Source organism: Arthrobacter sp. ISL-65 (genome assembly GCF_018613795.1).
Classification (GTDB): domain Bacteria; phylum Actinomycetota; class Actinomycetes; order Actinomycetales; family Micrococcaceae; genus Arthrobacter.
In genome coordinates, this window is record NZ_JAGGPN010000014.1 from 1 (window position 1) to 45,834 (window position 45,834).

Sequence of the window (45,834 nt, forward strand, 5' to 3'; positions counted from 1 at the left end):
TCCAAGGCAAGACCCTCGGCGGCATCGGCCAGGCGACGGCACGCCGGGCCAAGGCCTTCGGCATGGACATCGTCTACCAGTCGCGCAGCGAGATCGACCCCGCAATTGCCGCGGAACTGGGCGCCCGGCGGGTCGATCTCGACGAGTTGCTGACTGTTTCCGATGTCGTATCCTTGCACTGCCCTTACGGAGCCGCCACGCACCATCTGATCGGCGCCGAGCAGCTCGCAGCGATGAAGAGCTCGACGTACCTCGTCAATACCGCGCGCGGGCCGATCGTTGACGAAGCAGCGCTCGCTTCTGCGCTTCGCGAGGGACAGATCGCGGGCGCCGGGCTCGACGTTTTTGAGAAGGAGCCCAGCGTGCACCCTGGATTGCTCGAGCTCGAGAACGTGGTGCTCGTGCCGCACCTCGGCTCCGCCACCGTCGAAACGCGCACCGCGATGGCGATGCTCGCTGCAGACAACGCCCTGGCAGTGCTCAGCGACGAACGACCGCCCGCCCCGATCAATTAGAGGCGACCGGCGCCACGAACGAGACGACAACCGGCCGAGTACGAGCCCCGCCCCAAAGGGATGGAACCCCGGACTACTCAGCCTCCGACGTCGTCCGTCTCCGCGGCCGTGTCTCCGAGGAACATGCCTCCGCAACAGGCACTGTGAAATACGGGGGCCAGCCCGGCGACGGAACCACCGTGGCCGCTGCTCTTCGTAGGCCGGACAGATTCCTACTGCCTCCCGGTAACAGCATTTACCGGGCATCACATCGCAAAGAGAGAACATATGACACATATTGGCATCGTGGCCGAGCTAGGTAATGAGTCCCGGGTGGCAGCGACGCCTGTCACCGTGAAGCAGTTGTTGGAGTTAGGCTACGACGTTGTGGTCGAGAAGGGTGCGGGGGAGTCCTCGTCCTTCAGAGACGACATGTACGCCGAAGCCGGTGCACTGATCGTTGGCGCCGACGAGGCGTGGGGCAGTGAGGTGGTACTTCGGATCAACCCGCCCACCGAGGATGAGATCGGCCGTCTGGCCGACGGTGCGACGCTGATCGGGATGTTGAGCCCCGGATTGCGGCCGGAACTGGTGGAAGCGTTGGCGGCCCGTCCAATCACAGCGCTGGCGTTGGACGCGGTGCCGCGGATCTCGCGCGCTCAGTCCATGGATGTGCTTAGTTCGATGGCGAACATTGCCGGGTACCGGGCCGTGATCGAGGCGGCCCACGAGTTCGGCCGGTTTTTCACGGGTCAGGTCACCGCGGCGGGCAAGGTCCCGCCGGCGAAGGTCCTGGTGGCCGGCGCCGGTGTGGCTGGTTTAGCCGCGATCGGTGCCGCCAGCAGCCTCGGGGCCGTCGTGCGGGCAACGGATCCGCGGCCCGAGGTCGCCGACCAGGTGAAGTCGATCGGCGGGACCTACCTCAAGGTGGAGGTCGCGGAGGAGATGCAGTCCTCGGACGGGTATGCGAAGGCCACCTCTGAGGCGTATAACGCCCGCGCTGCGGAGATTTACTCGGAGCAGGCAGCTGATGTGGACATCATCATCACCACGGCCCTGATCCCAGGGCGTCCGGCGCCGAAGCTGCTCACGGCCGAGGACGTGGCCGGGATGAAGGCTGGCAGCGTGATCGTGGACATGGCTGCCGGGCAGGGCGGGAACGTCGAAGGCTCGGTCGCCGGAGAACGGATAGTTACGGATAACGGTGTGGTGATACTGGGTTACACAGATCTTCCGGCCCGTTTGCCGGCCCAGGCGTCCCAGCTGTACGGGACGAACATGGTGAACCTGCTCAAGCTCCTGACCAAGGACAAAGACGGCCAGCTGAAGATCGACTTTGATGACGTGGTCCAGCGCTCTGTGACGGTGGTCCGGGACGGTGAGAAGACCTGGCCCCCGCCCCCGGTCCAGGTCTCCGCAGTACCCGCAGCCACGACCCAGGTCCCGGCCGCCGAAAGCACTGCGCCGAAGAAGAAGGAAGGCCTCAGCCCGGCCGGTAAGGCCGGTCTCTTCGCCGCGGGCATCGCGGTGCTGTTCGGGATCAACGCGGTCGCCCCGGCGCCGCTGCCGCAGCACTTCACGGTGCTGATGCTCTCCATCGTGGTCGGCTTCTACGTCATCGGGAAGGTCCATCACGCCCTGCACACCCCGCTGATGTCCGTCACGAACGCGATCTCCGGGATCATCGTCGTCGGGGCGCTGCTGCAGGTCACCTCCGACAACGTCGTGATGCAGGTGCTCGCCGCTGTCGCGGTCCTGCTGGCCAGCATTAACATTTTCGGCGGCTTCGCCGTCACCCGGCGCATGCTCGCCATGTTCTCGGCCGGCAAGGCACGTTCATGAGCGTCGCCACCGAAGCAGCAGGAATTCTATCGAGGAGCCTTACCGTGTCTGACACCGTCTCCGGTCCGTTGACCGCCGACTCCATCGCGGGGGCGGCCTACGTCGTCGCGGCCCTGCTGTTCATCCTCAGCCTCGCCGGGCTGAGCAAGCATGAAAAAGCCCGTGCAGGGGTGATCTATGGCATCACCGGGATGGTCATCGCCCTGGCCGCGACGATCTGGCTGACCCTCCAGGACGCCTGGGGCACCGGCGCCGGCCTCACTGGCTTGGTCCTGCTCGTGGCTGCGGTGCTGGTGGGCGGCGCCATCGGGCTTTGGCGCGCCCGCGTGGTCGAAATGACCGGCATGCCCGAGCTGATCGCGCTGCTGCACAGCTTCGTGGGCCTCGCCGCGGTCCTTGTCGGCTGGAACGGGCACCTCGAAGCCCCGGACCTGTCCCCGGACCTGACAGCGATCCACCACGCTGAGGTGTTCATCGGCGTGTTCATCGGCGCAGTGACCTTCACCGGCTCGATCGTGGCGTTCCTGAAACTCTCCGCCCGGATGAAGTCCTCGCCGCTGATGCTGCCGGGCAAGAACGCGATCAACCTCGGCGCCCTCGCCGCCTTCATCGGCCTCACCGTCTGGTACGTCAACGACTCCCAGCTCTGGCTCCTCATCGTCGTCACTCTCCTTGCCCTCGGGCTGGGTTGGCACCTGGTGGCCTCCATCGGCGGCGGCGACATGCCCGTGGTTGTGTCCATGCTCAACAGCTACTCGGGCTGGGCCGCCGCTGCGGCGGGTTTCCTGCTGAACAATGACCTGCTGATCATCACCGGCGCCCTGGTCGGATCCTCGGGCGCCTACCTGTCCTACATCATGTGCAGGGCCATGAACCGGTCCTTCATCTCCGTGATCGCCGGCGGGTTCGGCATCGCCGCACCGGCCGCCGCGGACGCAGAGTACGGCGAGCACCGCGAAATCACGGCCCAGGCCACCGCGGAGATGCTGACCAACGCCTCGTCCGTGGTCATCACCCCCGGTTACGGCATGGCCGTCGCCCAGGCCCAATACCCCGTCGCCGAACTCGCCCACCAGCTCCGCGAGAAGGGTGTGAATGTCAGGTTCGGCATCCACCCCGTCGCAGGGCGCCTGCCCGGGCACATGAACGTCCTCCTCGCCGAAGCCAAAGTCCCCTACGACATCGTCCTGGAAATGGACGAAATCAACGACGACCTCGGCGACACCTCCGTCGTCCTCGTCATCGGCGCCAACGACACCGTCAACCCCTCAGCCGCCGAAGACCCCGGCAGCCCCATCGCCGGCATGCCAGTACTCCGCGTCTGGGAAGCAGAGAACGTCGTCGTGTTTAAACGATCCATGGCAGCCGGCTACGCCGGCGTCCAAAACCCCCTGTTCTTCCGCGACAACTCCCAAATGCTCTTCGGCGACGCCAAAGCCCGCGTCGAAGACATCCTCAAAGCGTTCTGACAGAAAGCACGTCTTGGGCTTCCTGCAGTTCATCCCCCCGCACTGGCGGCGTACGTACAATCACCCAACCCCCAACGGAGATAAGGACAAAACCATGCCCCAAGACCGAGCTCCGGACAACCGCATTCGCCAAGATGCGGTCCGATCCTTTCCGTCCGCCCCGCCGCAGACACGTGAGGATTCTGCGGCGCGGGAAATTCCTAGTATTGACGCCTTCGGCGCCTCACCCTGGGTCGGCCTTCACTACCGGCACGAGTTCCTGCTCCACCACCGGCACGAACTGCTGGCGCACCAGGGGGATGCATAGCACGGCAAGCTACTTGGCGAACACCCCGTGTTGCCGGAGGGTGTTAGCGTGGTCGATCGCTGATCACTGCGAGATTCTGGATGGTTGCAGGCGAGCCCAGTGGAAGCACCGCCCGGGCGTGCCTATGCAACCGGGAGTGACCTCACCGGCCCTCGAGAACGAATAGCTTTCATGGACGAATGCAAAACTTCTTCTGACCTAGAACGCCTAAGTTTCAGCAAGCGGGAGGTTTCGCAGCTACTTCAACTCCCGCGGGTTTAACGCCTGTGAGGATTGGGGTGGCTGGTCTGGGATTGGCTGGCAGAGTAGGTGCAGGCCGTTCCACCCGGCGGTCGTGACTCATTAAACGCTTGGCCCCGTCCAAGGGTGTCCTGTTATCGACTTGTCCGTCTGTTGGGTGGGCGGCCGGCACCTGCCCGGCCCACCTCGGTGACTTGATCAGAAGATTGTCCGCCTCCGCGCGGGGCGTGGCCCGTCACAGTGCTGTTCCGAAGTGACCTCTACCCGGACTGGTACCGGCCCGTAACGGCCTGACCATGTCCGCGAAATGAGGAAGGTGCCAGAACCGCTATGACTATCGTTGCGCATTCCCACCCGTTTGTCGTAGGTGTCGACACCCACGCCCGGAAGCACGTCTTCGCCATCATCGCCGCGGCAAGCGGCGAACGGATCGAAAACCGGGATTTCCCAGCGACGGGGGCCGGTATCAGTCGCGCCATTGCTTGGGTTGCCCGTCGCACCGGGGCCGATCTGGCCACTCTGTGGGTGATTGAGGGCGCGGCTTCTTATGGTGCCGTGTTGGCTGTGCAGTCGCAGCTGCCGGCTACCAGGTCGCAAAAGCCACGCGCATGGACGCCCTGCCGCGTCGTGGGGTTGGTAAGTCGGATCCGTTGCCAGGACGATGCCTTCCCTTTGGCGTTCCCTAATGAGGGAACGTTCGAATTAAGCGAAGGCGCCCATGACGGAGAGCATGACGTTGGCTATGGGGGAGTCCTCGCCGGTGAAGACCAGGCTCTCTTTGACGCACTCCGCCCGCACGCCTTTGCGTGTGAGGCCTTGGACGAGGGCACGCAGGTCATCGAGGTTGCGGGCGAGCCGGTCCATGCTGTGCACCACAACGGTGTCGCCGTCGCGGGCGAACCGCAGCAGTTCGGTAAGTTGTGGCCTGTCGGTGTCCCTGCCCGAGGCCTTGTCCGTGAAGACCCGGTCCAGAACCTGACCTTCGAGCTGGCGTTTCTCGTTCTGGTCCAGCGTGCTCACGCGCACGTACCCGATCCTCTGTCCATTCAACGGGCTTCCCAACCCTCATCGTGTCAGGTTGAGTTCTAGGCTCGTCGCAGAAAAAGGTCAAGCAGTCTTCCCAGACCTATTGACGTGAGGCAACAGGGGGTCCTTCTACAACTGCGACAAACCCCTCATGCTCGCAGCGTACGTTCTTTTTCTCTGTCATTCAGAGCACCGCTGTCTTGCTGTGATGGCCGCATTGCAGCGACGGCTCCGCCCGCAATGAGGACCACGACGCCTACGCCAATGTAGAGCATGGATGCCGTCCAATGTGCGTCCAGGAGGGCTCCGGTGATGAGTGGGGCGACGATGGCGCCAATGCGGCCGATCCCGATCGCCCAGCCGACGCCGGTGCTCCGGACGGATGCGCCGTATAGTGCGGGGGTGATGGTGTACATGCCGGCGATGCAACCGTTGATCAGCATGCCCACGACGCCGCCTGCGATGAAGGCCAGGGCCAGGATGCCGGCGGTGGAAATGAACATCACCATGGTGGCTGCGGAGAGTACGGCGAACGCGATCATCACCTTGCGGCTGTTCCAGCGGATAGTCAGCAGGCCGTAGAGCAGTGATCCGAAGGTGCCGCCGAGGGTTAACATGAGCCCGCCGATGACACCCTGGCTTTCTGTCATGCCGGCCGTGACGAGGAGCCGCGGCGTCCAGCTGTTCACAAAGTAGAACCCGAACATGGTGGCAAAAAAGGCCAACCACACGAGCGACGTGGAGCGGCGGTTGCCTGCAGTGAATAGTTCGGAGAGCTTGTTCTTGCGGTCCGCCTTGACGGCGGGGATCGGGAGTTCCGTCACTTCTGGCTGCCCGATCTTGCGGGCAATTTTGTTGAGGCGCTCGAGGACGTTGCGCGGACGGCGGTTGGCCAGGAAGTCCACGGACTCCGGCAGCAGGATGGCCAGAAGGATCAGGACGGCGGCGGTGCAGATCCCGCCAAACAGGAAAACCGAGCGCCAGCCGAAGCTTGCCTGGAGAGTTACGGCGGCGGCGCCGCCCAGGGTCGCCCCGATGCCGTAGCCGGCTGTGTAGATGCTGATGGCCAGACCGCGCCACCGGTTGGAAGAGTATTCGCTGGCGATCACATTGGTGCAGGCGAGGATGCCGCCAATGCCCAGGCCCGTTACGACACGCCATATCCCCAGCTCCACCGCCGAATGTGCAATTGAGGCGAGCAACATCCCGGCGGTGGCCAGGCCAACGGAGATCAGGACCATGGGCCGGCGTCCGATGATGTCGGCGAAAGGGGCCAGGCCCAAGGATCCGACGGCCATGCCAACCAGTCCGGAGCTCAGCAGGATGCCCAGTTCCGCTCCACTGAGGCCGAAGTCACGCGTGACGCTGTTGGCCGTGAAAGCCATAGCCAGAACGTCGAAGCCATCGAGGGCGTTCAGGACGATGCATAGTCCGACGATCAACCACTGGTACAGGGACATCCGGGACGCGTCGATGCGTTCTTGGAGTTGCATGGGGCTACTTTCTCGAGGCCGGGGACAGGCCGGGCGGGAATTAGGTTAGGTTGCACGCGGAAGGGCCGGTGTGCACGAGTCGGGGCCGTAGCCTGCGCGGACCTCGTCGTCGAGGACCAGCAGCCTGCCAACTATCTATACTGATAGTTAGATGTGGCGTGAGAGACACAGCATAACTATGAACATAGTTAGTTGACAAGAGGTTCAATTGAGCCGGCGCCCGGCTGCCGTGATGAGTTGAACGGTGGCGCCCCGACGGAGAGGATTGGTGGCCGAATGAGTCTGCGCTATGCCCTGCTTGCCTTGCTGACATCTCAGCCCCTTACGGGCTATGACGTTTTGAAGCACTTCGAACAATCTGTCGGGTACGTCTGGCACGCACCTGACTCGCAGATCTATCCCGAGCTCCGCCGGATGGAAAAGGACGGTCTCCTTAATGGCGTCGAGGAGCCTTGGGGCACAAAAGGGAAGAAGAAGCGGTACCACATCACGCCGGAGGGGGTTGAGGCTTTCCGGTCCTGGATGAATACCACCCTCGACTACGCCCGCGAGCGAGATCCGATCCACCTCAAGGCGGCATATCTGGAGTGGGCCGACCCGGATCAAGCGCGGAACCAGATGCATGCCCACATTGCGTATCACTCCTCCCGTGCCCAGCAATGGCGGGAGATGATCGCCGCCCTTGAGGACCGGAGCAATCCCATCTTGGCTACTCGCCTCGCGGCGGCGCCTAAGGAAGATTGGACCAAAATCGCGGGATACAAGATTTTCACTTATGAAGGCATGATCGACCGCGCCAAGGCCGAGATCGAATGGGCGCGGCGCGGCCTTGATCTGATAGACAAGCTCGAGTCCTGAGCAAGGAAGGACCGGTGCCTCCGCAGGCCTCCCGGGCCTTCAATCGCTTTCCGCGCCGCCCTGGCGCTTGCCTTGCCTGAAGAACGCCTTGCCACTATCTATCAACATAGTTATGCTGTGGTGCAGACCACTACCTATGTAGATAGATATAGCGAAGGAATGATCATGACCGCGCTGATGCAGTCCGTGAGTTCGACAACCAACAAAGTTCTCGGCTATCCGCTCAATGCCTGGTACGTGGCCGCGTGGGACCATGAGGTGACCCGGCAGCCGATGTCGCGGCGCATCGCTGACCGCCCGCTCGCCCTGTACCGCACGGAGGACGGCAGGGCCGTGGCGCTGGCGGACGCCTGCTGGCACCGCCTGGCACCCCTGTCCATGGGCAAGACGCTCGGCAAGGATCAAATCCAATGTCCCTATCACGGCATTGTCTACAACTCCGCAGGCCGCTGCGTGTCCATGCCCGCGCAGGAGACCATCAACCCCAGCGCCACCGTGCCTTCCTTCCCCGTGATCGAGCGGTACCGGTATGTGTGGGTCTGGCTGGGCGACCCCACATTGGCAGACCCAGACCTAATCCCGGACATGCACCAGATGAATTCGGACGACTGGGCCGGTGACGGGGAGACCATTTTTGCCCCGTGCAATTACCAGCTGGTGCTGGACAACCTGATGGACCTCACCCACGAGGAGTTCGTCCACTCCTCCTCGATCGGGCAGGACGAACTGAGCGAGTCTGATTTCGTCGTGACCCAGGACGGCAACACCGTCACCGTGTCCCGCTGGATGCTCGACATCGACGCACCGCCGTTCTGGCTCAAGAACATGCGCGACAAGTTCCCCGGTTTCGAGGGCAAAGTCGACCGCTGGCAAATCATTACCTTCCAGTCGCCGTCGACCATCAACATCGACGTCGGCGTCGCCAAGGCTGGTACGGGGGCGCCGGAAGGGGACCGCAGCCAGGGCGTGAACGGCTTCGTTATGAACACCATTTCACCGGAGACTGCCAAAACCTGCCACTACTTCTGGGCTTTCATGCGCAACTACCGCTTGGAAAGCCAACTGATCACCACCCAGCTGCGTGACGGCGTGCACGGTGTGTTTGGCGAGGACGAGGCCATGCTCAAAGCCCAGCAGGAGGCCATCGACGCCAACCCGGACTACGAGTTCTACAACCTCAACATTGACGCCGGCGGCATGTGGGTCCGGCGGCTGATCGAGCGCCAGCTCGCCGCCGAGGGCCGACTCATCCCAACCGTCTGACCGCACCACTCCACCGAGAAGTTAGAGGACAGTCATGGCAGCAACGAACATAGAGGTCTGGCAGACCGGAACCGTTGTCGAAGCGGAATTCGTCACCGCAGAGACCCGGCGCCTGGTCCTGTCCCAGTCGCTACCGAAGAAAGCAGAGCCCGGTTCGCACATCGACGTAATGGTCACGATCAACGGAGAACGACACAAACGCTCCTACTCCGTTGTGGATTCCAGTGAGGGTGGTCTGCGAGTGGCCATAAGTGTCTTCCGGGCCCCGCAATCCCGCGGCGGCTCGGTGTTCATGCAGGGACTGGAGGTAGGGGACCAGTTGGAGATCACCCAGCCCCTGCAGAACTTCCCGCTCCGAGTGGGCGCCCCGCGCTACGTGCTGCTGGCCGGCGGTATCGGTATCACCGCGATGGTCAACATGGCCCGCGTCCTCCACAACATCAAGGCGGACTACACCCTCGTCTACGCAGGCCGCAGCCGCGCCGCCATGGCCTACCTGCCCCAGCTGGAAGAGCTCCACGGCGACGCGCTCCGAGTCCACGTGGACGACGAAGGTACGGCGCTGAAAGTCGACGAGTTGCTGGCCGGGGTGGACCAGGATGCAGAGCTCTACATGTGCGGACCAATCCGGCTGATGGATGCGGTGAAACGGGGCTGGGCCGCACGCGGGCTAAGCGTGCCCAATCTCCGCTACGAGACCTTCGGCAACAGCGGCTGGTTCGATCCCGAGGAATTCGTCGTCCGCGTGCCGCGCCTGGGCGTAGAGACGACCGTTCCAGCCGGAAAGTCGATGCTGGAAGCCCTCGAAGACGCCGGCGTCGACATGATGTTCGACTGCCGAAAGGGCGAATGCGGTCTCTGTGAAGTGCGGCTGCTGAGCCTGCAGGGCGCCGTCGACCACCGCGACGTCTTCTACAGCGAACGCCAGCAAAACGCCGCAGCCAAGATGTGCTGCTGCGTCTCCCGCGTCGTCAGCTCCGGAACCGGCGCCCGCGCGGACTCAGCTGCGCCATGTGCCGTCATCACCATCGACGTTTAAGTGCCAGCCGCATACAAGAGGGGAGCGAAGGCCCGCCACTCCATTTCCTGCCAGTCCTTGAGATCGGATTTCACCTTGCGCAACATCATCTTTGGCGCTCTTGAGCACGTGCCCCTTGCTTCGCGCCGACGACTGCTTCAAGGCGCGGGACTTGCGATGCTCGGCACCGCCCTGACTGCCGTCCCGTCCCCGGCCCAAGCCGCGGCGACTGGAAAGAAGGCACGTACACGGCTCGTTCTGCTCGGCACGGCAGGCGGGCCAAATATAGTCACCGGCGCAGCAAGACGGGGAGTTGTACGCCTCGGTGCCCATCGCTCCCACATGGATTTGAATCCCTAGTTATCGGCCCCTCGTGTCCCAGAGCCAGGTTTCAGGGATTGAGAGCACGACCTTTCCAGTAACGGCCAGTTCTAGGCCTGCAGACCTAACTCACAATTGGACATCGGAGACCAAACCATGTCGACAGCAACTCCAACAATCACCATCGAAGCTGAAGGCGTTACTTCAAGAGATCGACAGCTTGAGCAGGCAATCGACCTGCTTCGAGACAAAACAACTCATTGCGGCATCCTTGTAACAAGACTCAACTTCACTACCTATACCGCCGCACTGAGCTTCGACGTCGAATATGGATTAATTCAAGAACTGGATCTGCTCTGAACCAATTGCGGCTGCGCCAGCTTTTGGCCCAAATTGGCCCCGGAACCGGAGTTCTCGCAGCTACTTCTACTCCGGTGGTTTGAGCGCCGATAATCGACCTTTCGTCATCTCAGCACGCAGCCGTTGAACCTTAGCCTCCCGCTATACGCGCGTCACTGGCAAACCTTCAGGGGTCAGAAGCTGTAGCCCGATGTTGGAGGCGTGGATGCCTGCCCGGTCCGTGGCTGCTGCTGACGAACGGGAAGAGCATCAATTTTGACCAGGGCGCGGTGTACCGCAACGAGAATCATGATGTAGCCGGCCACCGCGAGGAGCACACCAACGCCCGCGAGGATCGCACCGATCATTAGTCCGCCTCGATTTGAGTTTCCGGTATACAGCGCAGCGATGTTTGGGGCGGCGATAGCTGCACCAAGTGCACCAAAGATTGGGCCGCCAATGGCCATCAGGATTCCGGCTTTGAAGATCCCTGCTGAACGTTGGAATCGCATATTTCCCCCATCTGATCGTCGTGGCTAGGGGACAGACTACAGCTGGACAGGGACAGGGAACCGTATCCGGGACCGTGAGGCAGTGCCGCCCAAGACAGGGCAGCGCCGATGGAACCTCTGCGTCGTATCGGAAGCAGGACACCGCGCCGGCCGCCCATTGGTCATCCGGCCAGGTTCAAGCCCCGCATCGGATCATGACTCGCCGAATAGTTTCGAATCGAATGATGCGTGTCAGCGGCCAGCATGGCGTCGATCTGGGCCGTCTGGTGCGCCCGAAAGGCCTTGTCGGCGTTGGCGTTCGTGCTGGCGAGGGACGGTATATCGAGGCCGGCATTGCATCCTCTGCAGCGAATCTCATCAGTGCCCACCCAGCTGTATGCCGGGTGCAGTTTCCGTACTTGTTGCATTGCTGCGGTGACAGCTTCGGTGTGGGCTGCAAAGTGCGCTTCATCCTCTTGACTGAGGATGAGCCCTATGTCGATGGTCATGGTGCCTCTACGTCGTTCCCGATGGTGCCATTGACAGTAATGGGTGCTGCTTCACCGAGGAACGCCCCGAGGGTCACGGTTGCCTAACCCTTTCTGGGCTACTCGTGGGCGCGACGCAAACAGGAACGGATTGACGGCCTTTGACTGGCAGCGTTTCGGGCCGCCGATACCCCAACACGCGGTTCCCATTGAGAGATGGGCCAACAAAACTGGAACCAGACAAATGAGGGCTTGCAGGTCCTTCCCCCAACCAACTTGATCGCCGATAACGGATATTTCGTCAACTAGGCGGGCGGACAGCCGTGGCGGGGGAGCGTCTTATTCCCCTTCCAGGTCAGCCCTAGTATCTGGAAGGCGTCCCTGATCGCGGTGCTGTCGTGATGGAGTTCTTCGGGCGTGATGTGTCGAAGCCTTGGGCTCACTTGCTCGTCTCCTGGCCGTGCGCAGGACCGCACGTCAGGCGCCGCCGGGCTGGGCTGTGTCGACGCCCCCAAACATGCACGTCGACACAGCCTCGTCTTTCCTGGCGGACCTTTCAACGGATCCGAGACAACAGTAAATGACCAGCGCCCATGAAACAAGACGGTCGTCCGGTTTTGTGAAGCGGGGCTGTGATGACGGGGCATTGCGCTTCCAGGAGAATATTTCCGGGCCAAGGAACGCGTCAGGCTATCGCGGCTGTCCGCACCTGTCCCTAGGCCGAGGACGAAGCCTAACCCTGCCGTGGACCAGGACCTCCAGCGGACACCAGTCCGGACAGGGTCTGAGGGTCCTCGTTGAAGTCTTCATGCATGAGTCCGGGAAGCAGGATGGCCCACATCTCTTCAATCCGCTGCATGACGTCAGCGCGCCCGGTCAGTACACCGGAGACCATCTGAACGCCGGTGAAGGACGCAACAAGGTATCTGGCAAGGGCCGCGGAGTCGACGGAGGATCGCACCTGCTTTTCTCTTTTGGCCCGTTCAGTCAGCTGCTCCATGACTGCGATCCAGTCCTCGTACGGTCCCTGCACCGGCTCGCCAAATGCGGTCGCCTCCAGCGTGAGACGGATGCCGGCCCTGACAACCGGCTCGTGCACCAGCTTGAGCCCGAACACGCGGCACAGGAGGATCATGGTCGGCAGGGCCGGTCGGTCCGGGATGACGAGAGTCTCGCTCTCCGCCACGACGATCCGGTGCTGCTCCTCAATGACGGCCCTGGCCAGATCTTCCTTGGACTGGAAGTGGAAGTAGAGTGCCCCTTTGGTCACCTTGGCCGCATCGGATACCTGGGTCAGACTTGCGCTGCCGTAGCCGTGCTCCTCGAAGACCGCTGCCGCTCCGACGATTATCGCCTCACGGGTGGCCTTGGCACGATCCTGAAGGACCATCAATGAACCTCAACTGAACTATTCGGCATGGTTCCCGGACTCACTCAATCGGTCGGAGTAAGCCAGCGTCCTTGTTCGATCGTAGCAAGACGGTCAACCGGTCCGGTTCCCGGGCTTACTCCGGGCTTCTTAGGTTCATGAGTAGACGGCGATGGCGGTCACCATAGGCATGTTCTGGACCGCTGTACCGGCCGGCCTGCTGCCGGTGCCCGAGTTGTTGTGGCTGTGGTCCTGCGTGGAGGCATCGCACAGGACGGTGGCTTCACCGCCTAGATTATGTCAACCTAAACCGGCTGATATTGCATCTGATGCATACCCGAGGCCGACGTGCCGGTCAGCCGGGAACGTTCCTCGGGTCGTTGCCGTGACTGTTCTTCTCGGCAATCTTGCCGTCCTGATTCTTGATGACGTGCTCCGCCTTGTCGGCTTTCGCGGCGTCCCGGCCGGCAGCTTCTGCCTCATCCTTGGTGCCGTAGTCAGCACCGAAAGCACGGCCAGTGCCCGCATTATCCGACGGAGACTGCCTGTACCGCGTGAACACTACGACCAAAAGGGAGTTGATAGTGGTGAGGCCAACCCCACCCCGGTCGGGAATCGAGTACTACAGTGGATGCATGGCTGCCAGCCGCAATCCGCTCGACGACCTGCGCGAAACCATCGGCCATCTGGCCGATCAGCTCAAGCTGCCCGGTTCGGAGCGCGTCGACGACCTGGTCGGCGATCTCATCGGTGCGAGGCCCGGGCCGGCCCGGCCGCTGTCCGAGGTGCAGGCCGAGCTCGACGCGCTGGTCGGACTGGAGACCGTGAAGGAACAGGTGCGGGCCCTCGTCGCACTGCTCCAGGTCCAGGCCCGCCGTAAGACGCACGGACTGCCGGAGGTGGCCACATCACAGCATCTGGTGTTCCTCGGAAACCCGGGCACGGGCAAGACCACCGTGGCGCGGCTCCTGGCCGAGATGTACCGCGCGGTCGGTCTGCTGCAGAAAGGCCACCTGGTCGAGGTCGACCGTTCGGGCCTGGTGGGGCAGTACGTCGGCGCGACCGCCATCAAGACGGACCGGGTGATCCGGCGTGCGCTGGACGGCGTCCTGTTCATCGACGAGGCCTACGCGCTGGCCCCGGAGGACGGCCGGATGGACTTCGGCCCCGAGGCGATCGAGGTCCTGCTCAAGCGGATGGAGGACCACCGCCACCGCCTGGTCGTGATCGTGGCCGGGTACCCAAGGCTGATGGAGTCCTTTCTGCTCTCGAACCCCGGACTGCGCTCCCGGTTCGCCCGCGAGATCACGTTCCCCGACTACTCCGTCGACGCACTCCAGACGATCTTCCACCAGATGCTGGCCCAGCACGAGTACACGCTGGAGCCGGGTGCGGACCAGATGCTGCGCCGCATCTTCACCGGGCTCCACGCGGGCGAGGACTCCGGCAACGCACGGTTCGCCCGCACGCTGTTCGAGCAGGCGCTCAACCGCCAGGCGCTGCGGCTGTCGCTCGACGAGGAACAAAGTCTCGACGCGCTCGATCGTGAGGCCGTCATGACGCTCACCGCGGACGACATCGTCGAGGCCGCGCTGGCCTTGGGCGAGGAGCCGGAGCCGGAACCGACGCCGGAACCGGAGCGGTCACGCTGGTGGCGCTGGCTGGTCTGACCGGATCTGCGGCGGCTGTCAGGCGAATGCCCGTCCCGCCCCCGAGCGGGAAAAAGCACAACTATTCCACAAGTATGCACTCCAAAATGCCTCGAATAAGCGGGTCAGCCCCTACCAAGCCCGATTGCCGCAACTGCGACAAGACGAAGGACTACTTCGATTCCGAGGGCATCAGGTACACCACCGTCGACATCCTAAGCCTGACTTCGACGGGTACGGGACGGCACAAGACCCAGCGCGGGCTTAGCGCAACGGTCAGCCCGCCGGTTCCAGCATCGTGTTGCCTATTTGTATTCCAGGCTGAGCAGGAGGGCCTTGAGCTCGTGGAACTTCCCGGTTGCCGTCCAGGCTTTGGCCGCGTCGGGGGTTGCGAAGGCGGGCTTCTCCTCGTCGTGGAAGACCGCGAAGGCAGACATGACCCCGTTGGCCAAGAGAACCTGGTTGGTTCCGGAAGTATCCTGGGACGGCAGAAACTCGTCGGCGAGCCTGACGTCCATGAAATAGTGCGGGCTGCCGGCGATGACGTCGTAACCGAAGCCGAACTCGGTGGGTTTCCCGGCCCTATCAGTGATCCCCGGCACAGGCGCGTGCTCCAGGACGGTCCGCTTGGCGGGGCCGGCGGCGGCATCGCCGTACATGCCGCTGAGGATGCGGGCCACTTCGGACCCAGAGCTGTCCGCCACGACGGCGACCACGGAACCGGCCTTGTCCTTCTCAGTCAAGTACGGGCCCTGCTCGGTCCTGACTTTCCAGTCGGCTGGGTAAGTGAATGAGATGTGCCCGTCAGGGAAGGTGAAACTTTGCGTTTGCTGGGGCGTCTCCGCGCTCGGAGCAGTTGCGGACGTGGTTGTTGCCGGCGCCGGTTCAGCCGTGGACGTTGGGGTAATCACTGTGGCTGTGACGGACTGCTGCGGACTGCCCTGCTGGGCGGTACAGGCAGTGCTGGTGAGCACCATGCCTGCCAGGGTGGCTGCCGCCAACGAATGGTGCATGCTGCGTGTCTTCAATTTGTCTCCAAAGGAAGTGCGCGGACAGGGCGTACAGAGAATACCGCTCCCACCCGCTCCTGAACATGCCCCGATCGTTAGCGCTGCAAGGCAAGGACTGCATGGTTCTTAAACCGAATGCAGGGCCGGCGGAGAACCGCCGGCCCTGCACTTTTGCAACCACCACATCACCAGTGATTTGCACTCACCCGCACGTCACGCGTGCAGGAGTCTTTAGCAGCGGAGCCTCTAGGAGCGCAGGAAGAACGTGGCCGCAGCCCGCTCGTTCTTGCCCACCTTCGCCAAAACGAGGGCACCGTCCCGAAGCACCAGGTAGGAACCCGGCACGTCGACCGACTCGAAGGAGGCCCCAGTAGCGTCCGAGAGGCCGCCCCGCTGCAGGAAGGCGGACGACGAACCCTCCGTAGTCGCGATGGCGACCGATGATCCCTGCACCCGGAGATAGCGGCCCTTGGTCAGAACAGGCTCGATGACCACTGAGTTCTTCTTGGCGTATCCCGGGGCGAGCCGGAACTGGGACGCTCCCAGCGCGGGGGAGGAAGCGGCGGTGACGGTGACGCCGTCGTGCGCCAGAAAAGTACCCGAAGCAGAGGCGGGTTCCAGACGCACCGGCAGTTCGCCGTCGCCCACCGGTACACCGAAGTTCGGCGTGCCGTCCGCATTCCAGTACAGCCGCTGCACCCGGGCGTGCCGGTTGGGGTCGTACAGCGGATCGCCCACGATGTTGCGGTAAGACCGGGCGTGGTACACCAGCACGTCGTTGCCGGCCTCGTCAACGGTGAAGGAGTTGTGGCCGGGCCCGTACTGCTTCGATCCCTCGTTGGTGGTGAACACCGGAGTGGGTGTCTTGGTCCAGGATGCCGCGTTGAGCAGGTCGGCGCCGGCGTCGGCCGTCAGGAGGCCCATGCAGTAGTTGGCGTCCGTGGCGCTCGCGGAGAAGGTGACGAAGATGCGGCCGTTCCGCTTGATCACCGCGGCGCCTTCGTTGACCTTGTAGCCGCGGGTCTCCCAGTCCAGCGTCGGAACGGCAATGCGGACCGGGGTGCTGGAGAGCGTCGACGGCGACGACATGGAGGCGATGTACAGGCTGGAGTTCACGCCGGTGTCGCTTTGCGCCCAGAGCAGATACCGTGTGCCGGCGTGCTCGAAGGTGGTGGCATCCAGCGAGAACGTGTCGGCGTGCGTGCGCACCCGGACCGGTGCATCCCAGACGGCGTCGGCCGGGTCCGCCGCGTCGGTGGAAATCACGTAGATCCGCACCCGGAACACATCGTTGCTGTCCCCGGCGGCGAAGTAGATGTGCCATTTGCCGTCGAAGTGGTGCAGTTCGGGCGCCCAGATGTGGCCGCCCATGGTTCCGGACGCGGGCCGGGTCCACACCACGGCCTCCGTGGCGCTGCCCAGGCCGGCGATGGTGGGGGAGGAGCGCACGATGATGCGGTTGTACTCGGGCACGGAACCGGTGAAGTAGTACTTGCCGTCCGTGTGCTTCATGAGCCACGGGTCCGCCCGCTGCGGAACCACCGGGTTGATCACCGGACCGGAGCCGACGGCGGCAGCGGCGGCCGGGGCAGCCACAAGGGCTCCGCCTCCGGCGCCCGCGACAGCGAAGGCTGCGGCTGCGGCGGTTCCGGAACCCAGGAAGGTGCGGCGGGAGAACTGGCGGTTGACGGGAACATTCATGCTGAAAAACGTCCTTTCGACGTGCGGGAAGTGAAGGAACGGGCGAAGCGGAACAGTCAGCGTGCCTTCCGGGCGAAGAGCCGCTGGAGCAGGATGAAAACGAGGAGCAGGCCGCCGATGACGATCTTCGTCCACCAGGAACTGAGGGTTCCGTCGTAGGCGATGAAGGTCTGGACGATCCCCAGCACCAGCACGCCGACGACGGATCCCAGGACGTAGCCGGTGCCGCCGGTCAGCAGGGTGCCGCCGATGACCACGGCCGCGATGGCGTCGAGCTCCATGCCCTGGGCTGCGAGGCTGTAGCCCGAGAGGCTGTAGAAGGAGAACAGGATGCCGGCAATTGCCGAGCAGAGACCGCTCAGGGCATAGACCAGGATCTTGGTGGCCTTCACGGGTAGGCCCATCAGCATGGCGGAATGCTCGTTGCCGCCGATCGCGTAGACCGTCCGGCCGAAGCGCGTGTGGTGCAGGACGAAGAAGGCCGCGGCCACGATCCCCAGCGCCAGCAGCACGCCCGGCGAGACGAACAGGTCCCCGGGCAGCGGGATCTGCGCCTGCGCCATGCCGGTGAAGAACGCCTCGTTGACCGGGATCGAATCGAGGCTGATGACGTAGCAGAGGCCGCGGGCCAGGAACATGCCGGCCAGGGTGACGATGAACGGCTGGATATCGAAGTACTGGATGATCAGCCCCATCAGGAGGCCCAGCCCGCCGCCGATGAGCAGCACCAGGACGATGACGGCGCCCGGGTTCCAGCCCTGCTGCAGGAGCGTGGCGCTCACCATCATGGACAGTGCGACGACGGCACCCACCGAAAGGTCGATGCCGCCGGTGAGGATCACGAAGGTCATGCCGACGGCGAGCACGATGAGGAAGGTGTTGTCGATGAAGAGGTTCAGGAAGACCTGGCCGGAGAGGAAGCTGGGGTACATCCCCGCCCCCACGGCGAACATGGCGATGAACAGGCCCACCGTCGCAAGCGTCGGTGCGTAGCGCGCGCCCCCACGGAGGCGATTGCGCGCCGGCGAAGGCTTCTTGAGGGTCAGGGGCGTAAGCGTGGACAGCGGGGACATTAGATGGCGACCTTTTCCTTTGCGGCTTCCTTGGCGGCGGGCTTGGGGGCTGCCTTGAAACGGCTGAGCAGGTTCCGCGCCTTCGGCGCCTGCAGGAGGCAAACGGTGATGACCACGAGGGCCTTGAACACCAGGGTCACTTCCGGCGGGATGCCGAGGGTGTAGACGGTGGTGGTCAGCGTCTGGATGATGAAGGCCCCGACGACGGTTCCCACCAGCGTGTACCGCCCGCCTGCCAGCGAGGTGCCGCCGATGACCACGGCCAAGATGGCGTCCATTTCGATGTAGAGGCCGGCGTTGTTGGCGTCGGCCGCAGTGACGTTGGAACTGATCATCAGGCCGGCGATCGCGGCGCACACGGCGCTGAAGACGTAGACAATCCAGATGATGTTCCGCGCGCGGAGCCCGGCCAGGCGGCTGGCGACCGGGTTGATGCCGACGGCCTCGATCAGGGTTCCCAGTGCGGTGCGCCGGGTGAGGACGGCCGCCAGGGCAAAAACCGCCGCGGTGATCAGGATGGAGATCGGAAGGGTGAACAGGTACCCGGCGCCGATCGACTTGTAGGAGTCGTTGGACACGGAGACGATCTGGCCGCCGGTGATGAGCTGGGCCACGCCGCGGCCCGCCGTCATCAGCACCAGGGTGGCGATGATCGGCTGGACGCCGATGGTGGACACCAGGAAGCCGTTCCAGACACCCAGGGCAAGGCCGGCGACGACGGCGATGAGGACCGCCGTCGCAGCCGTCACCGGGGATCCGGGTTCGGGGGATGCGGCGATGTAGGCGCATGAGGCCGCGCCGGCGATCGCCACCACTGCCCCCACCGAAAGGTCGATGCCGCGGGTGGCGATGACCAGGGTCATGCCGAGGGCGATGAGGATGGTGGGTGCGCCGTTGCGCATGATGTCGATCAGGCTGCCGTAGAGGTGCCCGTCCTGCATCCGAAGGCTCATGAAGTCAGGCCTGAAGACCTGGTTCAGCAGCAGCAGCGCTGCGAGGGCAATCACCGGCCACGCAAGGCGGTGTTTCAGAAGGGATTTCACTGGGCGCCTCCGGCGATGACCGTCATGACGTCTTCCACGGAGACGCCGTCATTATTGATTTCGGCGACCATTGCCCTGTCCTTGATGACGGCAATGCGGTCGCTCACGCGCAGCACTTCCTCGAGCTCGGAGGAGATAAAGAGGATAGACATCCCGTCGGCCGCGAGTTGGTTGACGAGCTTCTGGATCTGGGTCTTGGCGCCGATGTCGATGCCGCGGGTGGGCTCGTCGAGGATCAGGAGTTCGGGATGGGTCACCAGCCAGCGGGCCAGGAGCACCTTCTGCTGGTTTCCGCCGCTGAGGTTGCGGATGAGTGCGTCGGGGTTCGCCGGCCGGATGTCGAGGGCCTCGATGTACTCGGCCACCAGCTGGTCCTGGACCCGGCGGGGGATGCGGCGCGCCCAGCCTTTGCTGGCCTGCATGGCCAGCACCAGGTTGTCCCGCACGGTGAGGTCCCCGATGAGGCCTTCCTCCTTGCGGTCCTCCGAGCAGAATCCGATGCGCTTGTCGATCGCGGTACGCGGGGAACGGATCTTCTGGCTGGCGCCCTTGAGCTTGATGGTGCCTTCGTCGGCCTTGTCTGCGCCGAAAAAGAGCCGGGCAATCTCTGTCCGGCCGGCACCGAGCAGGCCGGCCAGGCCCACCACCTCGCCCGGATAGATGGAGAGGTCCACGTCGGATACCGATCCCTTCCGGCCGAGGCCCTGGGCCTCGATGAAGGGCGTGACGCCGGCGCCGTTGCTGGCACGGGTCCGGGCGGGGGCCTGGTCCAGTTCGGCGAGGGCTTCCATGTCCTTGCCGATCATCTTGGAGATGAGGCTCATCCGGGACAGATCGCGGGTCAGATATTCGCCCACGAGTTTGCCGTTGCGGAGGACGGTCATGCGGTCCGAGATCTCGTAGACCTGCTCCAGGAAGTGGGAGACAAACAGGATGGCGACGCCGCGGTCGCGCAGGTCCCGGATGACGCGGAAAAGCTGGTTGACCTCGTCGGCGTCCAGGCTCGACGTCGGCTCGTCCAGGATGAGGACCTTGGCGTTGATCTCCACCGAGCGGGCGATGGCGATCAGCTGCTGGATGGCGATGGAATGGGTGGACAGCAGCGATCCGGGATCGATGTGGTCCAGCTGCAGTTCGGCGAGGACCGCCCGGGTCCGGGACCGCACGCCTTTCCAGTCGATGGAACCCCGACGGCGGGGCTCGCGGCCCAGCAGGACGTTTTCCTCAACGGTGAGGTTGGGGCAGAGGTTGACTTCCTGGTAAACGGTGCTGATGCCGGCCGCCTGGGATTCTCCCGGCGTCGAGAACCGCTTCGGTTCGCCGAGTACCGTGATGGTGCCGGAATCAATGGTGTAGACGCCGGTCAGGGCCTTGATCAGCGTGGACTTGCCGGCGCCGTTCTCTCCCATTAGGGCGTGGACTTCACCTTGGAAGAGGCGGAAGTCAACGCCGTCGAGCGCCTTAACTCCTGGGAATCCAATAGCTATGTCGGTCATCTCGACGACCGGAACGATCTCGTTCATCCTCGTGTCTTTTCTGTGCTGGGTCTGCCATGCAACTGGCTGCCGGGCTGTGCTTGGTGTGTGCCGTGCGGCGGCGGTAATCCGCCGCCGCACGGACGAACAGGTGCGCCGCGGCTTAGTAGGGGCGGCTGGCAAGAACCTGCTTGGCCTGCTCCTGCGTGAAGGTGGTCTCCTCGGTGACCACGCGCTCGGGCACACTCTCGCCGGCAATGACCTTCTTGGCCAGATCCATCAGCTGGTCGCCGAGCATGGGGCTGCACTCGACGATGTAGTTGATCTTGCCGTTGCTCAGCGCGGTCATGCCGTCCTTCACGGCGTCGATCGTGATGATCTTGATGTCCTTGCCCGGGACCTTGCCGGCGGCTTCGATTGCCTCGATGGCGCCGAGGCCCTCGTCGTCATTGTGGGCGAACACCACGTCGATGTCAGCGTTGTTCTTCAGGAAGGCCTCCATGACCTGCTTGCCGCCGCTGCGGGTGAAGTCGCCGCTCTGCGAGGCGACGATCTTCAGCTTCGGGTCAGCCTTGATGGCCTCGGCGAAGCCTTCCTTGCGGTCGTTCGCCGGTGCGGATCCGGTGGTGCCCTGGATTTCCACGATGTTGACGGTATCGGTGGCGGCCTTGGAGTCCTTGACCAGCCAGTCCCCGGCCTTCTTGCCTTCCTCGACGAAGTCAGAGCCCAGGAAGGTCTTGTACAGCGTCTTGTCCGACGAGTCCACGGCGCGGTCCGTCAGGATGACCGGAATCTTTGCCGTCTTGGCTTCCTTCAGCACCGTGTCCCAGCCCGACTCCACCACGGGGGAGAAGGCAATAACATCGACCTTTTGCTGGATGTAGGAGCGGATTGCCTTGATCTGGTTCTCCTGCTTCTGCTGGGCGTCGGAGAACTTCAGGTCCACTCCGGCAGTCTTCGCCGAATCCTGGACTGACTTGGTGTTGGCGGTTCGCCAGCCGCTCTCGGCGCCGACCTGGGCGAAGCCCATGGTGATCTTGTCATCGCCGGAGTTGCCGGCAGCACTGCCGGCTCCCGCGGTTCCGCCGCAGGCAGTGAGGGTAAGCATTGATGCGGCGGCCACCGCAAGCAGGGATTTCTTAAACACAACATCCTCCCGGAAGCGTTAGTTTCATGCAGGCGGGAGACTTCAAACACCGCCATTGCCGAAGTGAGCTGATGCTCTGTGGATCATTGTGAACGCTAACAATCTGGCCCGTCAAGTAGCTTCGGTCACAATTTCGAAGCACCCCCGGAATGGCTGTCGATTTTGAGAATGCCCTTTACAAGAACCGAAAGATATCGAATACTCGACTCCGGTCGGCGATTTGTTAGCGTTCACAAAGTAGGTTGCTGCGCACCGCAGCCTAGTCAAACCAGTGCCGGCGAACCGTTCAATGGAGAAAGGCCTTCCCTTCCATGCCATCAAAACCACCAAGTCCCGCCAGGCGTGCCTGCACCATGGTGCTTGCCGGATCCCTCTCGGCTGCGCTGCTGTCCCTCGCGCCGGCCCTGGGCGCCAACGCCGAGTCGGGCGAGAACCGGACCATCAGCATCAACGCCGCCGGTTCCGGGCCTTCGATTGATTCGACCATGTACGGGGCCTTCTACGAGGACATCAACCAGGGCGCCGACGGCGGCATCTATGCGGAACTTGTCCAGAACCGGTCCTTCGAATTCAACTCCGGGGACAACCGCACCTACACGCCGATGACCGCCTGGGAAACCCTGAAGCGGGGCAGTGACGGAACAGTCGCCGTCGTCAATGACAGCAACCGACTGAACGAAAACAACCGGAACTACCTGCAGATCGACGCCACGGCGGCCGGCGCGGGAACCGGCGCCGGAGTGGGTGTGCGCAACAGCGGCTGGAACGCCGGCCAGAAGCTCGAAGCGCACAAGAAGTACAACTACTCGGTGTGGGCGCGGACCTCCAACCCCGCCGGGTCAACCCTTGCCGTGACGCTGGAGACCCCGGAGGGCACCCGGCTGGACATCGCCACCGTCAAGATTAAGGGTGACAGCTGGGCCAAATACGAGGTGACCCTGTCGCCCAAGTCCTCCACGGGCGCTGGCCGGCTCGCCACGCTTGTCCAGGGAACGGGCACCGTCCGGCTCGACATGGTTTCGCTGTTCCCCAAGGACACCTGGAACGGCAGGGAAAACGGGCTCCGCGAGGACCTCGCCGAGAAGATCAACGACCTGCACCCCGGGTTCCTGCGCTTCCCCGGCGGCTGCATCGTCAACACCGGAAGCTACGACACCTACTCGGCTCCCAACTACACCCGGGCCCGCACCTACCAGTGGAAAGACACCATCGGGCCGGTGGAGCAGCGTCCGGCCAACCGCAACTTCTGGGGCTACAACCAGACCTACGGCCTGGGCTACATGGAGTACTTCCAGTGGGCCGAGGACATGGGGGCTGCCCCCGTGCCGGTGGTCCCGGTGGGCGTGACCGGCTGCGGCGACACCAACCAGGCCCCGGACCAGGCGACGCTTGACCGGTACATCCAGGACACGCTGGACCTGATCGAGTTCGCCAACGGCGACGCCAGCACCGAGTGGGGCGCCAAGCGCATCGCCTACGGCCACCCGGCACCCTACAACCTGGACCGCATCAGCCTGGGCAACGAGGAGTACAAGCCTGCATTCAAGCAGTACTTCACCCAGTTCTACAACGCCGTCCGCAAGGCCCACCCCGAGATCAAGATCATCGGTAACACGGGGCCGTTCAGCCAGGGTCCCGAGTTCGAGGACCTCGCCAACTTCAACGCCACCACGGGCGTGGACCTCGTTGACGAGCACTACTACAACACGCCCTCATGGTTCCTGAACAACAACCACCGCTACGACTCCTATGACCGCAACAGCTACAAGGTCTTCCTCGGCGAGTACGCGTCGCAGGGGAACAAGCCGGAGAACGCCCTGGCGGAAGCCTCCTACATGACCGGCCTGGAGCGGAACGCGGACGTGGTCAAGATGGCGTCCTACGCGCCGCTGATCGCAAACGAGGCCAACACGCAGTGGAGCCCGGACATGATGTTCTTCAACGGCACGTCCGTACGGACCACCCCCAACTACGAGGTCCAGAAGCTGTTCATGAACAACGTGGGCACCCAGGTGGTTCCGAGCACACAGGACAACCCGGCTTCCACTGTGGTGCCGATTTCCGGCAAGATCGGCCTGTCCACGTGGGCCACCTCCGCCCGCTACGACGACGTCAAGGTCACCGGGGCCGACGGCGCCACGCTGTTCAGCGACGACTTCTCCGGAACGGCGGCTGCCTGGACCGGCAACGGCACCGGATCCTGGTCCATCAAGGACGGCGGCTACGTCCAGTCCAGCACCACCGCCCAGAACACCATGGTGACCGCGGGAAGCGCCGACTGGAGCAACTACACGCTCAGCACCAAGGCAACCAAGCTGGCCGGTTCTGAAGGCTTCCTTGTCTCCTTCGGCGTCAAGGACACCGGCAACTACTTCTGGTGGAACCTGGGCGGCTGGAACAACTCGAAGTCAGTCGTCGAAAAGGCCGTCAACGGCGGCAAGACGAACGTCATCGAAAAGAACACCGTGATCCAGGCCGGGCATGAATACGACATCCGGGTCGAGGTCTCCGGGCGCACGGCCAAGCTGTACCTGGACAACGTCCTGTGGGGCACCGTGGACGACACGCAGGCCGACCCCGTCTACTCCGTGGTCACGAAGGACGCCAAGTCCGGTGACACCATCGTGAAGGTGGTCAATACGAAGGCTGAAAAGACGCCGGTGGACATCAACGTGGCGGGTGCGTCCGGCATCAGCTCCACGGCAGCGGTGACCACCCTGACCCAGACCGCCGACGGGCAGAACCTTGCTCCGGCGTCGAGCACCTTCAGCGGAGCCGGGGCGGCATTCACCTACGAGTTCGAGCCCAACTCGGTGACCTTCATCCGGCTCGCCGCAGCCCGCAAGTAAGCATCACACCAAAGCCACGGCTTTGACCGGGAAGGCCCGGCTGGATTGCACAGCCGGGCCTTCCCCCTTTAGGCGGACCATTCCCTAGGAGATCCAATGACGAATCACGTGTCCAGGCGCAACATCCTTCGGCTTGGGGCGGCCGCGGCCGCCCTGCCCTGGCTGCCCTGGCTGCCATCGCTCGCCGCGGCAGCCGCAACGGCCGCGGAGGGCCCCATGACCACTGCACTTGCCGCAGCGGCGGCGGCCGTCCGTCCCTTCAAGCTGTCCGATGTCAGCCTGGGCCCGGGCGTGTTCGCCCGGAAGCGCGAGCTGATCCTGAACTTCGCCCGCGGGTACGACGAGCGGCGCTACCTCAACGTCTTCCGTGCCAACGCCGGACTGAGGCCGCTCGACGGGGTGGTTCCGCTGCCGGCCGGCGGTTGGGAAGGGCTCGACGGCGAGGCGAACGGCAACCTGCGTGGCCACTTCACCGGACACCACATGTCCATGCTCGCCCAGGCCTATGCGGGTACGGGGGAGGAGGCCTTCGGAACGAAGCTGCGGAACCTGGTGACGTCCCTGCACGAATGCCGGCAGGCGCTCTCCCAGGAACCCTCCATCCAGGCCGTTGCCGGACGTTTGGCCGGGACCGCCGTCGACATAGCGCGGGGTTCCTACGTTTACGGCCAACTGCCCGCGGGCTCCCTCGACGGGCTGACGGGCATGACCTTCGCGGCGTGGGTGCGCCCCGCGGCGGCGGCAAACTGGGCGCGCATCTTCGACGTCGGCAACGACACCAAAACGTACGCCTTCCTCGCCCAGCGCGACGGCGCCGGGCTGCCGCGGTTCGCCATCACCCGGAACTTTGCCGGGGGTGAGCAGACAATCGTGGGCTCCGCCCCGCTGCCGGTCAACGAGTGGAGCCACATTGCGGTCACCCTGGACGGCCGCACCGGAGCGCTCTACGTCAACGGCCGGCAGGCCGGCCAGAACACCGCCATGACCCTGACGCCCGCACAGCTCGGCAGCCTCGCGAACGTGTGGCTCGGGCGGTCGCAGTACAACGACCCCACCTTTGCCGGCGCTTACCAGGACGTGAACATCTGGTCCGCCGCGCTGACCGCAGGTCAGGTCGCAGAGCTGGCGGCAGCCCGCGCGTCGGGCACTACAGCCGGGAACGGCGACGTCGTCTCCCTCGCCTGCAGCGAAACGGGCGGAAACGTACTGGCCGATTCCTCCGGCAAGGGCCGGCATGCCACGGTCCGGCGCACCTGGGGCATGCCCAGCCACCCCGGATTCCTCGCGGCGTACCCGGAGACCCAGTTCATCGAGCTGGAGAGCAGGACCACGCCGGACTACTTCCGGGTCTGGGCCCCCTACTACACGGCGCACAAGATCCTGAAGGGCCTCCTTGACGCCTACACGGCAACGGGGGAGCCGAAGGCGCTGGATCTGGCCACGGGGCTCTGCGACTGGATGCACTCCCGGCTGAGCAAACTCAGCCCGGCAGTACGCCAGCGCATGTGGGGAATCTTCTCCAGCGGCGAATACGGCGGCGTCGTGGAGGCCATCCTGGAGACCTACGGGCACTCGGGCAAGCCGGAGCACCTGGAGCTCGCCAAGTACTTCGACCTCGACTCACTCATCGATGCGTGCGCCCAGAACAAGGACATCCTCGCGGGCCTGCACGCCAACCAGCACATCCCGATCTTCACCGGGCTGGTCCTGATGTACAACGCCACCGGCGAGGAGCGGTACCTCACCGCGGCCCGAAACTTCTGGACCATGGTGGTGCCAACCCGCATGTTCAGCATCGGCGGAACCAGTCAGGGCGAGTTCTGGAAGGAGCGCGAGAAGGTCGCCGCCACCCTGAACGCGACCGACGCCGAGAGCTGCTGCGCCTACAACATGCTCAAGCTGTCCCGCGAACTGTTCTTCAAGGACCAGAATCCCGCGTACATGGACTACTACGAGCGGGCGCTCTTCAACCAGGTTCTCGGCTCGAAGCAGGACCAGGAGAACGCGGAGCTGCCGCTGGCCACATACTTCATCGGCCTGCAGCCGGGCGCCGTCCGCGACTTCACTCCCAAGCAGGGCACCACGTGCTGCGAAGGCACCGGCCTGGAGTCGGCAACGAAGTACCAGGATTCCGTCTATTTCACCGCCGACGACGGCAGCGCGCTCTACGTCAACCTCTACATTCCGTCCACGCTCCGCTGGGCCGCGAAGAACGTCACGGTCACGCAGAAGACCTCCTACCCCTTCGAACAGCGGACAACGCTGCAGATTGCGGGATCCGGGCAGTTCGAGCTCCGGCTGCGCGTTCCGGCGTGGGCCACGGCCGGCTTCACGGTCCGGGTCAACGGTGCACCTGTTGATGCGGCGGCCACGCCCGGCACCTACCTGGGCATCGACAGGGCATGGAAGAGCGGGGACACCGTGGACGTGGAGATGCCGTTCACGCTCCGCGCCGAACGGGCCCTGGACGATCCCACGGTCCAGACCCTTATGTACGGTCCGGTGCACCTCGTGGCCCGGGACGCCCGCACCACCCTGCTGCCGTTCAGCCTCTATGGAGCAGCCCGGCTCAGCGGTGACCTGGCCCCGGCCCTCCAGCCGATAGCGGGCAAGCCCCTGCACTTCACCTTGGGAGGAGCGGAACTGGCACCGTTCCTCGAAGGAACCGAGGACGCCTTCCATTCGTACTTCCGGCGAGCCGAGCCGTCCGTGGTGTTCGGCGGCGTGGACTCCGGTGTGGCCAACCCGGCGCGGGCAGACAAGACCACGCTCCTGGACGACGTCTGGCAGTCGGCACCGTTTGCCAACAAGCCGGAGCTTCTCCGGCGCTTAACCCAGGTGACGGACGCCTGGGTTGCCGAGGGATCCCTCACCCGCCCCGACGCGGACCGCATCTACAAGGCGGCCCAGCGGGCGGCATTCGGCACTCCGGAGGGCGAGATCGACGACCTTCAGAAGATGGCGGACGCGGCTCTGGCGGCCGGCAGAATCATGGCCGAGACCTCCGACATGCTCGGCGCACGGCTGAAGTCCGCCCGGAAGGCACTCGCCCAGAAGACCACGGCCAAGGCCGTGCACTATCTCGAGCAGTACATCGACGGCGACACCCGCAGCGTTCCTGACCAGACCCTGCAAAGCCTCCTGGTCAGCGGCGGCCGGGCGCTGGTGGTCAGGCTGACCGCCTAAGCCGGCCAGTCCGGCGTCGTCCGTTCCCGATTGCTTCTTTCCCGCCATTTCAAGCAGCGGCTTCGGCCGCCCGAACGAAAGTGTCTCAATGTTCCCTACCTCCTCACGGGCCCGCACGGGCCCGGCGTTGATTGCCGCAGCTGCGTTGGCACTCGGCGGGCTGACCGCTGCAGCACCGGCCCATGCCGCCGTCGACGACGGCCTGGTCCTCAAGTACAACCTGACGGAAACCGCCGGGACCGTGGCGGAAGACAGCTCTGGCAACGGCCGCAACGGCGTGATCAGCGGTGACGCCACCACGCTGGGCAACGAAGGGCTGCAGCTCGGCGGGACCAACGCCCATGTCCGCCTCCCGAATGACGTCATGCGCGGCCTCGCTTCCATCACCGTCTCCACGGACGTGAAGATCGCGGCCGACCAGGGCGCCCCCTACTTCATCTGGGGGATGGGCAACACCACCAATGGCACCGGCAACGGCTACCTCTTCACCACCGGCAACGCGTACCGGACGTCCATCGCCAGCGGCAACTGGTCGACGGAACAGACCCTCAGCGCCAACCGGGACCTGGCGCGCGGCGCCTGGAAGACCATCACCTACACGCTCAGCGGCGGCACCGCCGTCCTCTACGAGGACGGCACCGAAGTTGCCCGGAAGACCGGCGTCACCATCACCCCCGGGAACATCGGGGGAGGAACGACGGCGGCGAACTACCTCGGGCGGTCCGTCTACAGCGGCGACAAGTACCTCAAGGGCCAGGTCCGCGACTTCCGCATCTACAACCGTGCACTCTCGGCCGACGAGGTGCGGGAGCTCGGATACGTTTCCCCGGAGCAGCGGGTTGCCCTTGATCTGCAGGACCTGTCGCTGGGGGACACCTCCGCGGTGACCGCCAACCTTAAGCTGCCTCTGACCGGGCCGAATGGCTCTGCCTACGCCTGGTCCTCCTCGGATCCGGCCACCGTCTCCGCCCAGGGAGCCGTCACACGGCCGGCCCATGGAACCGGAGACGCCACCGTGACCCTGACTGCCACGGCCAGCTCGGGCGGGGCATCGGCGTCGAAATCCTTTACCGTCACGGTGCCGGAGGACATCAGCGACGAGCAGAAGGTCGCTGAGGCCGCCGCAGCCCTGAACGTGTGGGACGCGGACGCGATCCGCGGCAACATCACCCTGCCGACCGCGGGGCTGTACGGCACCAAGGTGGCATGGGAGTCGAGCGAACAGTCCGTTGTCACGGCCACGGGCAAGGTCACCCGGCCGGCCTACGGCAGTGCTCCGGCGAAGCTCAACCTGCACGCCATTGTGTCCCTCGGCAAGACCAAGGACAGGAAGAAGTTCCGGGTGACGGTGCTGCCACTGCCCAAGGCCGAGGCCAAGGAGGGCTACGCCTTCGCGTACTTCACGGGCAACGACCTCGCCGGCGAGAACATCTACATGGCCGCCAGCCGCGGCAACGACGCGCTCAAGTGGGACGAATTGAACGGCGGGAAGCCGGTCCTCAAGTCCGGCCTCGGCACCAAGGGCCTGCGCGATCCGTTCATCATCCGTTCCCCGGAGGGCGACAAGTTCTACATGATCGCCACGGACCTCTCCATCGGCAGCGGCACCAGCTGGGACTCCTCGCAGCGCCAGGGCAGCCAATACATCGAGGTCTGGGAATCGACCGACCTGGTGAACTGGTCCGGGCAGCGGCACGTGAAGGTTTCGCCGGATACCGCGGGGAACACCTGGGCTCCGGAAGCGCACTACGACGAGAAGATCGGCGCCTACGTTGTTTACTGGGCCTCCAAGATCTACGCCGACAACGACCCCAACCACACCGGCGGCACCTACAACAAGATGATGTACTCCACCACCCGGGACTTCCGGACCTTCACCGAAGCCAAGGTGTGGAACGACCCCGGCAACTCGGTGATCGACTCCACCGTCATCAAAGAGGGCGACACGTACTACCGGTTCACCAAGGACGAGGGGCAGGTCTCCGGCTGCCTGGACATCATGCAGGAAAAGTCGAGCGACCTGCTGGCCGTCGACCTGCCCGCCACGAACCCGCGCAACTGGACGCTGATGGGCAACTGCATCGGCAAGAAGGCCGGAACCGGCGGCGTGGAAGGGCCCACCATCTTCAAGTCGAACACTGAGGAGAAGTACTACCTGTTCGTCGACGAGTTCGGCGGCCGCGGCTATATCCCGCTGGAAAGCACCAGCCTCGAAAACCCGAACTGGAAGCTCTCCACCAACTACGAACTGCCGCGGGCTCCGCGCCACGGCACGGTCCTGCCCGTCACCAAGACGGAGCTGGAGCGGCTGCACGCGCAACTGTGATTCTGCTCTGATTACTAAACCGGGGGCTCCGCCGGTACCGGCGGGGCCCCTTGGTCTTGCAGTTCAGCGGCCGGCAAGCTGATACTGGCATCCGTCGATTCGTCAACCGGTTGTTGGGCCAACCCTAGAATCCTTTAGTGATTCCTGCCCGCTCGCAAACATCGGAGTTTCAATGATCCGCAAGGCCCTTGCCCGTGACGCTGCTGCCCTGGCTGACTTGGCGGCGGCCACTTTCCCGCTCGCTTGCCCGCCAGGCTCCTCGCCGGAGGACATCCAGCTCCACCTCAGGCGGACGCTCAGCGAGGACAGGTTCAGGGAGTACCTCGCGGACAGCAACATAGCCATCCTGGTGCTTGAGCAGGGCGGCCGGCTTGATGGCTACACCCTGCTGGTCGACCGGCATTCAACGGACCCTGATGTGCTCCTCGCACTGGGCGCGCAGCGGTCCGTCGAACTGAGCAAGTGCTACGTGCACCCGGACCATCACGGACGGGGCGCAGCCTCCACCCTGATGCGGGCCTCTTTGGACTGGGCAGCAGAGCAGGGAGCGGCCAGCGTCTGGCTGGGGGTCAACAGCCAGAACGCCAGGGCCATCCGTTTCTACGAGAAGTCAGGCTTCACCAAGGTGGGGACCAAATCATTCACCTTGGGCGACTCGGTGGAGAGTGACTTCATCCTGGAGTACGCCCTCCAGGGGAAGGACTGACGACGGCGCTCCCCGGTTGCGTCCGCCTCCTCGGGAAGGAGGCCAAAAGTTGCTGCCGCAAGGTCAGCCGGCTGCTACGGACCACCACAATCACTGCGAGCAATCCGGTCAGCAGGACGACGGCGCCGCCTGCCGCCACTGACCAGCGGGCGCCGAAGGTGCTGCCCAGCCAGCCCATGAGCGGGGCCCCCAAGGCAGTCCCGCCCTGCAGGGTTGCCAAATAAAGGGCAAGCACTCGTCCCCGGAATGGTGGCTCCACTGAGAGCTGGATGCTCGTATTGCAGCTGTTCAGGAAGGTCATCGATGCGAGGCCCACCGGGACCAGGATGGCTGCGTACAGCCAGAACGACGGCGAGACGCTGCCCACCAGCGTAAAGAAGCCCAGACCTAGCGCTCCGCCAAGCAGGAAACGCAGCCGGGGCCGGGACCTGCGTGCAGCGAGCAGCGCGCCCGCCAGTGTCCCTACGGCCATGATGGAGCCCAAGAGTCCGAATTCACCGGGCCCCATTCCGAATTCCGCCGTGGCCATCAGGGCGTTGGTGATGGGGAAGTTCATGCCGAAGGCCCCCAGGACGCCCACCAGGACGAGGATCAGCACCAAATCAGGACGCCGGCGGACGTAGCCCAGCCCCTCGGCAACCTGGTGTTTGCTGCGGATAGCCGGTGCGGCCGGGACTAGCTCCGATGCGCGGATCCGGGCCAGCGAGATCAGGACGGCGGCAAAGCTGGCGGCGTTGAGCAGGAAGACGGGGCCGGTGCCCACCCAGGCAATGAGCACGCCGGCGATCGCCGGTCCCGTGAGCCGGGCGGTGTTGAAGGAGGCGGAGTTGAGGGACACTGCATTGGCGATATGGTCCTGTCCCACGAGTTCGGAGACGAAGGACTGGCGTGCCGGCCCGTCAATGGCGCTGGCCAGCCCCAGGCAAAGGGCGGCCGCGTACACCTGCCACAGTTGCGCCGCGCCGGTCACCACCAGGAGCCCGACGGCCAGCCCGCACAGGCCCATTGCCGACTGCGTCCACAGCAGGATCACGCGTTTCCGGTGCCGGTCAGCAAGCACTCCTGCGTAGGGGCCAAGCAGCAGCATGGGAAGGAACTGCAGGGCCGTGGTGATGCCGACCGCGGTTCCGGAATGGTCCGTGAGGACGGTCAGGACCAGCCAGTCCTGCGCGACCCTCTGCATCCAGGTGCCGATGTTGGACACGAGGGCACCGCCGGCCCACAACCGGTAGTTGGGGTTTTGCAACGCCCGGAATGTGGCGCTCATCGGGCGCTCATCTCCTGCATGATCTGCGCGGCGCGGCTCAGGGTCAGTCGGTCCTCCGGGCTCAGGCCGGCCACCCGTTGGGCCAGCCAGGCGGTGCGCTGTTCCCGCGCCTCTTCCAGGACGTCCACACCGGCTGGGGTGATAGCTACCTGAATCTGGCGGCCGTCCTCCGGATGCGCTGACCGGGACACAAACCCCTGCTCTGCAAGGGCGTTCACGATCCGGGTCATCGAAGGCGCCTGTACGTGCTCCCGTGCCGCCAGTTCCCGGGGTGTGCGCGGGCCGTCACTGTGGAGCTGGGCCAGCACCGTGTACTGGCCGGGGGTGATGACGTCGCCGGTTGCTTCGACCCGGAGCCGGCGGGAGGTCCGCATTACGGCGGTCCGAAGGTCGATCGCCAGCATGTCCGGCCGGATGGATTGCGGGGTTTCTTGGTGTGCCGTTTCGGTCGCAGGCATTGAGGAAGTGCGCCTCCTGATAGTTAGCAACGCTAATTAGCTTCTCTAACCATCATCCCCCGAGTGTCCCCGCGAGGCAACCGAGACCCAGCGAATATGACCTATTTCCCCTTCGGCGCCGCCGTGCTTGCGCGGATCACGAGTTCAGTGGGCACCAGGGTGACGCCGGGTTCGGTGGTGTTGGTGCGGATCTGCTGGAGGACGTTGTCCACGCACTGGTTGCCGACGTCGGCGAAGTTCTGGTGGACCGTGGTCAGCGGGGGAGCGTACGAGGAGGCTTCGGGGACGTCGTCGAACCCGACGAGGCTGATGTCCTCGGGGACGGATTTCCCCTTCTCCCGGAAGGCGCGGAGCAGGCCCAGGGCCATGTGGTCGTTGGCGGCGAAGACGGCGGTGCAGCCGGGTTCGTCGGCCAGTCGGAGGCCGGCCTTGTAGCCGGAGTCCGCTGACCAGTCGCCGCGGAGCACCGGCGGCACTGGTTTGCCTGCGGCGGTCAGCGTGCTGCGCCAGGCCGCGGCGCGGCGTTCGCTGGCGAAGGACTCTTCGGGGCCGGCCACGTGCCAGACCGTCTCGTGGCCCAAATCCAAAAGGTGCCGGACTGCTTTGTGGGCGCCGTCGGCCTGGTCGGTGTCCACCACGCTGTACTGCTCGCCGGCGTCGGAATCGACGACGACGACCTTCACTCCCGGGGGCAGCGTAACTGTCGCTGCGTCCAGGAGGTGGACCTCCATGATGGCGATCACGGCGTCGACGGCGAGTTCGCCCATACGGGAGAACGCGCCCTGGATGCCGGCCTGAGTGGGGGCTGTCACCGGAATCAGTGTGATGGCGAAGTCCTGCCGGGCGGCGTGCAGCGCGATGGCCTCCAGGGTGCGCATGTTCCCGAGCGAGGACAGCGAGAAGGTGATCACACCGATGGTCCGGAAGCTGCCGCGCTTGAGCGCCCGGGCCGCGCTGTTCGGCCGGTATCCCAGCTCGTTCATCGCCGCAATGACCTGGCGCCGCGTGCTTTCGATGACGTCCGGGCTCCCGTTGGACACGCGGGAAACAGTTTGGGAGGAGACGCCGGCGAGCTTGGCGACGTCGGCCATGGACACCTGCGGCTGGCGCCGCAGCGCGTCGCCTGCACCGCCGGGTGCAGCGGACAGATTGTGGACCGGGGGTTGACCGGGTTCGTGCTCCATGTCACCATCGTACCAATCATGTTTGCGCAAACACTAACAAAAGCTCACTTTGATGTTTACGCAAACAGAACACCATCCGTCACCCGTCACGTGACGCAGCACTACAGAGGACCTTTCATGACAATGACGTCCCCGCAAGTCACGGCGCCTGCCGGACCGGCAGCCCCGGCCGGCCGCACGAGCCGCCTCGCCAGCCGCCGTTCCTGGGCCGGCTGGCTGTTCATCGGCCCCTTCATGGCGGTGTTCGCCTTGGTTTTCCTGGCCCCGATCGCCTATTCCATCTACCTGAGCGTCTTCCGCAACCAGCTCATCGGCGGCACCGCGTTCGTGGGCCTGGACAACTACGCCCGGGCCTTGGGAGACGCGCAGTTCTGGTCAGCGCTGGGGCGGGTTTCGCTGTTCCTGGCAGTCCAGGTTCCGGTCATGCTGTTCATCGCCTTGGTTGTGGCCCTCGCCCTGGACAGCGGCCGGCTCTACGGAAGGTCGTTCTTCCGGATTTCGATCTTCCTGCCGTATGCCGTGCCGGCAGTCGTCGCCACCCTCATGTGGGGCTTCATGTACGGCACCCGGTTCGGCCTGGTGGGAAACATCAACCAGGCCTTCGGCCTCAACCTGCCCAGCCCGCTCTCCTCCGAACTGGTGCTCGCCTCCATCGGAAACATCGTCACGTGGGAGTTCATCGGCTACAACATGCTGATCTTCTACTCCGCGCTGACCGTCATCCCCAAGTCGCTCTATGAGGCTGCCGAGATCGACGGCGCCGGCCAGCTGAGGGTCATCACCGCCATCAAGCTGCCGGCAATCCGCGGCGCCATTGTGGTGGCCAGCATCTTCTCCGTGATCGGCAGCTTCCAGCTCTTCAACGAGCCCAGCATCCTCAAGAGCCTCTCACCCAACACCATCTCGACCTACTTCACGCCCAACCTGTACGCCTTCTCCCTGTCGTTCTCCGGGCAGCAGTACAACTACTCCGCCACGGTGGCGATCATCATGGGGCTGATCACCATGGCCATTGCTTATGCCGTCCAGGTCCGCGGCATGCGAAAGGAGCGCTGACCATGAGCGTTCAGACAGCTTCCCGTCCCCGCAGCGCCGGCACAGCTAAGGGCTCAAGTTCTGCGGCACGTCTGCGGTCCCCCCGCACAGCCGGGTCCAGGCGTTCGCGCCGCAGCGTGGCACTGACCCTCCTGATGGGGCTTGTCCTGCTGTACAGCCTGGCCCCGCTGTTCTGGCTGCTGGTCAACGCCACCAAAACCCAGGACGGCCTCCTCAACTCCTTCGGCCTGTGGTTCGGCGGCGATTTTGCCCTCTGGGACAACATCGCCCGGACAGCAACTTACGACGGCGGGATCTTCCTTCGCTGGTTCGCCAACACGGTCCTCTACGTCGTTCTCGGCGCCGGCGGTGCCACGTTCCTGGCCGTCCTCGGCGGCTACGCGCTGGCGAAGTTCGACTTCCCGGGCCGGAAGGCCGTGTTCGCCGTCGTCATCGGCGCGGTGGCCATCCCCGGCACTGCCCTCGCGGTTCCCACCTTCCTCATGTTCAGCCAGATGGGCCTCACCAACACCCCCTGGGCCGTGATCATCCCTTCGCTCATCTCGCCCTTCGGCCTGTACCTCATGTGGACCTTCGCCTCCGAGGCCATCCCCACCGAGATCATGGAGTCCGCCCGGATCGACGGCGCCAGCGAGGCACGCACGTTCTTCCAGGTCTGCCTGCCGCTGCTGACCCCGGGCATCGTCACCGTGCTGCTCTTCACCATGGTGGCCACCTGGAACAACTACTTCCTGCCACTGATCATGCTGAAGAACCCGGACTGGTACCCCCTCACCCTGGGCCTGAATGCCTGGAACGCACAAGCCGCCACCGCCGGCGGGGAAGCCATCTTCAACCTCGTCATCACCGGCTCCCTGCTCACCATCCTGCCGCTGATCGCAGCGTTCCTGCTGCTCCAGCGCTACTGGCAGTCCGGCCTGTCCGCCGGGAGCGTCAAAGAATAATCCCCGTCCCGCCCCGTCCCGTCCGGTCCCGTCCCGTCCCGTCCCGTCCCGTCCCGTCCCGTCCCACCCTCACCAACAACGCAGTTAGAAGGAAGACATGATCAAGACCCTGACCCGCCGCGGCCTGCTGCAGAGCTCCGCCGTCGCCGCCGCACTCGCCCTGGGGCTCACCGCCTGCGGAGGCGGCGGCAACGCGGCGCCGCAGCAAACGGTCAACAGCGACGCAGTCGAAGCGGCCCTCCAGAAGGGCGGCAAGCTGACGGTGTGGGCCTGGGACCAGTCGCTGAAGAAGGTCGCCGAAGGCTTCGAGGCCAAGTACCCGAACGTGGACGTCAACCTGGTCAACGCAGGCACCGGAAACGACCAGTACACCGCGCTCCAGAACGCGGTCTCCGCCGGTTCCGGTGTGCCCGACGTCGCGCAGATCGAGTACTACGCACTCCCGCAGTTTGCCCTCAGCAAGTCGCTGGCAGACCTTGGCCAGTTCGGTGCTGCTGACCTCGACGGCACCTTCACGGCCGGTCCGTGGTCCTCGGTGCAGGCACAAGGCGGCGTGTACGGCCTTCCCATGGACTCCGGCCCCATGGCCCTGTTCTATAACAAGGAACTGTTCGACAAGCACGGCATCGCGGTGCCCACCACCTGGGATGAGTTCCTCGAGGCCGGACGCGCGCTGAAAAAGGCTGACCCCAAGGCCTACATCGCCAACGACACCGGCGACGCAGGGTTCACCACCAGCATGATCTGGCAGGCCGGCGGCAAGCCTTACCAGGTGGACGGCACCAACGTCGGCGTGAACTTCTCCGACGAAGGGTCCACCAAGTTCGCCGAGACCTGGCAAAAGCTCATCGATGAGGACCTCCTGGCCCCCATCAGCTCCTGGAGCGACGAGTGGTACAAGGGCCTCGGCAACGGAACCATTGCCACCCTGTCCACCGGCGCCTGGATGCCGGGCAACCTCGTCTCCGGCGTCGCCGACGGGGCCGGCAAATGGCGGGTCGCCCCTCTGCCGCAGTGGGAAAAGGGTGCCACCAGCAGCTCCGAAAACGGCGGCAGCTCCCTGGCGATCCCCGCCGCCAGCAGCCAGGCAGCGCTGGCGTACGGCTTCCTGAAGTACTCCAACGTGGAGGAAGGCGTCCAAACCCGGATCGACGGCGGGGCGTTCCCTGCCACCTCAAAGGACCTCGCGTCCGAGAAATTCCAGAACACCCAGTTCAAGTACTTCGGCGGCCAGAAAGCCAACGAGATCTTCGCCGAGTCAGCGAAGAACGTTCCCGCCGGCTGGTCCTACCTGCCCTTCCAGGTCTACGCCAACAGCATCTTCAACGACACCGCCGGCCAGGCCTACGTCTCCGGCACCAAGCTCAAGGACGGCCTGACCGCATGGCAGAAAGCCTCGGCCAAGTACGGCACCGAGCAGGGCTTCACGGTCAAGGAATAACAGGCCGCAAGTAACCCGGCCCCACCTCCGCGGACGCGCCAGCCCGGCGCGTCCGCGGCCCCCAGCTTCGCGGCCGCTCAGCCGCGCCCTACCCCAACGCCCCCGAAATAGGAGATCCATGTCCCTCGCCACCAACCACCGCTGGCTGCGCTGGCCGTCCCCGGACACCAAGCGGCTGGCCTTCGGCGCCGACTACAACCCGGAGCAGTGGCCCCGGGAGGTCTGGGCCGAGGATGTCCGCCTCATGCAGGAAGCCGGAGTCAACATCGTCTCTTTGGCGATCTTCTCCTGGGCCCGGCTCCAGCCAACGCGGGACACCTGGGACTTTTCCTGGCTCGACGACATCATCAACCTGCTCCACACCAACGGCATCGCCGTGGACCTCGCCACCGCCACCGCCTCCCCGCCGCCATGGCTCGCAGCCGAACACCCGGAAATCCTGCCGGTCACCCAGAACGGCGAAACCCTTTGGCCGGGCGGCCGGCAGCACTGGCGGCCCACGTCCCCGGTCTTCCGCGAGCACGCACTGACGCTCGTGCGCACCATGGCCGAGCGGTACAAGGACCACCCCGCCGTCTGCGCCTGGCACGTTTCCAACGAACTTGGCTGCCACAACATCTACGACTATTCCGACGACGCCGCAAGCGCCTTCCGCCGCTGGCTGCAGGTCCGCTACGGAACCCTTGAGCAGCTGAATACCGCCTGGGGGACCGACTTCTGGTCCCAGCGCTACGCGGACTGGAACCACATCTTCCCGCCGCGGAAGGCGGCGTCCTACCCGAACCCCACACAGCAACTGGACTTTAAACGCTTCTCCTCGGACTCGCTGCAGGACTACCTCCGTGCCGAACGGAACATCCTCAACAGCATCACCCCGGACATCCCCGTCACCACCAATTTCATGGTGATGGGGGAGACCAAGGGAATGGATTACGCCGCCTGGGCCGCCGACGTCGACTTCGTCTCCAACGACCACTACGTGGTCCCCGGCCCGCAGGACCACGACGAGCTGTCCTTCTCCGCGAACCTGACCGGCAACATCGCCGGCGGCAACCCCTGGTTCCTCATGGAGCACTCCACCAGCGCCGTCAACTGGCAGCCCGTGAACACGCCCAAGAAGCCCGGGGCTCTCGCCCGGGACTCGCTCACCCATGTGGCGCACGGGGCAGATGCGGTCTGCTTCTTCCAGTGGCGGCAGTCCCGCGCCGGGGCGGAAAAATACCACTCCGCGATGGTTTCGCACGCCGGCAGCAACAGCAGGCTCTTCCGCGACGTCACCGCCCTGGGCCGGACGTTGGGCGAACTCTCGGCGATCACGGGTAGCCGCCGTGAGCCCGCAAAGGCTGCAATCCTCTTCGACTGGGATTCCTGGTGGGCCAGCGAGCTGGACTCCCATCCGAGCGACAGGCTCCGCTACCGGCAGGAGGCGCTCGACTGGTACTCGGCGTTCCTGGCCAGCGGCATCCGCGCCGACGTCCTCCCGGTGGCGGCCTCCCTTGAGGGGTACCAGCTGGTCATCGCGCCGGTCCTGCACGTGGTGCCGGCGGAGCTGCGTTCGCGCCTGAATAGCTTCGTCGAGGCAGGCGGGCACCTCGTGACCACGTACTTCTCCGGCATCGTGGACCAGAACGACCACGTGTGGCTGGGCGGATACCCAGGTGCCCTCAGCGAGCTGCTGGGGATCCGGGTGGAAGAGTTCGGGCCGCTGGCCCCCGGAGAAGAGGCCACGCTCGACGACGGGTCAACCGGCACTTTGTGGGCGGACTCGGTGGCCACCACCTCCGGGGACACGAAGGTCCTGCGCCGGTTCACCTCCGGTGACCGGGCGGGCGAACCCGCCGTGACCCGGCGCAGCGTGGGCAACGGATCCGCCGGCTACGTGGCGACGCGACTCGGACCCGACGGCCTGGTTCCGGTCCTGCGGGAATTCGCCCACCTTGCCGGCGTCGAGTCTGAAATGCCCGCGGAACTCCGTGGCGCCGTCGAACTTGCCGTCCGCACGGGTGAGGAAGGGCGCTTCTTTTTCCTGATCAACCGCACTGACCAGGCCGTGGACATCTCGGCGGTCCCCGGAGCCGTCCTCGCGGACACGAGCCCGGCCGAACGTGCCGCCAAACTGGCCGCCCGCGGCGTGGCCGTTCTCAAAACCCCCAAATAAGAAACAGCTGAGCTAAAGCAGCAGTCCCCAGAGATCAGCAGCATCACCGCACCGAAGGGAATTCAATGACGAACAGATCCAGACGGCCCTGGGCCGTGACCGCCGCGGGAGTCACCGCGGCGGTCTTCTCCGCAGGGCTCGTGGCCGGACCCGCGCTCGCAGCGCCGGCAGCCGATGAGCCCGTGCCGGCAGGCGCCGTGACCGTACGGCCGGACCCGTCCTACCAGGGCGAGTCCTTCGAAGGGTGGGGCACCAGCCTGGTCTGGTTCGCCAATGCCACCGGTGACTATCCGGATGAAGTCCGCAACAAGCTCGCGGACATGGTCTTCGGCGACGACGGGCTGAACCTCAACATCGCGCGGTACAACGTCGGCGGCGGCAACGCCCCCGACGTGAAGGACTACCTCCGGGCCGGCGGGGCCGTCGAGGGCTGGTGGAAGGCGCCCGAGGGCACCACGCGGGAGGACAAGGACTGGTGGGATCCGGCGAATCCGGAGCACTGGAACCTCGACGCCGACCAGACGCAGCGCTGGTGGGTGGACCGGATCAAGAACGACATCACGCATTGGGAAGCCTTCAGTAACTCCCCACCGTGGTTCCAGACGGTCAGCGGCTACGTGTCGGGCGGCTTCAACTCCTCGCAGGACCAGCTGCGGACCGAGAGCGTTGACGATTTCTCCTCCTATCTGGTGGGCGTCGTCAAGCAGCTTGAAAAAACCCACGGCATCAAGATCGACACGATCGATCCCATGAACGAACCGAATACGCCCTACTGGGGAACCAGCCTGAACCCGGCGGGCCAGCCGGTCGGTGGCCGGCAGGAAGGCGCCCACATGGGCCCCGAACTGCAGCAGAAGGTGGTCCAGTCGCTGGCCAAGGCCCTGGCCAGTGCGGACACCGGCGCCGTCATCAGCGCCATGGACGAGACCAACCCCTCGACGTTCGCCAACAACTGGAACAGCTATTCCGCCGAAGCCAAGGCGAACGTGGCCCAGCTCAACGTCCACACCTACGGGACCGGACAGCGGACAGCCGTCCGGGACATCGCCAAGGGCGAGGACAAACCCCTCTGGATGAGCGAAACCGGCGGCTCGTGGATGGACGGTCAGAACTTCACGAGCATGCAGCCCGGCCTTGGCCTGGCCCAGCACATGGTCAACGACCTCCGCGAGCTGGAGCCCGAGGCCTGGGTATTCTGGCAGCCCGTTGAGGACTACAACAACATGAAGCCGGGCGGCGAAAGCGCCATCGGCTCCAACTGGGGCGAGATCCAGCTGCCCTTCGACTGCGCCGCCGGGGACACCCTCGAAAGCTGCCCGATCTACACGAACACCAAGTTCAACACGGCGCGGAACTTCACGCACTTCATCAAGCCCGGGGACCGCCTGGTCAAGGTGGATGACCTGAACAGCGCGGCCGCAGTCTCGGACTCCGGCGCCACCGTGGTGCATGTCAACGACAGCAAGCAGCAGCGCCCCGTGGCACTGGACCTCTCCGGATTCGGAGCCGTCCAAGGAAACGCCACCGTGACGCCGGTGACTTCCGACGCGTCCGGCGCGCTCGTGGAGGGTGAGCCGGTCGCCGTCGGAAAGGACCACAAGGCGGTCCTCACGGTACCGGCCGAGTCCGTCACGACGTTCCTCGTCGATGGTGTGCACGGCGTGGCCAAGGACGCCGCCCTCGTGCAGGCGGACCACGTCTACAGCCTCAAGGGCGTCGAAAGCGGCAAGTCCCTTGCGCAGAGAACCGGCAGTACTGCCGTTATCCGTTCCGGTGCCGGCGCTGACCAGCTGTGGAACATCCGCCGCCTCAGCGGTGAGAACAGCAGCCGTGCCCGCTACGCGATTGAAACGGCCGACGGCGGGCGGCAGCTCGCCGTCGTCGACGGAACGCCCCAACTGGTTCCGGCGGAGGCAACGCCGGCGACCGCCTCCCAGTGGACCATGTCCACCACCGGCGACGGCACCTACACGTTGGTCAACGCGGCAACCGGCCGGCTTCTCGAGGTGGGCGGGCATGCCACAGCGGACGGGTCGCCGGTGACGTTGTGGACCGCCAACTCCGGTGAGAACCAGCGCTGGCGGGTCATCGATGAGACCGTCCAGGGATTCCAGAACGTCGCGGCCTTTACTGTGCCCGGGACTGCTCCGCAGCTGCCCGCCACGGTGGTGCCCGTCTACCGCGACGGCGCCCGGGGCGAACTGCCGGTGACCTGGACGATGCCGCCCGAGAGCCGGTGGAGCAAGCCGGGAACCGTTGACGTGCGTGGAACGGTGACGGACGTCCTGGGTATTGTCCATCCGGTGACAGCCAACGTCACCGTCGACACGCTCGTTTCGACGCTACCGGCGCGTGCCAAGACCTACCTTGGCGGAACGCCCGCGCTGCCTGCCACGGTGACCGCGGTGACTGCCGGCGGCAGCAAGGTGGAGCGGCCGGTTGTCTGGGACGCGGCTCCCGCGTTCACCGAAACTGGCGTGGCCACGGTTGCGGGCACGGCCGACGCCGCCGACGGCCGGACGCTGCCGGCCACCGTGCGCGTGCAGGTCACGGCGGGAACGGCCGACAACGTGGCCGACGACGGCGGTGCCACGTTCAGCGCCTCGTTCACGGAACCGGGCTACGGCACGGCCGGACTGGGCAACGGCAACCTGACGGACAAGGCCTGGTCCAACTGGAAATCGGGCACCAAGAACACCACGGATACCCTGGCTGTCTCCCTGGCACAGCAGAAGACGGTGACCGGCGTGAAGGTCCACTTCTACCGCGATGGATCCACGGACAGCTACGCCCAGAGCCTGCAGGTGCAGACCAGGGCGGCCGACGGCATGTGGAAGAACGCCGGTGCTGCGGTGCAGGTCCCCGGCGGCAGCCCTGCCCCGGTGGTGACGGTTCCGGTGGCCAACGTGGACACCAAGGATGTGCGCGTGGTGCTCACTGCCCGCACGAACACCCACATGACGGTCAGTGAGGTCCAGGTTCTGGCCTCAGCTCCGGGCCAGTCCTCCGACGCCGCCGCGGCCGGGATTTCCGTCAACGGCCAGCCGCTGGCCGGCTTCGACCCGGACGTCACCTCCTACCGGGCGGCCTCCCAGGGGCCGCGCCAGGAGGTCACGGCTACGGCCGCTGACCCGTACGCGACGGTCACCGTGAAGCAGGCGGACGCACAGTCCGGAACCGCCGTGGTCACCGTTCGGAGTGAAGCCGTAAGCCAGACACGGACCTATGAGGTGGTGTTCGGCCGGTAGGAGCCTGGCGTTCCTATACGTCGCCTGAATGCAGGGCACCGGGTGCGTCCCAACGGGCGCACCCGGTGCCTTCTGCCGTTAGACCGGCTTAGCCGTTAGACCGGCTTAGCCGTTAAACCGGCTTATGCCGTGAGGGCCGCTCCAAAGCCGGTGGGGTCCGCGAGGAACCGGGCGAATCCCAGTTCGGCCGCGCCGATCATCATGAGGTTGGACCCGAGTGCCGCGGGGTGCACCTTGACCTGGGCGGCCGGGCCGTCCATGGCCTGGGACAGCAGCAGGTCATCGAGGGTGGCCGGGGCGATCGCGTAGAGCACCCCCAGGAAACCGTCGAGGATGATCACCTCCGGGTTAAAGGTATTGACGGCATTGCGCAACGCGATGGCCAGGAAGCCGAGCTGCCGGGCTATTTCCTCTGCGACGGCAGGGCTGCTTGACGCGCGGAGGGCCTGTTCCAGCTGGGGCGTGTCGCCGCCGCTGAGGCCCAGCAGTTCGAAGAGCCGTCCCTGGGACACCTCGGTTTCCAGACAGCCGGTGGCGCCGCAATGGCACTGTTCGCCGGACGTACGGACGAAGGTGTGGCCAAGTTCCCCGGCATAGCCGGACGCTCCGCGGAGCAGCATGCCGTTGGAAATGATCCCGCCGCCGACGCCGCTGGCCCCGCCGTTGAGGTATACGAGGTTGTCCCGCCCGGCGCCGGCCCCGAAGATCAGCTCCGCCTCCGCGGCGAGCGAGGCGTCGTTGGCGGCCTGGCAGGCGTAGCCGGTGGCCTCGCCCAGCATCCGGGCAACTGGCTCATCCCGCCAGCCGAGGTGCGGCGCGTGGCGGACCGTTCCGTCGTCGGGGTTTACCAGGCCGGGCACCGCCACGCCGATGCCGGTGATCCGGTAGGAATGCTCCAGCTCCGTCCGCATCCCCTCGATCACGGCGGCGGCGATATTGACCGCTTCCCTTGCGCTGGGAATCCGTTCGGTGGCGAACCGGATCTTCTTCTGGACGATGCCGCCGAGGTTGACCAGGCCAATGGTGACCGCGTCGATCTCGGGGTAGACGGCGAGCGCGGCAATGGAAGGGCTCGGGCGCACCTCGGGGCTCGGCCGGCCCACCTGAGCCTCGCCCGTTGGCGCGGTCTCGTAGACCAGTCCGAGCGCAACTAGTTGGCCGATCAGGGTTCCGACCGTTGACCTGTTGAGCCCGGTCCTTTTCGTCAGCTGCGCACGGCTGAGGACACGGTGGTGGTGGACCAGGGATGTGATCAGGGCCAGATTGTTCCGCCGGGAGGGGTCCAGCTCGCTGGGCGGGGCGGTCGGGTCAGCCCGTTGGCGAGGGGAAGGCATCATCGGAACAATATCAGCTGCCGAAAACCTTGGTGTTGAGGAAGTCGTTGCGGAACTTTCCCTCCGGATCGAGGCGATCCGCGAGCGCCTTGAAGTCGGCGAAGCGGGGGTAGAGCGGCGCAAGGCGGGAGGCACCGCCGTCGAACAGCTTGCCCCAGTGGGGGCGGGCGCCGAACGGCGCCAGCTCCGCCTCGATCACGGGAAGTACTGCCTCGACGGCGGGCTGGTCCTGCCGCCAGGTGAGGTGCAGGCCAATGCTGTCGGTTCCGTAGTTCGGGCTCAGCCAGAGGCTGTCCGCGGTAATGGTGCGGATCTCCGAAACCAGAAGGAGCGGAGTCACCAGGTGGGACAGCCGGCGCATGGCTTGGATGGCGTCCACGGCGTGCTCGCGGGGGACCAGGTACTCGCTTTGCAGCTCGTCGCCCTTGCTGGGAGTGAATTCCATCCGGAAGTGGGCCAGCCTGTCCGACCACGGGCCGGGGACGCCCAGTTGCTGCGTACAGGTGGTTCCGGGCACTCCGGCGATGGGATGCCTCGGTTCTTTGGCGGGGGTGCCGCCAAAGAAGCCGTTCCGCAGCGGCGCCGCTTCCTCGTCCGTCCGGGACTTCAGCCAGGCCTGCGCTATCCGGTCCCCGCTCCAGTCAGTGAACAGGCTGACGCTGTACGCCGAGGAGGTGACGTCGTCGAAATTTTCCAGGACCTGGTCCCAGCCAAGATCGTCGAACACCGTCTGTGAGACCGGGAACGTCGGTTCGATGTCCAGGGTCAGGCTGCTGACGACGCCCAGGGCGCCAAGTCCCACCACCATGCCGTCAAAGTCGGGTTCCCCGCGGCGCGAGGTGAGGATCCCGCCGTCGGCGGTCACCAGCTCAAGGCCGGCGACGGCGGTGGCCAGGTTGCCGTTGCGGTCACCTGAGCCGTGTGTCGCGGTGGCGACGGCCCCGGCCACGGAGATGTGGGGAAGGGACGCCAAGTTGTGCAGGGCATAGCCCTGGCGCTGCAGCTCCGCTGCCAGGGTCCCATAGCGGGTGCCGCCGCTCACGGTCACCGTCATGTTGGCGGGGTCCACCTCGATGGCCGGCTCGAGGCGCTCGAGCGAGACCAGGACGCCGGAAGTGTCGGCGATTCGGTTGAAGGAGTGCCGCGAGCCGAGCGCGCGAAGTTTCTGGGCGCCGGCCACCAGGTCCTGAAGCTCCGGCACCGTCGCCGGTTCCTGCACCTCGGCGGCGGCGTACCTGAGATTGCCGGCCCAGTTGTGCCCCGCGGTGTGCAGCTCAGTTCCTGCTTCGCTAACCATTGCCTGCCCTTCGTTTGGTGTTTCAGAGAACATAACACCCGGCGCGGGGCCGAAGATAGACTTCGGGGGCCTCATGGCCGAACATGAAGGCGCCAAAAAAAGGTTGACATAGCGGCTAAACCTAATATGTTTGTTTGTGGAACATATTCCGGATCTTCCCGAGGGGGCAGGTCCCTCCAAAACAAACGGGAGCACTCAATGGCGATTCAGCCCACTCGTGATGACAAGTTTTCCTTCGGTCTCTGGACCGTCGGCTGGGAGGCG

The 45,834-nt window shown here is 65.0% G+C and carries 34 protein-coding genes and 2 pseudogenes; 19 read left to right on the top strand and 17 right to left on the bottom strand.

Annotation, left to right across the window (positions count from 1 at the left end):
* From J7I85_RS05795 to J7I85_RS05815, 5 genes and pseudogenes are all read left to right on the top strand, one after another.
* The coding region (locus J7I85_RS05795) for an NAD(P)-dependent oxidoreductase (protein WP_285289540.1) at window positions 1-515 on the top strand (515 nt) is incomplete at its 5' end.
* Between the two features lie 267 nt (window positions 516-782).
* Window positions 783-2,336 (top strand): Re/Si-specific NAD(P)(+) transhydrogenase subunit alpha, encoded by a 1,554-nt coding sequence (locus J7I85_RS05800; RefSeq protein ID WP_214847881.1) that lies wholly within the window; start codon window positions 783-785, stop codon window positions 2,334-2,336.
* A complete protein-coding gene (pntB, locus tag J7I85_RS05805) occupies window positions 2,333-3,805 on the top strand; it encodes a Re/Si-specific NAD(P)(+) transhydrogenase subunit beta (protein ID WP_251023988.1) in 1,473 nt (490 codons plus the stop codon). The genes J7I85_RS05800 and pntB overlap by 4 nt, the downstream gene beginning before the upstream one ends.
* 94 nt (window positions 3,806-3,899) lie before the next feature.
* The gene (locus J7I85_RS05810) at window positions 3,900-4,112 is read left to right on the top strand and encodes a hypothetical protein (protein WP_214847891.1); all 213 of its coding nucleotides are present in this window, start codon (window positions 3,900-3,902) and stop codon (window positions 4,110-4,112) included.
* 570 nt (window positions 4,113-4,682) lie between these two features.
* Window positions 4,683-5,005: pseudogene (locus J7I85_RS05815) on the top strand (transposase); the annotation flags it as partial.
* Between the two features lie 52 nt (window positions 5,006-5,057).
* Here the strand turns inward: J7I85_RS05815 and J7I85_RS05820 are convergent.
* Window positions 5,058-5,402: pseudogene (locus J7I85_RS05820) on the bottom strand (recombinase family protein); the annotation flags it as partial.
* Between the two features lie 125 nt (window positions 5,403-5,527).
* Window positions 5,528-6,871: an MFS transporter gene (locus J7I85_RS05825; RefSeq protein ID WP_214847893.1), complete on the bottom strand. Its 1,344-nt coding sequence runs from the start codon at window positions 6,869-6,871 to the stop codon at window positions 5,528-5,530.
* 276 nt (window positions 6,872-7,147) lie between these two features.
* Here J7I85_RS05825 and J7I85_RS05830 point away from each other — a divergent pair, with 276 nt between their 5' ends.
* From J7I85_RS05830 to J7I85_RS05845, 4 genes are all read left to right on the top strand, one after another.
* Window positions 7,148-7,729: a helix-turn-helix transcriptional regulator gene (locus tag J7I85_RS05830; protein ID WP_214847895.1), complete on the top strand. Its 582-nt coding sequence runs from the start codon at window positions 7,148-7,150 to the stop codon at window positions 7,727-7,729.
* Window positions 7,730-7,894: 165 nt separating this feature from the next.
* Window positions 7,895-8,992: an aromatic ring-hydroxylating dioxygenase subunit alpha gene (locus J7I85_RS05835; protein WP_214847897.1), complete on the top strand. Its 1,098-nt coding sequence runs from the start codon at window positions 7,895-7,897 to the stop codon at window positions 8,990-8,992.
* A 34-nt stretch (window positions 8,993-9,026) separates the two neighbouring features.
* Window positions 9,027-10,031: a PDR/VanB family oxidoreductase gene (locus tag J7I85_RS05840; protein ID WP_214847899.1), complete on the top strand. Its 1,005-nt coding sequence runs from the start codon at window positions 9,027-9,029 to the stop codon at window positions 10,029-10,031.
* A 456-nt stretch (window positions 10,032-10,487) separates the two neighbouring features.
* Window positions 10,488-10,691 carry a hypothetical protein gene (locus J7I85_RS05845; protein WP_214847901.1) on the top strand — a complete coding sequence of 68 codons (204 nt, stop codon included), beginning with the start codon at window positions 10,488-10,490 and terminating at the stop codon, window positions 10,689-10,691.
* A gap of 173 nt (window positions 10,692-10,864) precedes the next feature.
* On the opposite strand, the gene J7I85_RS05850 is transcribed toward J7I85_RS05845, so the two are convergent.
* The 4 genes from J7I85_RS05850 to J7I85_RS05865 all read right to left on the bottom strand — a co-directional run bounded on the left by J7I85_RS05850 (window position 10,865) and on the right by J7I85_RS05865 (window position 13,589).
* Window positions 10,865-11,182: a hypothetical protein gene (locus J7I85_RS05850; RefSeq protein ID WP_214847903.1), complete on the bottom strand. Its 318-nt coding sequence runs from the start codon at window positions 11,180-11,182 to the stop codon at window positions 10,865-10,867.
* A 161-nt stretch (window positions 11,183-11,343) separates the two neighbouring features.
* Window positions 11,344-11,670: a hypothetical protein gene (locus J7I85_RS05855; RefSeq protein ID WP_214847905.1), complete on the bottom strand. Its 327-nt coding sequence runs from the start codon at window positions 11,668-11,670 to the stop codon at window positions 11,344-11,346.
* A 712-nt stretch (window positions 11,671-12,382) separates the two neighbouring features.
* Window positions 12,383-13,039, bottom strand: coding sequence for a ScbR family autoregulator-binding transcription factor (locus J7I85_RS05860; RefSeq protein ID WP_214847911.1), 657 nt, complete (start codon window positions 13,037-13,039; stop codon window positions 12,383-12,385).
* A gap of 334 nt (window positions 13,040-13,373) precedes the next feature.
* Window positions 13,374-13,589: a DUF2188 domain-containing protein gene (locus tag J7I85_RS05865; RefSeq protein ID WP_251023989.1), complete on the bottom strand. Its 216-nt coding sequence runs from the start codon at window positions 13,587-13,589 to the stop codon at window positions 13,374-13,376.
* Between the two features lie 64 nt (window positions 13,590-13,653).
* Here J7I85_RS05865 and J7I85_RS05870 point away from each other — a divergent pair, with 64 nt between their 5' ends.
* Complete coding sequence (locus tag J7I85_RS05870; protein WP_214847913.1) at window positions 13,654-14,688, top strand: AAA family ATPase; 1,035 nt, start codon at window positions 13,654-13,656, stop codon at window positions 14,686-14,688.
* A 284-nt stretch (window positions 14,689-14,972) separates the two neighbouring features.
* Here the strand turns inward: J7I85_RS05870 and J7I85_RS05875 are convergent, their stop codons facing one another.
* The 6 genes from J7I85_RS05875 to J7I85_RS05900 all read right to left on the bottom strand — a co-directional run bounded on the left by J7I85_RS05875 (window position 14,973) and on the right by J7I85_RS05900 (window position 22,116).
* Window positions 14,973-15,680: a hypothetical protein gene (locus tag J7I85_RS05875; protein ID WP_214847915.1), complete on the bottom strand. Its 708-nt coding sequence runs from the start codon at window positions 15,678-15,680 to the stop codon at window positions 14,973-14,975.
* A gap of 243 nt (window positions 15,681-15,923) precedes the next feature.
* On the bottom strand, window positions 15,924-17,378 hold the full coding sequence (locus J7I85_RS05880; protein WP_214847917.1) for a family 43 glycosylhydrolase: 1,455 nt from the start codon (window positions 17,376-17,378) through the stop codon (window positions 15,924-15,926).
* Between the two features lie 56 nt (window positions 17,379-17,434).
* The gene (yjfF, locus tag J7I85_RS05885; RefSeq protein ID WP_214847919.1) at window positions 17,435-18,451 is read right to left on the bottom strand and encodes a galactofuranose ABC transporter, permease protein YjfF; all 1,017 of its coding nucleotides are present in this window, start codon (window positions 18,449-18,451) and stop codon (window positions 17,435-17,437) included.
* Entirely contained in the window at window positions 18,451-19,494 is a 1,044-nt protein-coding gene (locus J7I85_RS05890; protein WP_214847921.1) for an ABC transporter permease, read from the bottom strand. The genes yjfF and J7I85_RS05890 overlap by 1 nt, the downstream gene beginning before the upstream one ends.
* On the bottom strand, window positions 19,491-21,017 hold the full coding sequence (locus J7I85_RS05895) for a sugar ABC transporter ATP-binding protein (RefSeq protein ID WP_214847923.1): 1,527 nt from the start codon (window positions 21,015-21,017) through the stop codon (window positions 19,491-19,493). The genes J7I85_RS05890 and J7I85_RS05895 overlap by 4 nt, the downstream gene beginning before the upstream one ends.
* Window positions 21,018-21,132: 115 nt before the next feature.
* Complete coding sequence (locus tag J7I85_RS05900) at window positions 21,133-22,116, bottom strand: ABC transporter substrate-binding protein (protein ID WP_214847925.1); 984 nt, start codon at window positions 22,114-22,116, stop codon at window positions 21,133-21,135.
* A 311-nt stretch (window positions 22,117-22,427) separates the two neighbouring features.
* On the opposite strand from J7I85_RS05900, the gene J7I85_RS05905 reads away from it, so the two are divergent.
* The 4 genes from J7I85_RS05905 (at window position 22,428) to J7I85_RS05920 (ending at window position 31,183) form a co-directional block, all read left to right on the top strand.
* Entirely contained in the window at window positions 22,428-24,965 is a 2,538-nt protein-coding gene (locus tag J7I85_RS05905; RefSeq protein WP_214847927.1) for an alpha-L-arabinofuranosidase C-terminal domain-containing protein, read from the top strand.
* Window positions 24,966-25,061: 96 nt separating this feature from the next.
* The gene (locus J7I85_RS05910) at window positions 25,062-28,151 is read left to right on the top strand and encodes a beta-L-arabinofuranosidase domain-containing protein (protein WP_214847929.1); all 3,090 of its coding nucleotides are present in this window, start codon (window positions 25,062-25,064) and stop codon (window positions 28,149-28,151) included.
* An 88-nt stretch (window positions 28,152-28,239) separates the two neighbouring features.
* Window positions 28,240-30,477, top strand: coding sequence for an immunoglobulin-like domain-containing protein (locus tag J7I85_RS05915; protein ID WP_214847937.1), 2,238 nt, complete (start codon window positions 28,240-28,242; stop codon window positions 30,475-30,477).
* Window positions 30,478-30,649: 172 nt separating this feature from the next.
* Window positions 30,650-31,183, top strand: a complete 534-nt coding sequence (locus tag J7I85_RS05920; protein ID WP_214847939.1) for a GNAT family N-acetyltransferase — start codon at window positions 30,650-30,652, stop codon at window positions 31,181-31,183.
* Here the strand turns inward: J7I85_RS05920 and J7I85_RS05925 are convergent.
* The 3 genes from J7I85_RS05925 to J7I85_RS05935 all read right to left on the bottom strand — a co-directional run bounded on the left by J7I85_RS05925 (window position 31,149) and on the right by J7I85_RS05935 (window position 34,092).
* Window positions 31,149-32,450, bottom strand: coding sequence for an MFS transporter (locus tag J7I85_RS05925; protein WP_214847941.1), 1,302 nt, complete (start codon window positions 32,448-32,450; stop codon window positions 31,149-31,151). The genes J7I85_RS05920 and J7I85_RS05925 overlap by 35 nt on opposite strands.
* Window positions 32,447-32,908 (bottom strand): MarR family winged helix-turn-helix transcriptional regulator, encoded by a 462-nt coding sequence (locus tag J7I85_RS05930; RefSeq protein ID WP_214847942.1) that lies wholly within the window; start codon window positions 32,906-32,908, stop codon window positions 32,447-32,449. Before J7I85_RS05930 ends, J7I85_RS05925 begins: the two co-directional genes overlap by 4 nt.
* 101 nt (window positions 32,909-33,009) lie before the next feature.
* On the bottom strand, window positions 33,010-34,092 hold the full coding sequence (locus J7I85_RS05935) for a LacI family DNA-binding transcriptional regulator (protein WP_308159402.1): 1,083 nt from the start codon (window positions 34,090-34,092) through the stop codon (window positions 33,010-33,012).
* A 117-nt stretch (window positions 34,093-34,209) separates the two neighbouring features.
* On the opposite strand from J7I85_RS05935, the gene J7I85_RS05940 reads away from it, so the two are divergent.
* The 5 genes from J7I85_RS05940 (at window position 34,210) to J7I85_RS05960 (ending at window position 42,939) form a co-directional block, all read left to right on the top strand.
* On the top strand, window positions 34,210-35,148 hold the full coding sequence (locus tag J7I85_RS05940) for a carbohydrate ABC transporter permease (RefSeq protein ID WP_251023990.1): 939 nt from the start codon (window positions 34,210-34,212) through the stop codon (window positions 35,146-35,148).
* A gap of 2 nt (window positions 35,149-35,150) precedes the next feature.
* A complete protein-coding gene (locus J7I85_RS05945; protein WP_214847944.1) occupies window positions 35,151-36,092 on the top strand; it encodes a carbohydrate ABC transporter permease in 942 nt (313 codons plus the stop codon).
* Window positions 36,093-36,189: 97 nt separating this feature from the next.
* Window positions 36,190-37,533: a sugar ABC transporter substrate-binding protein gene (locus J7I85_RS05950; RefSeq protein ID WP_214847946.1), complete on the top strand. Its 1,344-nt coding sequence runs from the start codon at window positions 36,190-36,192 to the stop codon at window positions 37,531-37,533.
* A gap of 118 nt (window positions 37,534-37,651) precedes the next feature.
* Complete coding sequence (locus tag J7I85_RS05955; protein ID WP_214847948.1) at window positions 37,652-39,691, top strand: beta-galactosidase; 2,040 nt, start codon at window positions 37,652-37,654, stop codon at window positions 39,689-39,691.
* A 65-nt stretch (window positions 39,692-39,756) separates the two neighbouring features.
* Complete coding sequence (locus J7I85_RS05960; protein WP_214847951.1) at window positions 39,757-42,939, top strand: Ig-like domain-containing protein; 3,183 nt, start codon at window positions 39,757-39,759, stop codon at window positions 42,937-42,939.
* 122 nt (window positions 42,940-43,061) lie between these two features.
* Here the strand turns inward: J7I85_RS05960 and J7I85_RS05965 are convergent, their stop codons facing one another.
* Together J7I85_RS05965 and J7I85_RS05970 are read right to left on the bottom strand one after the other, a co-directional pair.
* Window positions 43,062-44,276, bottom strand: a complete 1,215-nt coding sequence (locus tag J7I85_RS05965) for an ROK family transcriptional regulator (RefSeq protein WP_214847953.1) — start codon at window positions 44,274-44,276, stop codon at window positions 43,062-43,064.
* A 10-nt stretch (window positions 44,277-44,286) separates the two neighbouring features.
* Complete coding sequence (locus tag J7I85_RS05970; RefSeq protein ID WP_214847955.1) at window positions 44,287-45,570, bottom strand: FAD-binding protein; 1,284 nt, start codon at window positions 45,568-45,570, stop codon at window positions 44,287-44,289.
* Window positions 45,571-45,834: the final 264 nt, after the last annotated feature.

Bases quoted from the DNA above. Each gene is read 5' to 3' on its own strand.
- J7I85_RS05970 (WP_214847955.1), bottom strand. From the start codon at position 45,570: ATGGTTAGCGAAGCAGGAACTGAGCTGCACACCGCGGGGCACAACTGG.
- J7I85_RS05845 (WP_214847901.1), top strand. From the start codon at position 10,488: ATGTCGACAGCAACTCCAACAATCACCATCGAAGCTGAAGGCGTTACT.
- J7I85_RS05945 (WP_214847944.1), top strand. From the start codon at position 35,151: ATGAGCGTTCAGACAGCTTCCCGTCCCCGCAGCGCCGGCACAGCTAAG.
- pntB (WP_251023988.1), top strand. From the start codon at position 2,333: ATGAGCGTCGCCACCGAAGCAGCAGGAATTCTATCGAGGAGCCTTACC.
- J7I85_RS05960 (WP_214847951.1), top strand. From the start codon at position 39,757: ATGACGAACAGATCCAGACGGCCCTGGGCCGTGACCGCCGCGGGAGTC.
- J7I85_RS05855 (WP_214847905.1), bottom strand. From the start codon at position 11,670: ATGACCATCGACATAGGGCTCATCCTCAGTCAAGAGGATGAAGCGCAC.
- J7I85_RS05915 (WP_214847937.1), top strand. From the start codon at position 28,240: ATGTTCCCTACCTCCTCACGGGCCCGCACGGGCCCGGCGTTGATTGCC.
- J7I85_RS05800 (WP_214847881.1), top strand. From the start codon at position 783: ATGACACATATTGGCATCGTGGCCGAGCTAGGTAATGAGTCCCGGGTG.
- J7I85_RS05835 (WP_214847897.1), top strand. From the start codon at position 7,895: ATGACCGCGCTGATGCAGTCCGTGAGTTCGACAACCAACAAAGTTCTC.
- J7I85_RS05965 (WP_214847953.1), bottom strand. From the start codon at position 44,276: ATGATGCCTTCCCCTCGCCAACGGGCTGACCCGACCGCCCCGCCCAGC.
- J7I85_RS05895 (WP_214847923.1), bottom strand. From the start codon at position 21,017: ATGAACGAGATCGTTCCGGTCGTCGAGATGACCGACATAGCTATTGGA.
- J7I85_RS05935 (WP_308159402.1), bottom strand. From the start codon at position 34,092: ATGGAGCACGAACCCGGTCAACCCCCGGTCCACAATCTGTCCGCTGCA.
- J7I85_RS05875 (WP_214847915.1), bottom strand. From the start codon at position 15,680: ATGCACCATTCGTTGGCGGCAGCCACCCTGGCAGGCATGGTGCTCACC.
- J7I85_RS05860 (WP_214847911.1), bottom strand. From the start codon at position 13,039: ATGGTCCTTCAGGATCGTGCCAAGGCCACCCGTGAGGCGATAATCGTC.
- J7I85_RS05925 (WP_214847941.1), bottom strand. From the start codon at position 32,450: ATGAGCGCCACATTCCGGGCGTTGCAAAACCCCAACTACCGGTTGTGG.
- J7I85_RS05880 (WP_214847917.1), bottom strand. From the start codon at position 17,378: ATGAATGTTCCCGTCAACCGCCAGTTCTCCCGCCGCACCTTCCTGGGT.
- J7I85_RS05940 (WP_251023990.1), top strand. From the start codon at position 34,210: ATGACAATGACGTCCCCGCAAGTCACGGCGCCTGCCGGACCGGCAGCC.
- J7I85_RS05850 (WP_214847903.1), bottom strand. From the start codon at position 11,182: ATGCGATTCCAACGTTCAGCAGGGATCTTCAAAGCCGGAATCCTGATG.
- J7I85_RS05930 (WP_214847942.1), bottom strand. From the start codon at position 32,908: ATGCCTGCGACCGAAACGGCACACCAAGAAACCCCGCAATCCATCCGG.
- J7I85_RS05905 (WP_214847927.1), top strand. From the start codon at position 22,428: ATGCCATCAAAACCACCAAGTCCCGCCAGGCGTGCCTGCACCATGGTG.
- J7I85_RS05825 (WP_214847893.1), bottom strand. From the start codon at position 6,871: ATGCAACTCCAAGAACGCATCGACGCGTCCCGGATGTCCCTGTACCAG.
- J7I85_RS05810 (WP_214847891.1), top strand. From the start codon at position 3,900: ATGCCCCAAGACCGAGCTCCGGACAACCGCATTCGCCAAGATGCGGTC.
- J7I85_RS05870 (WP_214847913.1), top strand. From the start codon at position 13,654: ATGGCTGCCAGCCGCAATCCGCTCGACGACCTGCGCGAAACCATCGGC.
- J7I85_RS05840 (WP_214847899.1), top strand. From the start codon at position 9,027: ATGGCAGCAACGAACATAGAGGTCTGGCAGACCGGAACCGTTGTCGAA.
- J7I85_RS05920 (WP_214847939.1), top strand. From the start codon at position 30,650: ATGATCCGCAAGGCCCTTGCCCGTGACGCTGCTGCCCTGGCTGACTTG.
- J7I85_RS05955 (WP_214847948.1), top strand. From the start codon at position 37,652: ATGTCCCTCGCCACCAACCACCGCTGGCTGCGCTGGCCGTCCCCGGAC.
- yjfF (WP_214847919.1), bottom strand. From the start codon at position 18,451: ATGTCCCCGCTGTCCACGCTTACGCCCCTGACCCTCAAGAAGCCTTCG.
- J7I85_RS05910 (WP_214847929.1), top strand. From the start codon at position 25,062: ATGACGAATCACGTGTCCAGGCGCAACATCCTTCGGCTTGGGGCGGCC.
- J7I85_RS05950 (WP_214847946.1), top strand. From the start codon at position 36,190: ATGATCAAGACCCTGACCCGCCGCGGCCTGCTGCAGAGCTCCGCCGTC.
- J7I85_RS05830 (WP_214847895.1), top strand. From the start codon at position 7,148: ATGAGTCTGCGCTATGCCCTGCTTGCCTTGCTGACATCTCAGCCCCTT.